The following is a 56,542-nucleotide window of genomic DNA, read 5'->3' as shown; positions in this document are numbered from 1 at the left end:
TTTACGTTTCAATTACCGTGGCGTCGGTGCCAGCGCCGGCACGCACGACATGGCCACCGGTGAAGTCGACGATGCCGAAGCGGCCGTCACCTGGCTGCGCGAAAAACACCCGGATCTACCGATCACCTTGCTCGGGTTTTCCTTCGGCGGTTATGTGGCCGCCAGCCTCGGCGGGCGCCTGGAGGCCAAGGGCGAAAAACTGGCGCACCTGTTCATGGTCGCCGCTGCGGTGATGCGTCTGCGCGACAGCGACGTGCTGCCGCAAGGCTGCCCGTTGACGCTGATCCAGCCGCAAACCGATGAAGTGGTCGACCCGCAGCTTGTCTACGACTGGTCCGCTGCCTTGAATCGCCCCCATGAGCTGCTGAAAGTGGCAGAATGCGGGCACTTTTTTCATGGCAAGCTGACCGATCTCAAGGATCTGGTGCTGCCGCGCCTTTCGAATTGATAGCTGCCTGATAAGCGATTACCCATGACCACTCGTACCCGTATTCTCACCGGCATTACCACCACCGGCACGCCGCACCTGGGCAACTACGCCGGTGCGATTCGCCCGGCTATCCTCGCCAGCCAGGACGCGAATGCCGACTCTTTCTACTTCCTGGCCGACTACCACGCCCTGATCAAATGTGATGACCCGCAGCGCATTCAGCGCTCGCGTATGGAAATCGCCGCGACCTGGCTGGCCGGTGGCCTGGATGTGAATCGGGTGACGTTCTACCGTCAGTCCGACATCCCTGAAATCCCCGAGCTGACCTGGCTGCTGACCTGCGTTGCCGCCAAGGGCCTGCTCAACCGCGCCCACGCCTACAAGGCCTCGGTGGACAAAAACGTCGAAACCGGCGAAGACCCGGACGCGGGCATCACCATGGGCCTGTACAGTTACCCGGTGCTGATGGCAGCGGACATTTTGATGTTCAACGCGCACAAAGTGCCGGTGGGCCGCGACCAGATCCAGCACGTGGAGATGGCCCGCGACATCGGCCAGCGCTTCAACCACCTGTTCGGCAAGGGCAAAGAATTTTTCACTATGCCCGAGGCGTTGATCGAAGAAAGCGTCGCCACCTTGCCGGGCCTCGACGGTCGCAAGATGTCGAAGAGCTACGACAACACCATCCCGTTGTTCACCAGCGCCAAGGAAATGAAAGACGCCATCTCGCGCATCGTCACCGATTCGCGCGCGCCCGGCGAAGCCAAAGACCCGGACACCTCGCACCTGTTCACCCTGTACCAGGCGTTTGCCAGCCAGGCGCAGGAACAAGCGTTCCGCGCTGAACTGCTGCAAGGCCTGGGCTGGGGCGAGGCTAAAAATCGCTTGTTCCAACTGCTTGATGGCCAGTTGGGCGAAGCGCGTGAGCGCTATCACGAACTGATGTCGCGCCCATCGGACATGGAAGACCTGCTGCTGGTCGGCGCCAAAAAAGCCCGCGCGTCGCGGCGCCGTTCCTCGCCGAGCTGCGTGAGGCGGTGGGCCTGCGCACGTTCGTCGAGCCGGCGGCTGCGCCGGTCAGTGCTAAAAAGAAAGCCGCGAAAGCCGCACGGTTTGTGAGCTTTCGCGAAGACGACGGCAGCTTCCGTTTCCGTTTGCTGGCCGCCGATGGCGAGCAACTGCTGTTGTCACGCAACTTTGCCGACGGTAAAGCGGCTGGCGCAGTGACCAAGCAGTTGCAAAACGGCGACGCGCTGGACGTGCGCACAGAGGCCCAACGCTTCAGCGTATGGCTGGACGGCGCTGCGGTGGCCGACAGTGCCGTGTTTGCCGACGAAGCGTCGCGTGATACCGCCATTGCCGCGTTGCGCGTTGCGTTGACCCCAACCGAGGATTAACCCGACCAAGGGTTGATTGCCATTATGCAGGGCCGTCGTTACAGTGACGGCCCGTTTTTGTTGCCTTGCTAACGAAATTATGACGCCCCTAGAACGATATCAAGCTGATCTGAAACGCCCTGAATTCTTCCATGACGCTGCCCAGGAAAACGCGGTGCGGCATCTGCAGCGCCTGTACGACGACCTGGTCGCGGCCTCGCAGAACAAGCCAGGGTTGCTCGGCAAGCTGTTTGGCAAAAAAGACCACACGCCGGTCAAAGGCCTGTACTTCTGGGGTGGCGTCGGCCGCGGGAAGACCTACCTGGTAGACACTTTCTTCGAAGCGCTGCCATTCAAGGAAAAGGTGCGCACGCACTTTCACCGCTTCATGAAGCGTGTGCACGAAGAGATGAAAACCCTGCCGGGCGAGAAAAACCCGCTGACCATCATCGCCAAGCGGTTCTCCGACGAAGCGCGGGTGATCTGCTTCGATGAGTTTTTCGTCTCCGACATCACCGATGCCATGATCCTTGGCACCCTGATGGAAGAGCTGTTCAAGAACGGCGTGACCCTGGTTGCCACGTCGAACATCGTGCCCGACGGCCTGTACAAGGACGGCCTGCAACGTGCGCGCTTCCTGCCGGCCATCGCGCTGATCAAGCAGAATACCGAGATCGTCAACGTCGACAGTGGCGTCGACTATCGCCTGCGTCACCTTGAGCAGGCCGAACTGTTCCACTTCCCGCTGAACGAAGCAGCGCATGAAAGCTTGAAGAAAAGCTTCCGAGCGCTCACGCCGGAATGCACGCAGGCGGTGGAAAACGACAAGCTGATGATCGAGAACCGCGAAATTATCGCGCTGCGTACCTGCGATGACGTGGCCTGGTTCGAATTCCGTCAACTGTGCGACGGCCCGCGCAGCCAGAACGACTACATCGAATTGGGCAAGATCTTCCACGCGGTGATCTTGAGCGGCGTGGAGCAGATGAGCGTCACCACTGACGACATCGCGCGCCGTTTTATCAACATGGTCGACGAGTTCTACGACCGTAACGTCAAGTTGATTATTTCGGCGGAAGTCGAGCTCAAAGACCTCTACACCGGCGGTCGCTTGAATTTCGAATTCCAGCGCACGTTGAGCCGCTTGCTGGAAATGCAGTCCCACGAGTTCCTGTCGCGCGGGCACAAGCCGTAAACACGACACCGTAAAAAATGGGGGAGGGAGCAATCCCCTCCCGCATTGGGTTCAGGCGGCCTGCTGGAACTGCTGGCGGTACTGGTTCGGCGACAGCTCGGTGTGTTGCCTGAACAGCCGCGCAAAAAAGCTCGCATCGTCATAACCCACCTCATAACTGATGGTCTTGATGCTTTTGCGGCTGCCCGAGAGCAGCCCTTTGGCCGTCTCGATACGCAGGCGTTGCAAGTAGTGCAGCGGCTTGTCACCCGTGGCGCTCTGGAAGCGGCGCATGAAGTTGCGGATGCTCATGCCGTGTTCGCGGGCGACGTCTTCGAAACGAAACTTGTCGGCAAAATGCTCTTCAAGCCAGTGTTGAATTTGCAGGATGATCACGTCCTGATGCAGCTTCTGCCCACCAAAACCAATGCGCCCTGGCGCGTAGCTGCGCTGCACTTCGTAGAGAATGTCGCGGGCCACGGCCTGGGCGATGGTGGCGCCGCAGAAACGTTCGATCAGGTAGATGTAGAGGTCGCATGCCGAGGTGGTGCCGCCGGCGCAATACAGGTTGTCGGCGTCGGTCAGGTGTTTGTCCTGATTGAGCTGCACCTTGGGGAAGCGTTCGCTGAAGGCCTTGAAGAAGCGCCAGTAAGTGGTTGCCTCCTTGCCATCCAGCAGCCCGGCTTCGGCCAGCCAGAATACGCCAGTGGCTTCACCGCAGAGTACCGCGCCGCGGGCGTGTTGTTCGCGCAGCCAGGGCAGCACTTGCGGGTAGCGCGCGCACATGGCGTCGAAATCGTCCCAGAAGGCCGGTAGCACGATGATGTCGGCGTCTTCCAGGCCGCCGTCGACCGGCATGATCACGTCGCTGAAGCTGCGCACTGATTGCCCGTCGGGGCTGACCAGGCGCGTTTCGAACGCGGGGATGAGGCCCAGGCCTTGCTGTTTGCCGTAACGCAGGCTGGCCAGGTGGAAGAAATCCTTGGCTTGCATCAGGGTTGAAGCGAATACCCGATCAATCGCCAAAATGCTGACGCGCCGTAAAGGCGTGGAGATTTGGTTGGACATAATTTCATTTATTCTTATAGGGGAAAGTGGTCACCAGACGGCTGGATCGTCTTATTTTTTACCCCGTGTGTCCAGTGCCCCATGCTGTCATCGGGGGCATCGGCTCCGTTTGATGAGGGTTCCCCGCCTGGGAACCCTCAGTTAGCGATTAAGGCGCAGGGTTTGGATGATCCTTCTGAATTGCCTCAATCCCCTCCAGCACCTCTTTGGAGAGTTTCAGGTCGGCACTGGCGATGTTGCTGTCCAACTGCGCAAGGCTGGTTGCACCGATGATATTGCTGGTCACAAACGGCTGTTGCGTGACGAATGCCAGGGCCATTTGCGCCGGGTCCAGGCCGTGCTCGCGCGCCAGTGCCACGTAACGGCTGCACGCGGCTTCCGACTGCGGGTTGAAGTAGCGGCTGAAGCGGCTGTATTCAGTCAGGCGGGCTTTTGCCGGGCGGGCGCCGCCTTCGTACTTGCCGCTGAGCATGCCGAACGCCAGCGGCGAATACGCCAGCAAGCCGCATTGTTCGCGAATGGCGACTTCCGCCAGGCCCACTTCAAAGCTGCGGTTGAGCAGGTTGTAGGGGTTCTGGATCGACACGGCGCGGCTCCAGCCACGGGCTTCGGCCAGGGCCAGGAACTTCATGGTGCCCCACGGGGTTTCGTTGGACAGGCCAATGTGGCGGATTTTGCCGGCCTTTACCTGTTCGTCCAGCGCTTCGAGGGTTTCTTCCAGTGGCGTGAGGTCGTCTTCGTCCTTGTGTGTGTAGCTCAGTTGGCCGAAAAAGTTGGTGCTGCGCTCGGGCCAGTGCAACTGGTAGAGGTCGATCCAGTCGGTTTGCAGGCGCTTGAGGCTGGCGTCGAGGGCTTCGACGATGTGTTTACGGTTGTGGCGCAGGTAGCCATCGCGAATGTAGTCGATGGTATTGCCGGGGCCTGCGATTTTGCTGGCGAGCACCCAGTCGGCACGGTCACCGCGGCTTTTGAAGTAATTGCCGATGTAACGCTCGGTGGTGGCATAGGTGTCGGCCTTGGGCGGCACCGGGTACATTTCCGCCGTGTCGAGGAAGTTGATCCCTGCGGCTTTGGCCCGCTCGATCTGTGCAAAGGCCTCTGCTTCGCTGTTCTGCTCGCCCCACGTCATGGTGCCCAGGGCAATCGCGCTTACGTTCAGATCGGTTCGGCCCAGCTGTCGATAATCCATCAGGTGCTCCTTCGGGGAAAACAATCATAAAAGCAGGTTGAAATTTTTTTCGCAATCTGCATAATTGCCCACCTCTTTCTGCAGTGGAAGTGATGCGCCGCCTGCCGAAGAATCTTGCCGTTGAACGGACGCGCCGACCCGAGCCCCCGATAGCGTCTGTATCCGGCTGCCTTTGACTTGTCAAAGTACGCACTATTCAGTAAGATCCGCCGTCTAATTTACAGGGCGGCCCCTGAGGCTATTAAAGAATGACAACTTTTACTGCAAAACCGGACACAGTCCAGCGCGACTGGTTTATCGTCGACGCCGCTGGTCAGACTCTGGGTCGTCTGGCCACTGAAGTCGCCAGCCGTCTGCGTGGCAAGCACAAGCCTGAGTACACCCCTCACGTTGATACCGGTGACTACATTGTCATCATCAACGCCGAGCAGGTACGTGTTACCGGCAACAAAGCGCAAGACAAAATGTACTACCGTCACTCCGGTTTCCCAGGCGGCATCAAGTCTTCCAACTTTGAAGGCCTGATCTCCAAGAAGCCTGAGGCCCCGATTGAAATCGCGGTTAAAGGTATGCTGCCGAAGGGCCCACTGGGTCGCGATATGTTTCGCAAGCTGAAAGTCTATGCGGGCGCTGTACACCCTCATGCTGCTCAGCAGCCCCAAGAACTGAAGTTTTAACGGAATAGTTCATTATGTCGGCGACTCAAAATTACGGCACTGGCCGTCGCAAAACCGCTACCGCACGTGTTTTCCTGCGTCCGGGTACTGGTAACATCTCGATCAACAACCGCACTCTGGAAAATTTCTTCGGTCGCGAAACTGCCCGCATGGTAGTTCGTCAGCCGCTGGAACTGACCGAGACAGTTGAAAAGTTCGACATCTACGTCACCGTTATCGGTGGCGGTGTAAGTGGTCAAGCTGGCGCAATCCGCCACGGTATCACTCGCGCTCTGATGCAGTACGACGAAACCCTGCGTGGCGCTCTGCGCAAAGCTGGCTTCGTAACTCGCGATGCTCGTGAAGTTGAACGTAAGAAAGTCGGTCTGCGTAAAGCGCGTAAGCGTCCGCAGTACTCGAAGCGTTAATTCGCTTTACGTTCCACAAAAACGCCCAGCCTCCTCACGGAGCTGGGCGTTTTTTATTGCCTGCGATTTGTGCATACCTTTGGCCGTGACAACGTGCCACATCCGTAGACACCCTATACTGCAAGGCCTGGAGCCGCGCTGCGGGGTAATTCCCTTGTAAGTGTGTGGGCTTTTCATTACCATCCTGCAAAATTTTTATAAGTTCAGCGTTAATACTTAGTAGACGCCTGATTTAACAGGCCAAAAAGCTGATGGGAGAGGACTGAATGAGCAATGACGGCGTGAATGCAGGCCGGCGTCGCTTCTTGGTAGCCGCCACGTCCGTGGTGGGTGCTGCAGGAGCGGTGGGGGCTGCGGTCCCGTTCGTGGGGTCATGGTTTCCCAGTGCCAAGGCGAAAGCCGCAGGTGCACCGGTGAAGGTGAATGTCAGTAAGGTCGAGCCAGGTCAGCAAATGATTGCTGAGTGGCGCGGTCAGCCGGTTTTCATTGTTCGTCGTACTGAAGAAATCCTCGGGAATCTGAAGAAAATCGAAGGCCAGTTGTCTGACCCCGACTCAAAGAATTCCGACCAGCCCGCCTACGTTGATAAGGAAGTCCGTTCGATCAAACCAGAGATTCTGCTGCTGATCGGTATCTGCACCCACCTCGGCTGCTCGCCAACCTTCCGCCCTGAAGTTGCGCCTGCCGACCTCGGCAAAGACTGGGTCGGCGGTTACTTCTGCCCTTGCCACGGCTCCCACTACGACCTGGCCGGCCGCGTCTATAAGTCCCAACCTGCACCTTTGAACCTGCCGGTTCCGCCACATCATTACGAGACTGACAATGTCATTGTCATTGGCGTCGACGAGGGGGAGAAAGCCTGATGAGCAAGTTCATGGATTGGGTGGATGCACGCTTCCCGGCGACCAAAATGTGGGAAGACCACCTCAGCAAATATTACGCGCCAAAAAACTTCAACTTCTTCTACTTCTTCGGTTCACTGGCACTGCTGGTGCTGGTCAACCAGATCATCACCGGCGTGTGGTTGACGATGAGTTACACGCCCTCGGCAGAGGAGGCGTTCGCCTCTGTTGAGTACATCATGCGTGACGTCGAGTACGGCTCGATCCTGCGCTTGCTGCACTCTACCGGCGCGTCGGCGTTCTTTATCGTGGTTTACATGCACATGTTCCGTGGCTTGCTCTACGGCTCGTACCAGAAGCCGCGTGAGCTGGTGTGGGTGTTCGGCATGCTGATTTACCTGGCGCTGATGGCCGAAGCGTTCATGGGTTACCTGCTGCCGTGGGGCCAAATGTCGTACTGGGGCGCACAGGTGATCATCTCGCTGTTCGGTGCGATCCCGGTCATCGGCAACGACCTGACCCAGTGGATTCGGGGTGACTACCTGATCTCCGGCATCACCCTGAACCGCTTTTTTGCGCTGCACGTGGTGGCGCTGCCGATCGTGATTCTTGGCCTGGTGGTGCTGCACATCCTGGCGCTGCACGAGGTGGGCTCCAACAACCCGGACGGCGTCGACATCAAGAAGTACAAAGACGAAAACGGCATCCCGCTGGATGGCATTCCGTTCCACCCGTACTACACCGTGAAAGACATTGTGGGTGTGGTGGTGTTCTTGTTTGTGTTCTGCTCGATCGTGTTCTTTTTCCCGGAGATGGGCGGGTATTTCCTCGAGAAGCCCAACTTTGAGCAAGCCAACGCGTTCAAGACGCCTGAGCACATTGCCCCGGTCTGGTACTTCACGCCGTTCTACGCGATCTTGCGCGCGATTCCCGACAAGCTCATGGGCGTGATCGCCATGGGCGCCGCCATTGCGGTGTTGTTCGTGCTGCCGTGGCTCGACCGAAGCCCGGTCAAATCGATGCGCTACAAGGGCTGGCTGAGCAAAATCTGGCTGTGGGTATTCTGCATTTCGTTCGTGATCCTGGGCGTGTTGGGCGTATTGGCGCCAACCCCTGAGCGTACATTGCTGTCGCAGGTCTGCACCTTCCTGTACTTCGCCTACTTCATTCTGATGCCGTTCTACACCCGGCTCGAGAAGACCAAACCGGTTCCGGAAAGGGTGACTGGCTGATGAAAAAATTATTGGTTGCACTCGTGTTTGCGGCGCTGCCGCTGCTGTCCTTCGCGGCCGAGCATGGCGCGGAACTCGAAAAAGTCGATATTGATGTGTCCGACAAGGCCGCCATGCAGGATGGTTTGCGTACCTTCACCAACTACTGCATGGGCTGCCACAGCGCCAAGTTCCAACGCTACGAGCGTGTTGCCGATGACTTGGGCATCCCGCATGACGTAATGCTCAGCCACGCGGTGTTCACCGGCGCAAAAATCGGCGACCACATGAGCATCGGCATGCAACCGGCAGACGCCAAGGCCTGGTTCGGTGCGGCACCGCCAGACCTGACCCTGGTGGCGCGTGTGCGCGGCACTGACTGGCTCTACGGTTACCTGAAATCGTTCTACGAAGACCCGGCGCGGCCGTATGGCGTGAACAACAAAGTCTTCCCGAATGTCGGTATGCCTAACGTTCTTGTCGGCCTGCAGGGTCGCCAAGTGGTAGGATGCAAGCAGGTTCAGGTCGTTGAAGACGGCAAGAAGCAATATGATCCGTTGACCGGCACGCCTCTGACACATGAAGCATGCGATCAACTGACTATATTGCCCAAGACCGGTACGCTGAACGCAGAGCAGTTTGACGAGAAGGTCAAGAATCTGGTGACCTTCCTGGCTTACTCGGCCAACCCGGTCAAACTGCAACATCAGCGCATCGGTACGTATGTGTTGCTCTACCTGGCCTTCTTCTTCGTATTCGCTTACCTGCTTAAACGCGAATACTGGAAGGATGTGCATTGATCCAACCGTAAGCAATTGCTGTTAATCTTGCGCGCCCAGCGGCATCTCTGAACACGTAGCGCTCTGGTTCAACCAGGCACTGCAGGGATGCTCTCTGGGCGCGCTCGTTTTTGAGCTTTCGATAATTTCAACAAGCGAGGAGGACCGCCATGGGCGTGACCAACCGGTTGGCCTGTTACTCCGACCCCGCCGACCACTATTCCCACCGAGTACGCATCGTGCTCGCAGAGAAGGGTGTCAGCGCCGAGATCATCAGTGTGGAGGTGGGTCGTCATCCGCCGAAACTGATCGAAGTGAACCCTTACGGCAGCTTGCCCACCCTGGTCGATCGTGACCTGGCGTTGTGGGAGTCAACCGTGGTGATGGAATACCTGGATGAGCGTTACCCGCATCCGCCTTTGCTGCCGGTGTATCCGGTGGCACGTGCCAACAGCCGCCTGCTGATCCATCGGATCCAGCGTGACTGGTGCGGGCTGGTGGATGTGATTCTGGATTCACGCAGTAAAGAAGCCGCCCGCGTTGTGGCGCGCAAGGAATTGCGCGAGAGCCTGACCGGTGTTTCGCCGCTGTTCGCCGACAAACCTTTTTTCCTCAGTGAGGAACAAAGCCTGGTGGATTGCTGCCTACTCCCCATACTCTGGCGCTTGCCGATTATGGGTATTGAACTGCCGCGGCCAGCCAAGCCGCTGCTTGATTACATGGAGCGCCAGTTTGCGCGTGAGGCTTTCCAGGCGAGTCTGTCTGGTGTCGAACGCGATATGCGCTAAGGCTTAAGGAGCCGCTGATGAACTCCAGTCGACCGTACCTGGTCCGCGCGCTCTATGAGTGGATTGTGGACAACGATTGCACCCCGCACATGCTGGTCAACTCAGAATTCCCTGCGGTTCAGGTACCGCAGGGTTTTGCCAGTGATGGGCAGATTGTGCTGAACGTATCACCGAGTGCCGTGCGCCACCTGCACATGGACAACGAAGCGGTAAGCTTCGAAGGGCGTTTCGGCGGCGTGCCGCATACGCTGTTCGTGCCGATTGGCGCGATTCTCGGGATCTACGCCCGCGAGAATGGCCAAGGCATGGTGTTCGATCTGGAGTCGCCTTTCGAGGAAGACGAAGCGATCGAAGGCGAGGGCAGTGATGAGGCGCCACCACCGGATTCCGAGCCGCCGCGCCCGACCGGTCGACCGAGCCTCAAAGTAGTGAAGTGAACGGCTTTGCCTTCGGCTAAGTCTGAAAAATGCCTCGACGTGTGTCGGGGCATTTTTTTTGCGTAAAGGATATGGATGAAAGTCGTGACGCAACGGTGATCGTACAACAGCCATGGGCTATGATGCGTACTCAAGTTCGCCGAGAAAGATGATCTGCCATGGAAAACCCCAACACCGCCCCGCGTCTTCCCCGCAAGCGCCGCAGCCTTGCCCAGGAATTGGTCACGGTGTTGTCCGAGCAGATCCGCGACGGCCAACTCAAACGTGGCGATAAATTGCCCACCGAGTCGGCAATCATGGAAGTCCATGGGGTCAGCCGCACCGTGGTGCGCGAAGCCATCTCGCGGTTGCAGGCCGCCGGGCAGGTCGAAACCCGCCACGGCATCGGCACCTTTGTGTTGGACACGCCAAGCCCGAGCGGTTTTCGGATTGACCCGGCCACCGTGGTGACCTTGCGTGACGTGCTGGCGATTCTGGAACTGCGTATCAGCCTTGAAGTGGAGTCTGCCGGCTTGGCGGCGTTACGCCGTAGCGACGAGCAACTGGCCGCCATGCGCGCGGCGCTCGACGCGCTGAATGAAAGTGCGGCACACGCAGGTGACGCTGTCGCGTCAGACTTCGCGTTCCACCTGGAAATTGCGCTGTCTACCGGCAACCGCTATTTCACCGACATCATGACCCACTTGGGCACCAGTATCATTCCGCGTACACGCCTGAATTCGGCGCGGCTGGCGCACGATGACCAGCAGCACTACATGAGCCGCTTGAGCCGTGAGCACGAAGAGATTTATGAGGCCATCGCGCGCCAGGATTCAGACGCCGCGCGAGCGGCCATGCGCCTGCACTTGACCAACAGCCGCGAGCGGCTGCGCCATGCCCATGAAGAGGCAGAAGCGCAGCGCAACTGAAAGCCGCAACAGATCTAACGTGGGCGCTGGCTTGTGTGGGAGCCGGCTTGCCCGCGATGGCATCACTTTGGTATGCCTGAAACACCGTCGCGCCTGCATCGCAGGCAACCCAGCTCCCACATTTGATCTCCAGTGTCAGCACACTATTGAGTAGACCCCATTGGCGAGTGATTCGGGTGGTAGCCGCGTGCCTGAGATAAACCCCGATGAATTACAGTTGACGAATTATTTTATAGTTGTACGATGACGTACGACATCACCAAAAACCAACAATAACCTTTCGACAGAAAGTTTTCGCCCAGGGTGTTCGAATAATGAATCCACAAGAACTGAAGTCCATCCTCTCCCACGGTCTGCTGTCTTTCCCCGTGACCGATTTCAACGCGCAGGGTGACTTCCACCAGGCGGGCTACATCAAGCGTCTGGAATGGCTTGCCCCTTACGGCGCGACGGCCTTGTTCGCAGCCGGCGGCACCGGTGAGTTTTTCTCCCTGGCTGCCAGCGAGTATTCGCAAGTGGTCAAGACCGCTGTTGATACCTGCGCCACCAGCGTGCCGATTCTCGCCGGTGTCGGCGGTTCGACCCGTCAAGCTATCGAGTACGCTCAGGAAGCTGAACGCCTCGGCGCCAAAGGCTTGCTGCTGCTGCCGCACTACCTGACCGAAGCCAGCCAGGACGGCGTTGCCGCCCACGTGGAAGCGGTGTGCAGGTCGGTCAAGATCGGCGTGGTTGTTTACAACCGCAACGTCTGCCGCCTGACTGCACCCCTGCTGGAACGCCTGGCTGAACGCTGCCCGAATCTGATCGGCTACAAGGATGGCCTGGGTGACATCGAGTTGATGGTGTCGATCCGCCGTCGTCTTGGCGACCGTTTCAGCTACCTCGGCGGCTTGCCGACTGCAGAGGTTTACGCCGCTGCCTACAAAGCTTTGGGCGTACCGGTGTACTCCTCGGCGGTGTTCAACTTCATTCCGAAAACCGCGATGGACTTCTACCACGCGATCGCCAAAGACGATCACGTCACCGTGGCCAAGATCATCGACGACTTCTTCCTGCCTTATCTCGATATTCGCAACCGTAAATCCGGTTACGCCGTGAGCATCGTCAAAGCCGGTGCGAAAATCGCCGGCTATGACGCAGGCCCGGTCCGCACGCCGCTGACCGATCTGCTGCCGGAAGAATACGAAGCCCTGGCCGCGCTGATCGACAAGCAAGGTCCGCAGTAACTTATCTACAAGGCCGCTGAGTAATCAGCGGCCTTTTGCGTCAGGAGAAGATTTGTGTCCCAAGCCAAGCGTTTTGAAAACTACATCAACGGCGAGTGGGTGGCCGGTGCCGACTATTGCGTCAACCTCAACCCGTCGGAGTTGTCTGATGTCATTGGCGAATACGCCAAGGCTGACGTAGCCCAAGTCAACGCCGCCATCGACGCCGCTCGTGCCGCTTTCCCGGCCTGGTCGACGTCCGGTATCCAGGCGCGTCACGATGCGCTGGATAAAGTCGGCAGCGAAATCCTCGCGCGCCGCGAAGAGCTCGGTACCTTGCTGGCGCGGGAAGAGGGCAAGACCTTGCCCGAAGCCATCGGCGAAGTGACCCGCGCCGGTAACATCTTCAAATTCTTTGCCGGTGAATGCCTGCGCCTGTCGGGCGATTACCTGCCCTCGGTACGCCCGGGCGTCAACGTTGAAGTCACCCGCGAAGCCTTGGGTGTGGTCGGTTTGATCACCCCGTGGAACTTCCCGATTGCGATCCCCGCGTGGAAAATTGCCCCGGCGCTGGCCTACGGCAACTGTGTGGTGATCAAACCCGCCGAATTGGTGCCGGGTTGCGCCTGGGCCTTGGCCGAAATCATCTCGCGCGCAGGCTTCCCGGCCGGTGTGTTCAACCTGGTGATGGGCAGCGGTCGTGTGGTCGGCGATGTGCTGGTCAACAGCCCGAAAGTTGATGGCATCAGCTTCACCGGTTCGGTGGGCGTGGGTCGTCAAATCGCCGTCAGCTGCGTGTCGCGTCAGGCCAAAGTGCAGTTGGAAATGGGCGGTAAAAACCCGCAGATTATTCTCGACGACGCCGACCTCAAGCAGGCCGTCGAGTTGTCGGTACAGAGCGCGTTCTACTCCACCGGCCAGCGTTGCACGGCGTCCAGCCGCTTTATCGTGACCGCCGGTATTCACGACCAATTCGTCGCGGCCATGGCGGAGCGCATGAAGTCGATCAAGGTCGGCCACGCCCTGAAAAGCGGCACCGACATCGGCCCGGTGGTTTCCCAGGCCCAGTTGGATCAGGACTTGAAATACATCGACATCGGCCAAACCGAAGGCGCGCGGCTGGTCAGCGGCGGCGGCCTGGTGACGTGCGATACCGAAGGCTACTACTTGGCGCCAACCCTGTTTGCCGACAGCGAAGCCGCCATGCGCATCAGCCGTGAAGAGATCTTCGGCCCGGTGGCCAACGTGGTACGCGTCGCCGATTACGACGCGGCGCTGGCCATGGCCAACGACACCGAGTTCGGCTTGTCGGCCGGTATTGCCACCACGTCGCTGAAGTACGCCAACCACTTCAAGCGCCACTCGCAGGCCGGGATGGTGATGGTCAACCTGCCGACTGCCGGCGTGGACTATCACGTGCCATTCGGTGGCCGTAAGGGCTCCTCCTATGGTTCGCGCGAGCAGGGTCGCTATGCGCAAGAGTTCTACACCGTGGTGAAAACCAGCTACATCGGTTCGTAACACGCAACACCCGTGGTTCCTGCTGTGTGCGGGAGTCGGGCAAGCCCGGCTCCCACACAACGCGCTGCACAACACAACTTGATTACCCGCAAAAAAAATAATTAGTGGGAGTACTTTTTCATGCAAGCGACCAAGCCGACCCATGTCCGCTATTTGATCCTGCTCATGCTGTTCCTGGTGACAACGATCAACTATGCCGACCGGGCCACCATCGCAATCGCGGGCTCCAGCCTGCAAAAAGACCTCGGCATCGACGCGGTCACCCTCGGTTACATCTTCTCTGCATTCGGTTGGGCCTACGTGGCGGGGCAAATCCCCGGCGGCTGGCTGCTCGATCGTTTCGGCTCGAAAAAAGTCTACGCCCTGAGCATCTTCACCTGGTCGCTGTTCACCGTGCTGCAAGGCTATGTCGGTGAATTCGGGATCTCCACCGCCGTCGTTGCGCTGTTTATGCTGCGCTTCATGGTGGGCCTGGCCGAAGCGCCGTCCTTTCCGGGTAACGCACGCATCGTGGCGGCCTGGTTCCCTACGGCTGAACGCGGTACCGCTTCGGCAATCTTCAACTCGGCGCAATACTTCGCTACGGTGCTGTTTGCACCGCTGATGGGTTGGATCGTTTACAGCTTCGGCTGGCAGCACGTGTTTATCGTGATGGGCGCAATCGGCATTGTCTTCTCGCTGGTCTGGCTGAAAGTTATCCACAGCCCACGCCAGCACCCGATGATCAACGCCGCCGAGCTCGATTACATCGCCGCCAACGGTGCCATGGTCGATATGGATCAGGACAAAGGCAAGGGCAAGAAAACCGACGGCCCGAAGTGGGATTACATCCGTCAGTTGCTGACCAACCGCATGATGCTTGGCGTGTATCTGGGCCAGTATTGCATCAACGGCATCACGTACTTCTTCCTCACCTGGTTCCCGGTGTACCTGGTGCAGGATCGCGGCATGACCATCCTCAAAGCCGGTTTCGTGGCTTCGCTGCCGGCGATCTGCGGCTTTATCGGTGGCGTGCTCGGCGGCGTGATTTCCGATTACCTGCTGCGCAAAGGCCATTCCCTGACCTTCGCCCGCAAGGCGCCGATCATTGGTGGGCTGCTGATTTCGAGCAGCATCGTGGCCTGCAACTACGTGGACATAGAATGGATGGTGGTGGGCTTCATGGCCTTGGCCTTCTTCGGTAAAGGCGTTGGCGCACTCGGCTGGGCGGTGGTTTCCGACACCTCACCGAAACAAATCGCCGGCCTCAGTGGCGGCTTGTTCAACACCTTCGGTAACCTCGCATCGATCACCACGCCTATCGTCATCGGCTACATCATCGCCACCACCGGTTCGTTCAAGTGGGCCTTGGTGTTCGTCGGCGCCAACGCGCTGGTAGCGGTGTTCAGCTACCTGGTGATTGTCGGCCCGATCAAACGCGTGGTGCTCAAAGAGCCGCCAAGCAGCCAAGGGCCTGAGTTGACCCACCTTACCGAAGCGCATTCCTGAGGGGCTATGTAATGCAGTTGATTGAACATGCCGACTCGCCGCGCTCGATTCGTTTGCACGCGCGCGACAACGTGGTGATCGTGGTCAATGACCAGGGCGTACCGGCCGGGACCGAGTTCCCGGACGGCCTGGTGACCGTGGAATTTATCCCCCAGAGCCACAAAGTGACCCTGGAAGATATTCCCGAAGGCGGTCAGATTATTCGCTACGGCCAAACCATTGGTTACGCTTTGGCGCCGATTGCGCGCGGCAGTTGGGTGCAGGAAGATCAACTGCGCATGCCCACCGCGCCACCGCTGGACAGCTTGCCGCTGTCCACCGAGGTGCCGGAAACCCAGGCGCCGCTGGAAGGCTTTACCTTCGAGGGTTACCGCAACGCCGACGGCACCGTGGGCACGCGTAATATTCTCGGCATCACTACTACCGTGCAGTGCGTCACCGGTGTGCTGGACCACGCGGTCAAGCGCATCAAGGATGAGTTGCTGCCTAATTACCCGCACGTGGATGACGTGGTGGCGCTGACCCACAGTTACGGCTGCGGCGTGGCGATTACCGCGACCGATGCGTATATCCCGATCCGCACGGTGCGCAACCTGGCACGCAACCCGAACCTGGGTGGCGAAGCCTTGGTGATCAGCCTGGGGTGCGAGAAATTGCAGGCCGGGCAGGTGATGCACGACAACGACAGCTCGGTCGATTTGAGCGAGCCGTGGTTGTATCGGTTGCAGGATTCCAGCCACGGTTTTACCGAGATGATCGAGCAGATCATGGCGCTGGCTGAAGCGCGCTTGAAAAAACTCGACCAGCGCCGCCGCGAAACCGTGCCGGCCTCCGAGCTGATTTTGGGCATGCAGTGCGGCGGCAGTGATGCGTTTTCCGGCATCACCGCCAATCCGGCGCTGGGCTATGCCTCGGATTTGCTGTTGCGGGCCGGGGCGACGGTGATGTTTTCCGAAGTCACCGAAGTACGCGATGCGATTTACCTGCTGACGTCGCGCGCCGAGAGTAAAGAAGTGGCGCAGGAGTTGGTCAGGGAAATGGACTGGTACGACCGTTACCTGGCCAAGGGCGAGGCTGATCGCAGCGCCAACACCACGCCGGGCAATAAGAAGGGCGGGTTGTCGAACATCGTCGAGAAGTCCTTGGGCTCCATCGTCAAGTCCGGCAGCAGCGCGATCAATGGCGTGCTTGGCCCTGGCGAGCGTTTCAAGCGCAAAGGTCTTATTTTTTGCGCAACGCCGGCCAGTGACTTTGTTTGCGGCACCTTGCAGCTGGCGGCCGGGATGAACTTGCATGTGTTCACTACCGGGCGCGGCACGCCTTACGGGCTGGCCATGGCGCCGGTGGTGAAAGTCTCGACGCGTACGGAGCTGGCGCAACGTTGGCCAGACTTGATCGACATTGACGCCGGGCGCATCGCTACAGGGCGCGCGACGATCGAGGAGTTGGGTTGGGAGCTGTTTCACTTCTACCTGGACGTGGCCAGCGGCAAGAAGCAGACGTGGGCCGAGCAGCTCAAGCTGCATAACGACATCACGTTGTTTAACCCGGCGCCGATTACTTGAGACCGAGTCGCCGCCATCGCGAGCTAGGCGATGGCGGCCTACCAGACGCCACAGCGCTGTATGGCTTATCATTAGCCAACTAACGACGCTCACCAAGGTTCTCCCCGGCATGCTGGCTATCTTCCTCACCACCCTGACCATCACCGCGCCGGTGTTTGCCATGCTGTTTCTGGGTGTGCTGCTCAAGCGCATCAACTGGATCAACGACAACTTTATCCACACAGCTTCCTCCCTGGTGTTCAACGTCACCATGCCGGCGCTGCTGTTCCTGGGCATCCTGCATGCCGACCTGCACTCGGCGCTCAAGCCGGGTTTGCTGATTTACTTTGCCGTCGCCACGTTGCTGAGCTTTGCCCTGGCCTGGGGTTGGGCGATTTTTCGTTGCAAGCGTGAAGACCGCGGTATCTACACCCAGGGCGCGTTTCGCGGTAATAACGGCGTTATCGGCCTGGCGCTGGCGGCCAGCATGTACGGCGACTACGGCATCTCCCTCGGCGCGATTCTCGCGGCGCTGGTGATTCTGTTTTACAACACGCTGTCGACCATCGTGCTGGCGGTGTACAGCCCGGTGATCAAGTCCGACCCGTGGAGCATCTTTAAAAGTGTGGTGGCCAACCCGCTGATCATCAGCGTGGTGGTAGCCGCGCCCTTCGCCATTTTCAAGATCGGCCTGCCGGGGTGGCTGCAGTCGTCCGGTCAGTATTTGGCGGACATGACCTTGCCGCTGGCACTGATCTGCATCGGCGGCACCTTGTCGTTGGCGGCGTTGCGCAAAAGCGGCAGCATGGCCCTGAGTGCCAGCCTGGTGAAGATGATCGGTTTGCCGCTGGTGGCCACGTTCGGCGCGTGGCTGTTGGGCTTCCGCGGGCCGGAACTGGGGATTTTGTTCTTGTACTTTGGCGCGCCGACCGCGGCGGCCAGCTTTGTGATGGCCAGGGCGGCGCAGGGGAATCATGAGCTGGCGGCGGCGATTATTGTGATCACCACCTTGATGGCGGCGGTGACCACCAATATCGGGATTTTTGTGTTGCAGGCGGGTGGCTGGATCTGAGTTTTGGGGTGGGGTTGAGGGCCTATCGCGAGCAAGCCCGCTCCCACATTTTAATGTGTGAACAGATCAAAGTGTGGGAGCGGGCGTGCTCGCGATAGCTATCTAACAGTCACTGCCGCTCTGCCTGATAGCTATCAATCACTTCCTGCGCCGCCCGAAACGCGTCAATCGCCGCCGGCACCCCGGCATACACCGCGCAATGCAGCAGCGCCTCGCGAATCTCTTCTACCGTGCACCCATTGTTCAGTGCGCCGCGCACGTGGCCCTTGAGTTCCTGCGGGCATTTGAGCGCCGTGAGGGCGGCGAGGGTGATCAGGCTGCGCGTCTTCAGTGGCAAGCCCTCGCGGTTCCAGACGCTGCCCCACGCGTGTTCGTTGACGAAGTCCTGCAGGGGCTGGGTGAACTCGGTGGCATTGCCCAAGGCGCGGTCGACGAACACATCGCCCATCACCTGGCGACGCACTTCAACGCCGGGCTTTTTCTGATCGGTCATTGCGATTCCCTCGTGTGTTGGCGGCGCCAGGCGCGCAGCGTGTTGAACAACAAGAAAGCCACCAGCACTGGCAAAACGTAATACAGCATGAGGTGTTCAAGCGTGTTCGCCAGCGGCATGCCAGTGGTGAACGCCATCACATGCAGGCCGTACGCCAGGTACAAACCCAGCAGCACCAAGCCTTCGGCGCGCGTCACGCGGTAACCGCTGTAGAACACCGGCAGGCACAGCACGACCGCGCCGAGCATCACCGGCAGGTCAAAGTCCAACGCGTTGGGCGATACCGACAGCGGCGAGGGCGCGAGCAGTGCAGTCACGCCCAGCACCCCGAGCAGGTTAAACACGTTGCTGCCGATCACGTTGCCCACGGCAATCTCCCGCTGGCCGCGAAGGGCGGCGATCAGCGAGGTGGCGAGGCATGGCAGCGACGTGCCGACACCGATCAGCGTCAGGCCGATGATGCGCTCCGACAGGCCCAAGTCGCTCGCCACCGCCACCGCCGCGCCCAGCAGCAAATGCCCCGCCAGTGCCAGAATCAACAGCCCGCCGAGCATCAGCAATACGCTGCTCAGCCAAGGCGCTCTGGTCACTGTGTCGAGGGTGCGTGGGCGGCGGGAATGGCGGGTCTGGTAGTGCAATACACCGAGGTAGGCCATCAGCGCGACCAGCAACAGCGCGCCGTCGATTGGCGTCAGGTCTTCATTGGAGGCCAGGGTAAACACCAGCAAACCGGCGAAGATCATCACCGGGATGTCCAGGCGTACCAGTTGGCGCGACACGCGTAACGGAATGATCAGTGCCGCCAGGCCCAGGGTCACGAGGATATTGAAGATACTGCTGCCGATCACGCTGCCCACGGCAATATCGGTATTGCCGGCCAGGGTGGCTTGCAGGCTGACGGTCATCTGCGGCGCGCTGCTGCCGAAAGCAACGATGCTCAGGCCGATGATCAGCGGGCGCACCTTGAGGCTGGCCGCCAGGCGCACGGCGGCGCGCACCAGGATTTCGGCGCCGACAATCAGCAACAGCAAGCCGCTGACCAGTTCGATCAGGCTCCAGGGCGAGAGGGCGGTTAATCCGAAAATGGCCGGGCTCCTTTATTTAATTGCTCATGGCCTGCACACGTACGCGTGCTGTACCAGTGCCGAGCATACCGAGTTGTTCGGCGGCCCTGCGTGAAACGTCGATCAGGCGCCCGCGAGTATGCGGGCCGCGATCATTAATGCGTACCACGACAGATCTGCCGTTGGCGAGATTGGTCACCTTGACCTGCGTGCCGAAGGGCAGGCGCCGATGGGCGGCGGTCAGGGTGTTCTGGTTGAAGGGTTCACCGCTGGCAGTTTTGTTGCCATGGTGCTTGGCGCCGTAATACGAGGCGGTGCCGCTTTCGTCGGAGCCGTTGGGGTCGATGAGGCCGCTGGCGCAACCGGCCAGCAGAGAGAACAGGGCCAGCAGGCCGAGTAGGCGCTTCATTTTCACTGTGCCCCGAAAGTCATGTCGTCACCGGCAGAGGTGGGAGGGGGCTTGCTCTCTCCCACAAAAAGCCCCTTCCCACACAAACCTTTGCAACAAGGGCCCGAGTGGGGCGTGAAACCCCGCCCGGGCCATTCACTGCGATCAGCCTTCGAGCTTGCTTTTCAGCAGTTCGTTTACCTGTTGCGGGTTGGCTTTGCCTTTGGAGGCTTTCATTGCCTGGCCGACAAAGAAGCCGAACATTTTGCCGCGCTTGGCTTCGTCTGCCGCGCGGTATTGCTCGACTTGTTCGGCATTGTCGAGGAGTACTTGGTTGAGTACCTCATCAATCTGGCCGCTGTCAGTGACTTGTTTGAGACCTTGTTCTTCAATAATCCAATCAGCGCGACCTAGGCCAGTCACCAAGCTTTCCTCGCCGGAAGACATTATTTCAAAAATCTTCTTCGCGATCTTGCCAGAAATGGTTTTGTCGCTGATGCGCAGCAACATACCGCCTAGCTCCTCGGCGCTGACTGGTGCGTTACCGATATCGACGTCCATTTTATTCAACAGGCTGCCCAGCTCAACCATCACCCAGTTGGCTGCCAGCTTGGCGTCGCCGGCAATGCTCACGACTTTTTCGAAGTAGTTGGCTTGTTCACGGCTGGAGGCCAAAACGCTGGCATCGTAAACCGACAGGCCGAACTGCGCCTGGAAGCGCTCGCGTTTTTGCTGCGGCAATTCCGGCAAAGTGGCGCGCACGTCATTCAGGAACGAGTCCTCGATGACCACCGGCAACAGGTCCGGGTCGGGGAAGTAACGGTAGTCGTTGGCTTCCTCTTTGCTGCGCATGGCGCGGGTTTCGTCTTTGTTCGGGTCGTACAGGCGCGTTTGCTGGATCACCTTGCCGCCGTCTTCGATCAGTTCGATCTGGCGGCGTACTTCGCTGTTGATCGCCTTCTCGATGAAGCGGAACGAGTTAACGTTCTTGATCTCGCAGCGGGTGCCGTATTCGGCCTGGCCTTTGGGGCGGATCGACACGTTGCAGTCGCAACGCAGCGAGCCTTCGGCCATGTTGCCGTCGCAGATGCCCAGGTAGCGCACCAGCGCGTGGATGGTCTTGACGTAGGCCACGGCTTCCTTGGCGTTACGCATGTCCGGCTCGGACACGATCTCCAGCAACGGCGTACCGGCGCGGTTCAAGTCGATACCGGTGGCGCCCGGGAATTCTTCGTGCAGGCTCTTGCCGGCGTCTTCTTCCAGGTGCGCGCGGGTCACGCCGACACGTTTGATGGTGCCGTCTTCCAGCGGGATGTCCAGGTAGCCCTTGCCGACAATCGGCAATTCCATCTGGCTGATCTGGTAGCCCTTGGGCAGGTCCGGGTAGAAGTAGTTTTTGCGCGCGAACACGTTGTGCTGGCCGATTTCGGCGTCAATCGCCAAGCCGAACATCACCGCCATGCGTACCGCTTCCTGGTTCAACACCGGCAGCACGCCGGGCATGCCCAGGTCTACCAGGCTCGCCTGGGTGTTCGGCTCGGAACCGAACGTGGTGGCGCTACCGGAGAAAATCTTCGATTGGGTGGCGAGCTGGGTATGAATCTCCAGCCCGATCACAACTTCCCATTGCATAGTGTTCTCCTCAGAAGCCGGTAGGGGTGCGGGTGTGCCAGTCGGTGTTCAACTGGTACTGGTGCGCCACATTGAGCAGGCGGCCTTCCTGGAAATACGGGGCGAGCAATTGCACGCGACCGGCAGGCCATCGACAAAACCTGCGGGCATCGACAAGCCCGGCAAGCCCGCGAGGTTGGCGGTGATGGTGTACAGGTCTTCCAGGTACTCGGCGATCGGGTCGCCGGTCTTGGCGCCTATCTTCCAGGCCGGGTTCGGCGTGGTTGGGCCGAGGATCACGTCGACTTCTTCAAAGGCCGCCATGAAGTCGTTCTTGATCAGGCGACGGATTTTTTGCGCCTTGAGGTAGTACGCATCGTAATAGCCGGCCGACAGCGCGTAGGCACCGACCATGATCCGGCGTTGTACTTCCACCCCGAAACCTTCGCCACGCGAGCGCTTATAAAGGTCGGTGAGGTCTTTCGGGTTTTCGCAGCGATAGCCGAAACGCACGCCGTCGAACCGCGACAGGTTGGACGAGGCTTCTGCCGGCGCGATCACGTAGTACGCAGGAATCGCGTGCTGGTTGTTCGGCAGGCTGATTTCCTTGATCACCGCGCCGAGCTTTTCCAGCTCTTTGACGCTGTTGTGCACCAATTCAGCGATACGCGGGTCGAGGCCAGCGCTGAAATACTCTTTCGGCACGCCGATACGCAGGCCCTTGATCGACGTATTCAGGCTGGCGCTGTAGTCCGGTACCGGCTCGTCGATGCTGGTGGAGTCCTGTTTATCGAACCCGGCCATACCTTGTAACAAAATCGCGCAGTCTTCAGCAGTGCGCGCCAACGGGCCGCCCTGATCCAGGCTCGACGCGTAGGCGATCATGCCCCAGCGGGAAACGCGACCGTAGGTCGGCTTCAAACCGGTGAGGTTAGTGAAGGCTGCAGGCTGGCGGATCGAGCCGCCGGTGTCGGTGGCGGTGGCGGCCGGCAAGAAGCGCGCGGCAACGGCCGCAGCCGAACCGCCGGACGAGCCGCCCGGCACGTGTGCAAGGTTCCACGGGTTTTTCACCGCGCCGTAGTAGCTCGACTCGTTGGCCGAACCCATGGCGAATTCGTCCATGTTGGTCTTGCCCAGCGTCACGGCGCCGGCGGCGGCCAGCTTGGCGACCACGGTGGCGTCATACGGTGCTTTGAAGTTGTCGAGCATTTTGGAGCCGCAACTGGTGCGAATACCCTGAGTGCAGAACAGGTCTTTGTGGGCGATTGGAGCACCCAGCAGCGGGCCATTTTCACCGTTGGCGCGACGTGCGTCGGCGGCCTTGGCCTGGCTCAGAGCCAGATCTTCAGTGAGGCTGATGAAGCTGTTGACCGCAGGATCAAGCTCGGCGATACGCGCCAGCAGGGTCTTGGTCAGCTCTTCGGAAGAAAACTTTTTGTCGGCGAGACCGCGGGCGATCTCGGCCAGAGTCATGTGATGCATTGCAGGCTCTTTCCCTTTAGTCGATGACTTTCGGAACCAGGTACAGGCCGTTTTCGACCGCTGGCGCGATGGACTGGTAAGCCTCGCGGTTATTGCGCTCGGTCACGACGTCTGCGCGCAGGCGCTGGCTGGCTTCCAGCGGGTGAGCCAGGGGCTCGATGCCGTCGGTATTCACGGCTTGCATGTGGTCGACCAGCCCGAGAATGCTGTTCAGGGCTGCGGTGGTCTGTGGAAGATCGGCTTCATTAAGGCCCAGGCAGGCCAAATGAGCGATTTTTTCCACGTCGGAGCGTTCAAGCGCCATGGGATTCTCCAGTGGAAAACAGAACGGAAGCTATCCGTGTGTTAGATTGTAGGAACACTACCGCATTTCTACGGTCATATGGCCGCGATTGTGGGGGTTGGTGCACAGAAAGTCGGCCAATTTAGCACATTGGCGCCTTGCCCAAAATCCCTGTCGTTGTTAGAGTTTGCCGCACTTTTTTACCCACGCGTTGCCTAGGGTCCTTTCCCCATGTTCAAGAAACTGCGTGGCATGTTTTCCAGCGATCTTTCCATTGACCTGGGCACTGCCAACACCCTTATTTACGTGCGCGAGCGCGGTATCGTCCTGAATGAGCCATCGGTTGTGGCCATTCGGACCCACGGTAATCAGAAAAGTGTCGTTGCCGTTGGCACCGAGGCCAAGCGCATGCTCGGCCGAACACCCGGCAATATCGCTGCCATTCGTCCGATGAAAGACGGCGTAATCGCCGACTTCAGTGTCTGCGAAAAGATGCTGCAGTACTTCATCAACAAGGTTCACGAAAACAGTTTTCTGCAGCCGAGCCCTCGTGTGCTGATTTGCGTTCCGTGCAAATCCACCCAGGTGGAGCGTCGCGCCATCCGCGAATCGGCACTCGGTGCCGGTGCCCGCGAAGTGTTCCTGATCGAAGAGCCAATGGCCGCTGCGATCGGTGCCGGCTTGCCGGTTGAAGAAGCGCGCGGTTCGATGGTGGTGGATATCGGTGGTGGTACCACTGAAATCGCCCTGATCTCGCTGAACGGTGTGGTGTATGCCGAATCCGTGCGTGTCGGCGGCGACCGCTTCGACGAAGCGATCATCACCTATGTGCGTCGTAACTACGGCAGCTTGATCGGCGAGTCCACCGCCGAGCGTATCAAGCAGGAAATCGGCACCGCTTACCCGGGCGGCGAAGTTCGCGAAGTTGATGTTCGCGGTCGCAACCTGGCCGAAGGCGTTCCACGTGCTTTCACCCTGAACTCCAACGAAGTGCTGGAAGCTCTGCAAGAGTCTCTGGCTACTATCGTTCAGGCAGTGAAAAGCGCGCTGGAGCAATCGCCGCCGGAACTGGCTTCCGATATTGCCGAGCGTGGTCTGGTACTGACCGGTGGTGGCGCTTTGCTGCGCGACCTCGACAAGTTGTTGGCCCAGGAAACCGGCCTGCCGGTGATCGTCGCCGAAGACCCGCTGACCTGCGTTGCGCGTGGCGGTGGTCGTGCACTGGAAATGATGGATAAACACACCATGGACCTGCTCTCCAGCGAATAATATTGCCGGGACGGTTCATGCATCGCCCGCAGGCAGCACTTTGCAGTGCTGCCTGTTGGCGTTTATCTTCTTCAATCTGCATCCAGGCCGGTTTGATGCCGTATGAATAAAGACAACGTTTGCCTGGGAGGAGCGGCTTATTAAACCGCTTTTCGCCAAAGGCCCCTCATTGGGCGTGCGCTTATTGGTGCTGGTCGTGCTTTCGGTCGCGCTGATGGTGGTCGATGCCCGCTTTGCACTGCTCAAGCCGGTGCGTAGCCAGATGTCGCTGGTGTTGATGCAGACTTACTGGATCACCGACCTGCCACAACGGCTCTATCAGGGCGTGGCCAGCCAATTCGGCAGCCGCACCGAGCTTGTCGCCGAGAACGAAAAGCTCAAGACTGAAAACCTGCTGTTGCAGGGGCGCATGCAGAAGCTCGCGGCCCTCACCGAGCAGAACGTTCGGCTGCGCGAGTTGCTCAATTCTTCCGCGTTGGTCAATGAAAAGGTCGAAGTGGCCGAGTTGATCGGCATGGACCCCAACCCCTTTACCCATCGCATCATCATCAACAAGGGTGAGCGCGACGGTGTGGTCCTCGGCCAGCCGGTACTCGATGCCCGTGGCCTGATGGGGCAGGTGGTTGAGTTGATGCCCTACACCTCGCGGGTATTGCTGCTGACGGACACGACCCACAGTATTCCGGTGCAGGTTAACCGTAACGGCTTGCGCGCAATTGCCAGCGGCACCGGTAACCCGGAACGCCTGGAGTTGCGGCATGTGGCCGACACTGCCGATATTAAAGAAGGCGACTTGCTGGTCAGCTCCGGCCTGGGCCAGCGGTTCCCGGCGGGTTACCCGGTGGCGACGGTCAAGGAAGTGATCCACGATTCCGGCCAGCCGTTTGCCATTGTCCGCGCGGTGCCAACCGCCGCCCTGAACCGCAGCCGCTACCTGCTGCTGGTGTTCAGCGACAACCGCACCCCGGAAGAGCGCGCTAACGACGCCGCCCAGGCGCAGGAAGCGGAAGACAAGCAAAACGGCACTGTACAGACGATTCCTGCCACGGTGCCGAAACCGGCGTTCGTTGGGCCACCCGCACCTGCCCAGGCCACGGCGGCGCCAGTGGCGACGCCGGTGAAACCTGCGGCCCACAGCGCACGCCAAGCCAAACCGGCCGCTAGCAAACCGACTGCAACCACGCCGGCAGCCACAACCCCTGCGGCCAAACCGCCTGCCGCCACCACGCCGGCAACTCGGCCCGCAGCCGCAGCGCCTGCAACCACGCGGCAGAGGGAGGAATAATGGCCGGTACTCATCCGCACAATGGCTGGATCGTCTGGCTGACCTTCGCCATTGGTTTGCTGCTCAGCGTTTCGCCGTTGCCGCAATTCATGGAAATCCTGCGTCCTTTATGGCTGGCATTGCTGCTGGCATTCTGGTCGCTGATGCTGCCGCACAAAGTCGGGATGGTCACGGCAATGTGTCTGGGCTTGGCGGAAGACGTGCTGTATGGCACCTTGCTGGGCCAGAACGCGTTGATCCTGACTTTGATCACCTTCCTGGTGCTGTCGTTGCAGCAGCGGCTGCGTATGTTTCCCATGTGGCAGCAATGCCTGGTGATCCTGGTTATTTTTGGCCTGGCGCAGTTGGTGCAACTGTGGCTCAGCGCCTTGACCGGTAACCGCCAGCCGACTTTGGCGCTGGTGCTGCCAGCCCTGGTCAGTGCGTTGTTATGGCCATGGGTCAGTTTCGGTCTGCGTGGGTTACGTCGTCGCTATAAAATCAATTGAATGGATTGCGAGGCTCTGCCTGGTTATCGAACCCTACAGGGAGAGTCTGCAATGAATACGCTTTATCTGGCCTCAGGCTCCCCAAGACGGCGTGAACTGCTAACCCAGATCGGTGTGCCCTTCACCGTGGTCAGCGCCGCTATTGATGAAACTCCTTTTACACATGAACCGGCTGTTGCCTACGTCGAGCGCCTCGCGCGCGGCAAGGCAGCGGCAGGTTTTGCTGCGCTTGAAATAAACTCGGGCGCTTGCGTGCTGGGTGCGGACACGGCGGTGATTGTTGATGGGCAGATCCTCGGCAAGCCGGTCGACCAAGCCGATGCCCTGGCGATGTTGATGGCGTTGGCGGGGCGCGAGCATGAAGTGCTAACCGCCGTTGCCATTACCGATGGCCTGCGCTGCGAAACGCGCTGTGTCAGCAGTCGCGTAAGGTTTCGCGACGTTTCTGTCGAGGAGGCTACAACCTACTGGCACAGCGGCGAACCTCAAGACAAGGCCGGCGGCTATGCTATTCAAGGGCTTGGGTCGGTGTTTGTGGCCGGGCTCAATGGCAGCTATTCCGCCGTCGTCGGCCTGCCAGTGTGCGAAACCGCGCAACTGCTCGACCAATTCGACATACCCTGTTGGCAAAACCTTACCGCGCGCTGAACGCCGTATTCCAGCGCCAAGCCTTGAGCGATCGGTCACTATTGTGAAAACGCCTGAACGAGACCCAGCCATGAGTGAAGAGATTCTGATCAATATCACGCCGATGGAATCGCGCGTGGCGGTGGTAGAGAACGGTGTTCTGCAAGAAGTGCACGTTGAGCGCACCCAGAAGCGCGGGATTGTCGGCAATATCTACAAAGGCAAGGTCGTGCGCGTGTTGCCGGGCATGCAGGCGGCATTCGTCGACATCGGCCTGGACCGCGCCGCGTTTATCCATGCTTCGGAAATTCCTGCGTGAAGGCCCGACGGTAGAAAGCATCAGCGCCTTGGTACACGAAGGGCAGAGCCTGGTGGTGCAAGTCACCAAGGACCCGATTGGTTCCAAAGGTGCGCGGCTGACCACGCAGCTGTCGATTCCTTCGCGTTACCTGGTGTACATGCCGCGCACCGCGCATGTCGGCATCTCCTTGAAAATTGAAGACGAAGCCGAGCGTGAGCGCCTGAAAAAGGTGGTCAGCGACTGCGTGGCCGCCGAGGGCATCAAGGAAGCGGGCGGCTTTATCCTGCGCACTGCCGCAGAAGGCGCCGGCGCTGATGAAATCCTCATGGACATCCGTTACCTGCGGCGTCTGTGGGACCAGATCGGTGCACAGATCAAAACCATCGGCGCGCCCAGCGTCATCTACGAAGACCTGGGCCTGGCCCTGCGCACCTTGCGTGACCTTGTCAGCCCGAAGATCGAGAAAATTCGCATCGATTCGCGGGAAACCTTTCAGCGCACCACGCAATTTGTCGCCGAGCTGATGCCGGAAATTGCCGACCGACTGGAACATTACCCTGGCGAGCGGCCGATCTTCGATCTGTATGGCGTCGAAGACGAGATTCAGAAGGCCCTGGAGCGCAAAGTGCCGCTCAAGTCCGGCGGCTACCTGGTGGTGGACCCGGCGGAGGCGATGACCACTATCGACGTCAACACGGGCGCATTTGTCGGCCACCGCAACCTCGAAGAGACCATCTTCAAGACCAACCTCGAAGCTGCCACGGCGATTGCCCGCCAACTGCGCCTGCGTAATCTGGGCGGCATCATCATTATCGATTTCATCGACATGGAAGACCAGGATCATCAGCGCCAGGTGCTGCGCACCCTTGAAAAGCAGCTTGAGCGTGACCACGCCAAGACCAACATCATCGGCATCACCGAGCTTGGCCTGGTGCAGATGACCCGCAAGCGTACCCGCGAAAGCCTCGAGCAAGTGCTGTGCGAGCCGTGCAGCAGTTGCCAGGGCCGCGGTAAATTGAAAACCCCGGAAACGGTTTGCTACGAGATTTTTCGCGAAATCCTGCGCGAAGCGCGTGCCTACCAGGCCGAAGGTTATAGAGTGCTCGCCAACCAGAAAGTGGTTGATCGTTTGCTGGACGAGGAGTCCGCTAACGTCGCTGAGCTGGAGCTGTTTATCGGGCGCACGATTCGCTTCCAGGTCGAAACCATGTATTCCCAGGAACAATACGACGTGGTGCTGCTCTGATCCCCAATCGCCTTATTTTCATGAAGATGGCAGACCTTGATCTGCCCTCCGTTAACTGCCTTGAGGGTCGTCTGACATGGAGCGTCTGATACGCTTTTTTGCCGCTTTGACCCGTTGGGGCCTGGGCTCGTGCGCCTTGCTGCTGGTATTGGCGGCGGTGTATGTGAGCCTGGGTCGTGAATTGACCCCGCTGGTAGCGGAATACCGCGCCGAAATCGAAGCCAAAGTTCAGGCGGCAGTGAATACGCCCCTGCGAATCGGCAGCCTCGAAGGGCGCTGGAGCGGCTTTGCGCCGGTGGTGCTGGCGCACGACGTGATGGTCGGCGAGGGCAGCAGTGCCTTGCGCCTGGACGAGGTCGAAGTGGTGCCGGACCTGTGGGCCAGCCTGATGGCGCGCGAAGTGCGCATCGCCCACTTGCAGGTCAGCGGCCTGCAAGTGAGTGTCAAAGAAGACAAGGACGGCCACTGGGCGCTGCAAGGTCTGCCGTTACAAGACGACCAGCCGCTGGACCCTGCGCAAGCGCTGCAGCGTTTGCAGCGGGTGCAGCGTATTTCGGTGTTGGACAGCCAGGTTACCTTGCAACCGTTCGATCAGGCGCCGATGACCCTGACGTACGTAGGCTTGAGCCTGCACACCGGCGGCGCCCGCCAGCGCCTCGACGCGCGCCTGACGTTGCCCGACGGCCAGCCGCTGGCGTTGAGCTTGCGCACGCGTATCAACGCCAGCCAGTGGCAAGACGGCGAAGTCCAGGCCTATCTGAGCCTGCCCCAGAGTGACTGGGCCAAATGGATTCCGGCCAAGCTGACCCAACAATGGAAGCTTGCGCAGTTCAAGGCGGGCGGCGAGTTCTGGCTGACCTGGGCCAAAGGCACGGTGCAGAACGCTGTCGTACGCCTTAATTCACCCGAAATGAAAGGCAGCTACGCCGAACGCAAGCCGGTGCACATCGAGAACCTTGCGCTGACGGCCTACCTGCAACGCAGCGATAGCGGTCTCCACGTGCTGTTTGATTCGCTGGCGATGAACCTCGGCGACACGCGCTGGGAATCACGCCTGCAATTGCAGCAGCAACTGGCCACCGACAACGATCTGGAAGTCTGGAAGTTGCAGGCTGATCGTCTTGACCTGACGCCCATTACGCCGCTGTTGAATGCGCTGGCGCCGTTGCCCGAGGGCCTTGGCAAAGCCATAGCGCACCTCAACGCCACGGGTTTGCTACGCAACGTAATAGCGAATTTCCGGCCTGCAGACAGCAGCGACCAGAAAGTCAGTTTTGCCGCCAACCTGGAGCGCGTCGGCTTCGATGCGTATTTCGGTGCGCCGGCCGCACGTAACGTGTCCGGCAGCATCAGCGGCGACTTGGGCCACGGCGAATTGCGCATGGACAGCAAGGACTTTTCGCTGCACCTGTCGCCCATTTTCGCCAAGCCCTGGCAGTACATTCAAGCCAATGCACGCCTGACCTGGACGCTCGATAAACAAGGCTTCACGCTGATTGCGCCCTATATCAAAGTGCTGGGTGAGGAAGGCAAGGTCGCTGCAGACTTCCTGATTCGTCTGCATTTTGACCACAGCCAGGAAGACTACATGGACCTGCGCGTCGGCATGGTCGATGGCGATGGGCGCTTCACCGCCAAATATTTGCCGGCAGTGTTGAGCCCGGCGTTGGATGATTGGTTGCGTACGGCGATTCTCAAAGGCGCGGTTGATCAAGGTTTCTTCCAGTACCAGGGCTCGCTGAACCACGATGCGCTGCCGGCTTCGCGCAATATCAGCCTGTTTTTCAAGGTGCACGATGCTGAGCTGGCCTTTCAGCCGGGCTGGCCGCATGTGAGTAAGGTCAATGGCGAAGTGTTTGTTGAGGAGAGCGGCGTGCGCATCCTGGCGAGCAAGGGGCAATTGCTCGACACCAAGGTCAAAGACGTTTACGTGAATATTCCTCACGCGCCTGCCGGCAAGGACAGCCATCTGTTGATTACCGGCGGCTTTGCAGGCGGCTTGGGCGATGGCTTGAAGATCCTTCAGGAAGCGCCGATCGGCACTGGCTCGACGTTTGCCGGTTGGAAAGGCGAGGGTAGCCTGCAGGGTAAACTGGACCTCGATATTCCACTCGCCAAGGGCGTTGAGCCGGCGATTGTGGTGGACTTCCAGACCGATAAAGCCCGCCTGCAATTGGCCGACCCGACCCTGGACCTGACTCAGCTCAAAGGCAATTTTCGCTTCGACAGCGCCAAGGGGCTGAGTGGTCAGAATATTTCGGCTCAGGCGTTCGACCGCCCGATTACCGCGCAAATCTTTGCCGACGGCACGCCGGGCAACATCAGTACGCGGGTCATGGCCAAGGGCCAAGTCACGGTCAAGCGGCTGTCGGACTGGTTGAATGTCAGCCAGCCGTTGCCTGTGTCCGGCGACATTCCCTATCAATTGCAACTGATCCTGAACGGCGCTGATAGCCAACTGATGGTCAGCTCTAACATGAAGGGCGTTGCGGTCGACCTGCCGGCACCCTTCGGCATGCCCGCCAGTCAAGGGCGTGACAGCGTGTTCCGCATGACCTTGCAAGGCCCCGAACGTCGCTACTGGTTTGGTTACGGCGAACTGGCGAGTTTCACCTTTGCGTCGCCGCCCGACAAATTTAACGACGGCCGCGGCGAGTTGTTCCTCGGCAATGGCAATGCGGTGCTGCCGGCTGCCAAAGGCTTGCGCATTCGGGGTGTGCTGTCCGAGCTGGACATAGACCCGTGGAAAAAACTCGCAGGCCGTTACGCTGGCAATGATCCAGGCGGCAGCGCCAAGCAACTGCTCAGTGGCGCCGATTTCAAGGTGGGCAAGCTGACCGGCTTTGGTACCGAGTTTGATCAGGTCAATTTGCAGCTTGATCGCAAGTCCACTGGCTGGGGCTTGCAGTTCGACAGCCAGCAGGCCAAGGGCAGCGTAAACCTGCCGGACGCGAAGGGCGCGCCCATAGCAATCAACCTGCAATACGTGAAGCTGCCGGCCGTGGACCCGACGGTTCAGTCGGACGAAAATGCGCCGGACCCGCTGGCTGATGTCGACCCCAAGGATATTCCGGCACTCGACATTGCCATCAATCAGCTGTTCCAGGGCCCTGATTTGGTGGGCGCGTGGTCGTTGAAGCTGCGCCCAACCGCGAAAGGCTTGGCCTTCAACAACCTCGACCTCGGCCTCAAGGGCATGCAACTGGTGGGTGCCGGTGGCTGGGAAGGTTCGCCGGGGGCCAGTAGCAGTTGGTACAAGGGCCGCCTGGATGGCAAGAATATCGCCGACGTGCTCAAAGGCTGGGGCTTTGCACCGACGGTCACCAGCGAGGATTTCCACCTGGACGTCGATGGCCGTTGGCCGGGTTCGCCGGCCTGGGTCGGGCCCAAGCGTTTTTCCGGTAGCCTGGATGCGGCGTTCCGTAAAGGTCAGTTGGTTGAAGTGGAAGGCGGCGCCCAGGCGCTGCGAGTGTTTGGGTTGCTCAACTTCAACTCCATCGGCCGGCGTTTGCGCCTGGACTTCTCCGACCTGCTCGGCAAAGGCTTGAGCTATGACCGGATCAAAGGCTTGCTCGCGGCCAGTGACGGGGTGTTCGTCACCCGTGAACCCATCACCATGACCGGGCCGTCCACCAACCTCGAACTGAACGGCACCCTGGACTTGGTAGCCGACCGTGTGGATGCCAAGCTGCTGGTCACGTTGCCGGTGACCAACAACCTGCCGATTGCCGCGCTGATTGTGGGCGCGCCGGCCATTGGTGGTGCATTATTTTTGATCGACAAGTTGATTGGCGACCGTGTTTCGCGCTTCGCCAGCGTGCAATACAACGTGCAAGGTCCTTGGAAAGATCCGAAAATCAGCTTCGACAAGCCCTTTGAAAAACCAAACTGAGTGCCTGTGGAGTAGCATCGCCACAGGCCCATTACGGAGCGTTGGCCCATGTCCTTTGCGGTAATTCAAATGGTCAGCCAGAGTGATGTGCTGGCTAACCTGGCCCAAGCGCGGCGCTTGCTGGAGCAAGCGGCGGCGGGTGGTGCGAGGCTGGCGGTGCTGCCGGAAAACTTCGCTGCCATGGGCCGTCGCGACGTGGCTGATATTGGTCGCGCCGAAGCATTGGGTGAAGGCCCGATACTGCCATGGTTGAAACAGGCCGCCCGCGACCTCACCTTATGGATAGTGGCCGGCACTTTACCGTTACCGCCCCAAGACCAACCTCACGCCAAGTCCAACGCTTGCTCGCTGCTGATCGATGACCGGGGTGAAATCGTCGCCCGCTACGACAAGCTGCACCTGTTCGATGTCGACGTCGCGGATGTTCGCGGTCGTTATCGTGAATCTGACGACTATGCTTTTGGCAGCAACGTAGTGGTGGCGGATACGCCGGTAGGGCGATTGGGCCTGACGGTGTGTTACGACTTGCGCTTCCCGGAGCTGTACAGCGAGTTGCGCGCGGCGGGGGCTGAATTGATTACCGCGCCCTCGGCGTTCACGGCGGTTACCGGCGCCGCGCATTGGGATGTGTTGATTCGTGCGCGGGCCATCGAAACCCAGTGTTACCTGCTGGCGGCAGCGCAAGGTGGCGTGCACCCAGGACCACGCGAAACGCATGGCCACGCGGCGATTGTCGACCCTTGGGGCCGTGTGCTGGCGCAACAGGATCAAGGCGAAGCGGTGTTGCTGGCCGCGCGCGACAGCAGCGAACAGGCGTCGATACGGGCGCGCATGCCGGTGGTCAACCATCGGCGCTTTTTCTCGCAGGGCGCGCAGCGGCCTGCTTCGGAACGATGAATTTAAGGCCAAACCTATGAGCGAGTTGTTGTCCTCAGTCAGTGAACACCTCCTGGCACCCGGTGGCGTGACCATCGAAAGCTTGCAAACCGTGCTCGGCGATCTGGCCGGGCCAGGCATCGACGCGGCCGACCTGTATTTTCAGGGGCAGATTTCCGAGTCGTGGGCCCTCGAAGACGGCATCGTCAAGGAAGGCAGCTTCAACCTTGACCAAGGTGTAGGCGTGCGTGCGCAGTCCGGTGAAAAAACCGGTTTTGCCTACAGCAACGCAATCACGCTGGAGGCCTTGGGGCTGGCCGCGCGTGCCGCGCGCTCGATTTCCCGCGCGGTCAACATGGCACGGTGCAGGCGTTCAGCACCCAGGACGTGGCGCAGTTGTACGCACCGGATAACCCGCTGGAAGTGATCAGCCGTGCGGAAAAAGTCGATTTGCTCAAACGAATCGATGCGGCCACCCGCGCCCTCGACCCGCGTATCCAGCAAGTGACCGTGAGCATGGCCGGTGTGTGGGAGCGCATTCTGGTGGCCTCCACCGACGGCGGGCTGGCGGCGGATGTACGGCCGCTGGTGCGCTTTAATGTCAGTGTGATCGTCGAGCAGAATGGTCGCCGCGAGCGCGGCGGCCACGGCGGTGGCGGGCGTACCGACTACCGTTATTTCCTCGCCGAAGACCGTGCCATGGGTTATGCCCGTGAAGCACTGCGTCAGGCGCTGGTCAACCTGGAAGCGATTCCGGCACCGGCGGGCACATTGCCGGTGGTGCTGGGTTCGGGTTGGTCCGGCGTGTTGCTCCACGAAGCGGTGGGCCATGGCCTGGAAGGCGATTTCAACCGTAAAGGCAGTTCGGCCTACAGCGGGCGCATGGGCGAAATGGTCGCGTCCAAGCTGTGCACGATTGTCGATGACGGCACCTTGGCCGGTCGCCGTGGCTCGCTGAGCGTCGACGACGAAGGCACGCCGACCGAGTGCACCACCCTGATCGAAAACGGCGTGCTCAAAGGCTACATGCAAGACAAGCTCAACGCGCGCCTGATGGGCGTTGCGCGCACCGGTAACGGCCGGCGCGAGTCCTACGCGCACTTGCCGATGCCGCGCATGACCAACACCTACATGCTCGGTGGCGAAAGCGACCCGGCGGAAATCATCGCTTCGGTAAAACGCGGTATTTATTGCGCCAACCTTGGCGGCGGCCAAGTGGACATCACCAGCGGCAAATTCGTGTTCTCCACCAGCGAGGCGTACCTGATCGAAGACGGCAAGATTACCGCGCCGGTCAAAGGGGCAACGTTGATTGGTAACGGGCCGGAAGCCATGAGCAAGGTGTCGATGGTCGGTAATGACCTGTCGCTGGACAGCGGCGTGGGCACCTGCGGGAAAGACGGGCAGTCGTTGCCGGTGGGTGTCGGCCAGCCAACCTTGAAAATTGATGCGATCACCGTGGGTGGCACGGGCTCGTAAGACGTGGAGCTTCGGGTGGCGAAGACCGCCACCCGCGGAAGAGGATCAGCGCAGGCCGCGTTGAGTCTCGTCCAGCTCACGGATGTATTTGAAAATTTTACGGCTGGTGGCCGGTGCCTTGTTTTGCGCCAGTTCGTGCTGGGCCTGACGGATCAGGGAGCGCAATTGCTGGCGGTCCGCGTCCGGATATTCCAGTACGAACTTCTCCAGCACCGCGTCATCGCCCGAGATCAGGCGGTCACGCCAACGTTCCAGGTTATGGAAACGTTCGTTGTACTGGCGAGTGGAGGCATCCAGTTGATCAAGCAATGTGAGGATCGCGTCAGTGTCCTGGTCGCGCATCAATTTGCCGATAAACATGATGTGCCGTTTACGCGCGATATTCGCGGTGTGCTTGGGCGCATCCGCCAGCGCCCGACGCATTTCGTCGGTCAAAGGCAGTTTTGCAACCAAATCCGGCTTGAGCGTTGTAAGGCGCTCGCCAAGGTCAACCAGAGCATGCAGCTCGCGTTTGACTTGGGTTTTGCTTTTCTCCCCATCGAGGGAGTCGTCGTAAGAATCAACCATGGTGGCAGTCCGCAAAGAAACGCCGCCATGATAACCAGTCGGGGGCCGCTTGTCCGGCCCGGTCGCTCGATGGCCTTAACCGAAAGCAGAATTTGAGTGGAGAAAACCATGAGTGCAGCCCAAAGCGTCGGTCCGCAAGCGTTACCGGCACTGCAGGAACAAGTCGAGCAGATCCTTGCCGAGGCCAAGCGCCAGGGCGCCAGTGCCTGTGAAGTGGCGGTGTCGCTGGAGCAGGGGCTGTCGACGTCGGTGCGCCAGCGAGAAGTGGAAACCGTCGAGTTCAACCGTGACCAGGGGTTTGGTATCACCTTGTACGTCGGCCAGCGCAAAGGCTCGGCCAGCACCTCGGCAAGCGGCCCGGAAGCGATTCGCGAGACCGTCGCCGCGGCGTTGGCGATTGCCAAGCACACCTCGGAAGATGAAAGCTCGGGGCTGGCCGACAAGGCGCTGATGGCCAAGGACTTGAAAGATTTTGATCTGTTTCACGCCTGGGACATCACGCCCGAGCAAGCCATTGAGCAGGCGTTGACCTGTGAAGCGGCGGCGTTCGACGCTGATGCGCGCATCAAGAATGCCGATGGCACCACCTTGAGTACCCATCAGGGCTGCCGTGTGTACGGCAACAGCCACGGTTTTATCGGCGGTTACGCCTCCACTCGCCATAGCTTGAGCTGCGTGATGATCGCCGAAGCCGACGGTCAGATGCAGCGTGACTACTGGTATGACGTTAATCGCAAGGGTGAGTTGCTGGCAGACCCGGCCAGCATTGGCCAGCGTGCCGCGCAACGTGCGGCGAGCCGCTTGGGCGCGCGCCCGGTGCCGACCTGTGAAGTGCCAGTGCTGTTTTCGGCCGAACTGGCGGGCGGCTTGTTCGGCAGTTTCCTCAGCGCGATTTCCGGTGGCAATTTGTACCGTAAATCGTCGTTCCTTGAAGGCGCACTCGGCCAGACGCTGTTTCCCGAATGGCTGACCATTGATGAGCGTCCGCACCTGATGCGCGCCATGGGCAGTTCGTCGTTCGACGGTGATGGCCTGGCGACTTATGCCAAGCCGTTCGTCGAGAAGGGCGAGTTGGTGTCCTACATCCTGGGCACTTATTCCGGTCGTAAACTCGGCCTGCCAAGCACCGCCAACTCAGGTGGCGTGCATAACCTGTTTGTAACGCATGGTGACGAAGACCAGGCGGCGCTGTTGCGGCGTATGGGCCGTGGCCTGCTGGTGACCGAGCTGATGGGCCATGGCCTGAATATGGTAACCGGTGATTACTCACGCGGCGCCGCAGGTTTTTGGGTAGAAAACGGCGAGATTCAGTTCGCCGTCCAGGAAGTGACCATCGCCGGCAACATGCGCGACATGTTCAAGCAGATCGTTGCCGTGGGTAACGACCTGGAGCTGCGCAGTAATATTCGCACGGGCTCTGTGCTGATCGAGCGAATGACCGTCGCCGGCAGCTAACCCTCCGACGCTTCGCTAAAAAGGCGCGCCATCCAACCGATGGCGCGCCTTTTTTTGTGCCTGTGTCACACGTGGATTAACATGCCACTCTTGTTTTGATTCTCAATATCATTTAATAATAAATATCATTACCGAATGAGTGTGGATCATGAGTTCTGTCCTGCATGAGGATCCGTACCAGGAAAGCTGGCGCTGGATGAGTCGTCAGATTCGCTGTGGCCTTGCCCCGGATGAGCCGCGCCTGATCGAGCATTACCTCAATGAGGGGCGATACCTGGCGTGCTGCAGCGCAACGCACCCGTGGACGATTGCCGAAACCTCATTCCGACTGCTGCTCGACACCGCCAGCGATATCGCCTTGCCCTGGCAGTGGCGATCCCTGTGCCTGGACCAGGCGTGGCGCCCATTGCGCGACCTCGAAAAACTCTCCCACTGTGCCTGCCGCCTCAAGCGCTGGCAGGCTTTTGCCTGGCAATTGGCGACCTGCCAATTGCTGCCTTCCCTTTCCGTTTCTGACCTGGTGCAAGGATCTAACGATGAGTAACACCCGTATCGAACGCGACAGCATGGGCGAACTGCAAGTGCCTGCCGAGGCCCTGTATGGCGCCCAGACGCAGCGCGCGGTGAACAACTTCCCGATCAGCCACCAGCGCATGCCGGCGCAATTCATCCGCGCCCTGATCCTGGCCAAGGTGGCAGCCGCCAAGGTCAACGTCGACCTGCAACAGATCAGCGCGGCGCAGGGCAAAGCCATTGTCGATGCCGCCCAAGGCTTGTTGGAAGGCGATTACATGCCGCATTTCCCGATCGACATCTTCCAGACTGGCTCCGGCACCAGTTCCAACATGAACGCCAACGAAGTGATTGCGACCCTGGCCAGCCGTTTGCTGGGCGAGGCGGTCAACCCCAATGACCACGTAAACTGCGGCCAGAGCAGCAACGACATTATCCCGACCACCATTCACGTCAGCGCAGCGTTGGTTGTGCATGAACAAACGTTGCCGGCTCTGCTGCACCTGGTGCAGGTGATCGAGCGCAAGGCTGAAGAAGTTCACCCGTTCATCAAGACCGGCCGCACCCACCTGATGGATGCCATGCCGGTGCGCATGAGCCAGGTGCTGAATGGCTGGGCGCAACAGCTCAAGGCCAATATCGGCCATTTGCAGGACTTGCTGCCGAGCTTGCAGGCCCTGGCTCAGGGCGGCACCGCCGTGGGGACCGGGATCAACGCACACCCAGAATTTGCCGCGCGCTTCAGTCAGCAACTGAGCAGCCTGACCGGCGTTAACTTCACGCCAGGCAAAAATCTGTTCGCGTTGATCGGCTCCCAAGACACCGCCGTAGCGGTGTCCGGCCAATTGAAGGCCACCGCCGTCTCGCTGATGAAAATCGCCAACGACCTGCGCTGGATGAATTCCGGCCCGCTCGCAGGCCTCGGTGAAATCGAGTTGGAAGCCCTGCAGCCTGGTTCGTCGATCATGCCCGGCAAGGTCAACCCGGTGATACCGGAAGCCACCGCGATGGTCGCTGCGCAAGTTATCGGCAATGACACGGTGATTACGGTGGCGGGTCAGTCCGGCAATTTCGAATTGAACGTGATGTTGCCGATCATCGCCCAGAACCTGCTCAGCAGCCTCGAACTGCTGGCCAACGCCAGCCGTTTGCTGGCCGACAAAGCCATCGCGAGCTTCAAGGTCAATGAGGCCAAGCTCAAGGAAGCGCTGTCTCGCAACCCGATTCTGGTCACTGCACTCAACCCGATCATTGGTTACCAAAAAGCCGCTGAAATCGCCAAGAAGGCCTATCAGCAAGGTCGACCGGTGATTGATGTCGCCCTCGAACACACCGACTTGCCCCGTAGCCAACTGGAAATCCTGCTGGACCCGGAAAAGCTCACGGCTGGCGGCGTGTAATTACCGACTCTGCTTTGGAGGCTCACCATGGAGCACTGGAAACGCACGATCGAACGCGCCAATCGCTGCTTTATGCAGGGCGAGTTGGTCGACGCTCGCGAGGCCTATTTGCAAGCCCTGGCCCTGGCTCAGGTGTTATTCGAACGCTGGGCGGATGCTGACGAAGCAGTGGCGGCTTGCGTCATTTCCCATCACAACCTGGCGGACTTGCACCTGCGCCTTAACCAGCCCGAGGAAAGCGCCGAATACCTTTGCGCCATCCACCAGCGCTTGTTGCAAACGCTGCAGGACACACGCCTCAGCCCGCAATTGCGCGAGGCGGCGCTGCGCCAGAGCAGCAAGACCTACGTCGAACTGTTGAATTTTATCAGCGATCACGGTGAGTACCCGCGTACTCACCGCCTGCTGGGCGGCACCGCTGCGCACGCGAGTGCGGCGACTCGCAACAGTCCTTATTACGGAGCACATTGATATGTCCTACACCTTGCCTGCCTTGCCTTACGCCTACGACGCCCTGGAACCGCATATCGATGCGCAGACCATGGAAATTCACTACACCAAACATCACCAGACCTACATCAATAACCTCAATGCAGCGGTCGAGGGCACCGAATTTGCCGGCTGGCCGGTCGAGAAGCTGGTGGCCAGCGTTCAGCAATTGCCGCAAACGCTGCGCGCCGCAGTCATCAACCAAGGCGGCGGCCACGCTAACCATTCTCTGTTCTGGGCGGTGATGTCACCCACCGGCGGCGGCAAACCCGAGGGCGAATTGGGCCAGGCGATAGAGGCGCAGTTGGGCGGTTTCGAGCGGTTCAAAGAGGCCTTCACCAAGGCCGCGTTAACGCGTTTCGGCAGCGGCTGGGCTTGGCTCAGCGTCACCCCACAAAAGACCCTGGTAGTAGAAAGCAGTGGTAATCAGGACAGCCCTTTGATGAACGGCAACACGCCGATCCTCGGCCTGGACGTGTGGGAACATGCCTATTACTTGCTTTACCAGAACCGTCGCCCGGAATACATCAACGCGTTCTACAGCGTTATCAATTGGCCAGAAGTCGCCGCCCGCTATGAAGCCGCCTTGGCCTGACTTTTCCCTCCAACACGACCTAAGGCCGACTATGGGCACTGAAACACTGGCGATCAGCAGCGTGCGAATGTTTCGTTATGCGTTTGGCTCGCTGCTGCTATTGGCAGGTACTGCATTGCTGGTGGCCAACGCAATAGCCTGGCTCGGCTTGGAGCCACGCATACTGCGTGCCTTGCAGGGCGGGGCGATCTGCGCGCTTGGCACGGCGCTCGGTGCACTGCCGGTATTGGTTATTCGTCGTATGCCGGTGGCGCTGAGCGATACCCTGTTGGGCTTTGGTGCCGGAGTGATGTTGGCGGCGACGGCCTTTTCGCTGATCGTGCCGGGCATTGCCGCCGCTGAAAGCCTCGGCTTGTCGCCTTGGGGCGCGAGTGGTTTGATCAGCCTTGGCATCATGCTCGGGGCATTCGGGCTGTATTTGGTCGACCGCAAAGTGTCCGGCGCCAGCCCGGAGATGTTGGTGGGCGCGCCGGGTAAACCGGTGATTCCCCCGCGCATCTGGCTGTTCGTGTTTGCGATCATTGCCCATAACATCCCGGAAGGCATGGCGGTGGGCGTTTCCGCAGGCGGGGGCATGCCGGATGCCGACAGCTTGGCCATGGGCATAGCCCTGCAGGATGTGCCAGAGGGCTTGGTGATTGCGCTGGTGTTGGCGGGGGCAGGCATGTCGCGCGCCAAGGCATTTTTGATCGGTGCCGCGTCAGGCCTTGTCGAGCCGGTGTTTGCCGTGCTGTGCGCTTGGCTGGTGAGCTTGGCCGAAGTATTGCTGCCCTTGGGGCTGGCGTTGGCCGCGGGCGCGATGCTGTTGGTGGTCACCCATGAAGTGATCCCCGAATCGCGGCGTAATGGCCACGAAAAGCTCGCCAGCCTTGGCTTGTGCATCGGGTTTTGCTTGATGATGGTGATGGATACCGCATTGGGCTGAGGCCATTGCGGCCTCGTACCTGCCTCGGTGGGTGAGTTTACTCACCCTCATCAAAGAAGTTATTGATCAGCGCCACCAGTGCGTCCATGGCTTCCTGTTCTTGCTCGCCTTCGGTCTTCAGGTGAATCCTGGTGCCTTTGCCGGCGGCCAACATCATCATCGCCATGATGCTTTTGCCGTCGACCATGGTTTCCGGCGTGCGCCCGGCGCGGATCTGGCAGGGGAATTGCCCGGCAACACCGACGAATTTTGCCGAAGCGCGGGCATGCAGGCCCAGTTTGTTGATGATTTCAATTTCCAGAGCGGGCATCGCGCAGGTGTTCCTTTCAGCTAAGGTCGCGGTGGCGAACCTGGACGTTCTTGAGGGTTTGTTGCAGCACCTGGCCCAACCGTTCGGTCAGGTAGACGGAGCGATGGTGGCCGCCGGTGCAACCGATGGCAATGGTCACGTAGGCGCGATTACTCGCGGCAAAGCGCGGCAGCCATTTGAGCAGGTAACTGGAGATGTCCTGATACATCTCTTCGACATCCGGTTGCGCAGCCAGGTAATCGGCCACGGGCTTATCCAGCCCGGACTGTTCACGCAGCTCTGGCTTCCAGTAAGGGTTGGGCAGGCAGCGCACATCAAACACCAGGTCGGCATCCACCGGCATGCCGCGCTTGAAGCCAAAAGACTCAACCAGAAATGCCGTACCAGGCTCCGGTTGATTCAACAGCCGCAGCTTGATCGCATCACGCAACTGATAGAGGTTCAGGCCTGTGGTGTTGATCTTGAGGTCGGCGAGGTCAATGATCGGCCCGAGCAGGTTGGTCTCGTCCTCAATAGCTTCGGCCAACGAGCGGTTGGCGCTGCTGAGGGGGTGCCGCCTGCGTGTCTCGGAGAAGCGCTTGAGCAGCGTTTCTTCATCGGCATCCAGGTACAGCACATCGCAATGAATATGCTTGGCGCGCACTTCCTCAAGCAATTGCGGGAAGCGCACCAGATGGCTGGGCAGGTTACGCGCGTCAATCGACACGGCAACCAACGGTTGCGCCAGTTCGGTGTGAATCAGCGCGCGTTCCGCCAGTTCCGGCAGCAGGCCGGCCGGCAAGTTATCGATGCAATAGAAGCCGCTGTCCTCAAGAACGTTGAGGGCGGTACTTTTACCCGAGCCGGAACGGCCGCTGACGATGATCAAGCGCATGATTACTGCCCGTTTTGTTCGTCCAGGACAACCTGATAGAGCGCCTCGTTGCTACTGGCACTGCGCAGTTTGTCGCGTACTTCCTTGCGGTCCAGCATGCTGGCGATCTGCCGGAGCAGCTCCAGGTGTGCATCGGTAGCGGCTTGCGGGACCAGCAGAACGAACAGCAGGTCGACCGGCGCACCGTCGATGGCGTCGAAATCGATGGGTTTTTCCATGTGCAGCAGGGCGCTGACAGGCGATTCACAGCCTGGCAGGCGGCAGTGCGGGATGGCGATGCCGTTACCAAAACCGGTCGATCCGAGTTTTTCACGGGCAATCAGCGACTCGTAAACAACTTGCTCATCCAGATCAGGCACTTCGCGGCTGATCAGTTTGGCAATTTCTTCGAGGGCTTTCTTTTTACTGCCGCCCGGCACGTTCACGAGGGAACGGCCGGGGGTCAGGATGGTTTCAAGTCGGATCATGGGGGGAGAGTTAACGACCTGTACCTTGCATCAGGTGCAGATTCTTTTCCTTATGCTTTATGAGTTGGCGGTCCAGCTTGTCGTAGAGCGAGTCAATCGCCGCGTACATGTCGTCATGTTCCGCATTGGCGACGACCTTGGCATTCGGTATGTGCAGGGTGGCCTCGATTTTCTGCTTGAGCTTGTCGACCTCCATGATGACCTGCACGTTGGTGATCTTGTCATAATGCCCCGCAAGCTTGTTCAGCTTGCTCTCGGTGTACTCACGCAGGGGCTTGGTGACTTCCAGTTGGTGTCCACTGATGTTGACTTGCATACAGCTTCTCCTTCGTTGCCAGTGCATAAAGCGACAGGCAGAAATGCCTGCCACTGGAACGCTGTGGCCCGCCCGTCACATCAAACGTTTACGCTCGCTGGAAGGCGCGATCCCAAGGGACTCGCGGTATTTGGCGACGGTTCGACGGGCGACCTGAATGCCTTGTGCCTCCAGTAAACCAGCGATCTTACTGTCACTCAATGGCTTTTTCTGATTTTCCGCGGCAACCAGTTTTTTGATGATCGCGCGGATCGCCGTGGACGAGCATTCACCGCCTTCGGAGGTGCTGACGTGGCTTGAGAAAAAGTATTTCAACTCATAAATACCGCGAGGGGTATGCATGAATTTTTGCGTGGTAACCCGCGAAATCGTTGATTCGTGCATGCCCACCGCTTCGGCGATGTCGTGCAGTACCAAGGGTTTCATCGCCTCGTCGCCATATTCCAGGAAGCCGCGCTGGTGCTCGACGATCTGGGTAGCCACTTTCATCAGGGTTTCGTTGCGGCTTTGCAGGCTCTTGATGAACCAGCGCGCTTCCTGCAACTGGTTGCGCATGAAGGTGTTGTCGGCGCTGGTGTCGGCGCGGCGCACAAAACCAGCATATTGCGGGTTGACCCGCAGGCGTGGCACCGACTCCTGGTTCAGCTCCACCAGCCAGCGCTCGTTGTCTTTGCGCACGATTACATCGGGAACCACATATTCAGCTTCACTGGACTCGATCTGTGAGCCCGGGCGCGGGTTGAGGCTCTGCACCAACTCGATGACCTGGCGCAGGTCGTCTTCCTTTAGCTTCATGCGGCGCATCAGTTGGCTGTAATCGCGGCTGCCCAGCAGGTCGATGTAGTCGGTTACCAGGCGCTGGGCTTCAGCCAGCCAAGCGGTTTTGGCAGGCAGTTGGCGCAGTTGCAGCAATAAGCACTCGCTGAGCGTGCGCGCGCCGATACCGGCAGGCTCGAACTGTTGGATGCGGTGCAGGACGGCTTCGATTTCGTCCAGCTCAATGTCCAGTTCCGGGTCGAAGGCCTCAAGAATTTCCTCAAGGCTTTCGTCCAGGTAGCCCTGATTGTTGATGCAGTCGATCAGCGTCACCGCGATCAGGCGATCGGTATCCGACATCGGTGCCAGGTTCAGTTGCCAGAGCAAGTGGCTCTGCAAGCTCTCGCCAACAGACGTACGGGTGGTGAAGTCCCACTCGTCATCATCGTTGCTCGGCAGGCTGCTGGCGCTGGTCTGGTAAACGTCTTCCCACGCAGTGTCCACGGGGAGTTCGTTGGGAATGCGTTCATTCCATTCGCCGTCCTCAAGGTTATCCACCGTAGGGGCGGTTTCCTGGTAGGAGGGTTCCTGAACATCAGCGTTGGGTTTTTGCTCGATGTTATCGGCCAGCGGGTCTGCATTATCGAAGTCGTCGCCTTCTTCCTGGCGTTCGAGCATCGGATTGGACTCCAGGGCCTCCTGGATTTCCTGTTGCAGGTCCAGGGTCGACAATTGGAGCAGGCGGATGGCCTGTTGCAGCTGCGGTGTCATCGTCAGCTGCTGGCCCATTCTCAGGACTAGCGATGGTTTCATGGCAGGGGCTTAACACCTTATTCGCCGGCGCAATGCGCCATCCACGACAGGGCGCGTGAGCGCCAAACATAAGCAAATTATATGCCTGATATCCAGTGCTTTGCCTAGAGCGCGGTAACAATAAAAAAATCGAGCTTTTTATTGACTCCCGCGCACCCAGGCGCAAGGCCGGACACCACCGTACTTACAGGCGGAACTCGTGGCCCAGGTAAACTTCCTTGACCAGTTCGTTGGCCAGGATGGTGGCTGAGTCGCCTTCGGCAATCAGCTGGCCATCGTTGACGATATAAGCTGTTTCACAAATATCCAGGGTCTCACGCACGTTGTGGTCGGTGATTAGTACACCGATGCCCTTGGCCTTGAGGTGATGGATGATCTGCTTGATGTCGCCAACCGAGATAGGGTCAACGCCGGCAAACGGTTCGTCCAGCAGGATAAATTTCGGCGCAGTGGCCAGCGCACGGGCGATTTCTACACGGCGACGCTCACCACCCGACAAGCTCATGCCGAGGTTGTCGCGAATATGGTTGATGTGGAACTCCTGCAGCAGGCTTTCCAGTTCCTGGCGGCGGCCGTCACGGTCGAGTTCCTTGCGGGTCTCAAGGATCGCCATGATGTTATCGGCGACCGACAGTTTGCGGAAGATCGACGCTTCCTGGGGCAGATAGCCGATACCTGCGCGCGCACGACCGTGCATCGGCTGGTGGCTTACGTCCAGGTCGTCGATCAATACGCGGCCTTGATCCGCCTGGACCAGCCCTACAATCATGTAGAAGCAAGTAGTCTTGCCTGCACCGTTGGGGCCGAGCAGGCCGACGATCTGGCCGCTGTCGATCGACAGGCTGACATCGCGCACGACCTGGCGGCTTTTATAGGCCTTGGCCAAATGCTGGGCTTTCAGGGTTGCCATTAATTGGCCTTCTTCGCAGCGGGTTTAGGCGCAGGGGCGGCGGCGTCTTTCTGCTTCGGCTGGATAACCATGTCGATACGCGGTTTCGGCGTACCGATTTTCGCGCCGGTCGCACGACCCGCCTGAGCGATCTGTTTCACCGTGTCGTAGGTGATTTTTTCACCGTCGGTGGTGTTGCCATCGCTGCTCACGACACGCGCTTGATCGATCAGAATGATGCGATTTTGCTGGGCGTGATACTGGATGGTCCTGCCGTAGCCCTTCATCGGGGCAGGGTCTGCGGCGGCCTGCTTCTGTTCGAAGTAGGCAAGGTTGCCCACCGACGTTACCACGTCGATCTCGCCCGCCGGGGTACGCGTGAGCGTCACTGTATTGCCAGTGATTTTCATCGAACCTTGGGTGATGATCACGCCGCCGGTGTAGGTGGCCACGCCTTGTTTGTCATCCAGCTGAGCATCGTCAGCCTGAATGTGGATCGGTTGCTCGCTATCGTTCGGCAGAGCCCAGGCGCTCACGCTTCCCAGTGCTGCGCCCAGACTGAGCAAAATAGGGAGAGTTTTAACGAGCCTCATACTGTCCTCTTACGTTCGATAGCAGGTGTATCCTGCTTTCTTTCAAATACGCTTTCATTCCCTTGCCAGTCGATACACCGCCAGCGCCGTCGATTCTAACGTCTTGCTCGGTCTGCGCATATTGCTGTTGTGGGAAAACGGTCATGCGACTGCTGGTAATGATGGTGTCGCGGTTCTGGTCGTCAGTGCGCGCAACGCGTACCGAGTCGATCAATTCTACCTGCGTACCATCCGGGTTGACCTCGCCACGCTTGCTGGTGACGTGCCACGGAAATTCGGTGCCACGGTAAAGGTTCAGGTCCGGGTTGGTCAGCAAGGTGACTTCGGAGGCCTTCAAATGCTCGACTTTGTCCGAGGTCATTTCGTACTGCACCTTGCCGTCTGGCAAGAACTGCACGCTGTAGGCGTTGGTCGCGTAATAGTCGATAGCGCCTTCATCCACCTGTGCAACAGGCTTGTCGAGGAAGCGCTCCGGGCTGATATTCCAGTAGCCCACCGCCAGGAACAGCGCGGCGATCACTCCGAATAACAGGAAGTTGCGAATCTTTTTGCTCAGCATAAAACGCTCTATAGGTAGGCGGCGTGGGCCGCTTCAAGACTGCCTTGGGCGCGCAGGATCAACTCGCAGAACTCGCGGGCTGCACCTTCACCGCCTCGTGCGCTGGTAATGCCATGCGCATGTTCACGCACAAAAGCCGCAGCATTCGCGACGGCCATGCCCAGACCCACCCGGCGAATCACCGGCAGGTCGGGCAGGTCGTCACCCAGGTAGGCGACCTGCTCATAGCTTAGGTTGAGTTGGCCAAGAAGCTCGTCCAGAACCACCAGTTTATCCTCGCGGCCCTGATACAGGTGAGGAATCCCGAGGTTTTGTGCGCGGCGTTCCACAACCGGTGTTTTTCGACCGCTGATAATCGCTGTTTGCACGCCGGCCGCCATCAACATTTTGATGCCTTGGCCGTCGAGGGTATTAAACGTCTTGAATTCGCTGCCGTCTTCGAGAAAGTACAGGCGGCCATCGGTCAGCACGCCGTCGACGTCGAAAATCGCCAGTTTGATGTTTTTACCGCGTTGCAGCAGGTCGCTGGTCATTTACATCACTCCCGCACGCAGCAAGTCGTGCATGTTCAGGGCGCCGATCGGGCGGTCGTCGCTATTGACCACCACCAGTGCGCCAATCTTGTGGTCTTCCATGATCTTCAGCGCTTCGGCTGCAAGCATCTCGGGGCGGGCGGTCTTGCCGTGTGGCGTCATCACCGCATCAATGGTTGCCGTGTGAATATCAATAGTGCGGTCCAGCGTGCGGCGCAGGTCACCGTCGGTGAACACCCCGGCCAGGCGCCCGTCGGCTTCCAGGATCACGGTCATGCCGAGGCCCTTGCGGGTCATTTCCATCAGCGCGTCCTTGAGCAAGGTGCCACGCTGCACGTGGGGCAATTCGTCACCCGAATGCATGACGTTTTCAACTTTCAGCAGCAGGCGACGGCCCAAGGCGCCGCCAGGGTGCGAAAACGCAAAGTCTTCAGCGGTAAAGCCGCGAGCTTCCAGCAGTGCCACGGCCAACGCATCGCCCATGACCAGCGCAGCCGTCGTCGAGGAGGTTGGCGCCAGGTTCAGCGGGCAGGCTTCATGTGCCACATGCACGTTCAGGTTCACTTCGGCGGCCTTGGCCAGCGTGGACTCCGGGTTGCCGGTGACGCTGATCATTTTGATGCCCAAGCGTTTGATCAGCGGCAGCAGGGTCACGATTTCGTTGGTAGTGCCGGAGTTCGACAACGCCAGGATGATGTCATCCTTGGTGATCATGCCCATGTCGCCGTGGCTGGCTTCGGCCGGGTGCACAAAAAAAGCCGTGGTGCCGGTGCTTGCCAGTGTGGCGGCGATCTTGTTGCCGACGTGGCCGGATTTACCCATGCCGAGCACGACGACACGGCCTTTGCTGGCCAGAATCATTTCGCAGGCGCGTACGAAGTCCGCGTCGATATGGGCCAGTAAACCCTCTACGGCTTCAAGCTCGAGGCGGATAGTGCGTTGTGCGGATTGAACAAGCTCGCTGGATTGGCTCATGTCTGAAATCGTATAGCCTGACGAAAAGGCGGCGATTATAGCGGTAATGATCAATTCCCTCACGCAAGTTCGTCAGGCTTTATTCGGCAGGTGCCGAGATTCGTACTCAGCAGCGTTTTTTGCCTGTCCTTAATCTGAACGAGCGCTGTTCCGGCCTTGGGGGCTTCCTGTCAGCGGTGATATAGTTCGCCGCCAGTTCGGTCCGCCAACATCATGTAGCTAAATATTACGCGTTCGTGCAAACGAAAGTCGCAACCGTGGTGTCTGAGTGAAAGGCTGCATCCCAAGGAGATTAGATGAGTGCCGATAACGCCTACGCGGTCGAGCTGAAGGGCCTTACCTTCAAGCGCGGGACGCGCAGCATCTTCAATAACGTCGATATTCGCATTCCCCGCGGCAAGGTCACGGGCATTATGGGGCCTTCCGGTTGCGGTAAGACCACCCTGTTGCGCCTGATGGGCATGCAACTGCGGCCCAGCGCCGGCGAAGTGTGGGTCAACGGTCAGAACCTGCCGAAGCTTTCGCGCAGTGATCTGTTCGATGCGCGCAAGCACATGGGCGTGTTGTTCCAGAGTGGCGCGCTGTTCACCGACCTCGATGTGTTCGAAAACGTAGCGTTCCCACTGCGGGTGCACACCCAGCTGTCGGACGAGATGATTCGTGACATTGTGTTGCTGAAACTGCAGGCCGTGGGGCTTCGTGGTGCCGTCGACTTGATGCCCGATGAATTGTCCGGTGGCATGAAGCGCCGTGTTGCGCTGGCGCGAGCCATTGCTCTCGACCCGCAGATCCTCATGTACGACGAGCCGTTTGTAGGTCAGGACCCGATCGCCATGGGCGTTTTGGTGCGCCTGATCCGCCTGCTCAACGATGCGCTTGGAATCACCAGCATCGTGGTTTCTCACGATTTGGCCGAGACCGCGAGCATCGCTGACTACCTTTATGTAGTCGGCGATGGTCAAGTGTTGGGGCAGGGCACGCCTGAAGAGCTGATGAACGCCGACAACCCGCGTATTCGCCAATTCATGACCGGCGATCCCGACGGCCCGGTGCCTTTTCATTTTCCGGCAGCGGACTACCGCTCAGATCTTCTGGGGAAGCGCTGATGCGCAAAACATCTTTACTCGAAAAGGTTCGCCTTTTTGGTCGCTCCGGTATCGACATTGTCGGAGTGCTGGGGCGTTCGACGATTTTCCTGTTTCACGCATTGCTTGGCCGTGGCGGCATCGGCGGCGGTTTCGGCCTGTTGCTCAAACAGCTGCACTCGGTAGGCGTGATGTCCCTGGTGATCATCGTGGTCTCCGGGATTTTCATCGGCATGGTGCTGGCGTTGCAGGGCTTCAATATTCTCGCAAGCTACGGTTCGGAGCAGGCGGTGGGGCAGATGGTTGCGCTGACGCTGTTGCGCGAACTCGGCCCGGTGGTGACCGCGTTGCTGTTTGCCGGGCGTGCAGGTTCTGCACTGACCGCCGAGATCGGCAACATGAAGTCCACCGAGCAGTTGTCCAGCCTTGAGATGATCGGCGTGGACCCGCTCAAGTACATCGTTGCCCCACGCCTGTGGGCCGGTTTCATTTCCCTGCCGCTGCTGGCGATGATTTTCAGCGTGGTCGGTATTTGGGGCGGTTCCTGGGTCGCGGTTGACTGGTTGGGCGTCTATGACGGCTCTTACTGGGGCAACATGCAAAACAGTGTGACCTTCAGCGGCGACGTGCTCAACGGCATCATAAAAAGCATCGTTTTCGCTTTTGTCGTCACCTGGATCGCCGTATTTCAAGGCTATGACTGTGAGCCCACTTCGGAAGGGATCAGTCGCGCCACCACCAAGACCGTTGTATACGCCTCGTTGGCGGTACTGGGCCTTGACTTCATTTTGACTGCCTTGATGTTTGGAGATTTCTGATGCAAAACCGCACTGTTGAAATCGGTGTCGGCCTTTTCTTGCTGGCTGGCATCCTGGCTTTACTGTTGCTGGCCCTGCGGGTCAGCGGCCTTTCGGCCAGCCCTACGGCCGACACTTATAAACTTTATGCGTACTTCGACAATATCGCCGGTTTGACTGTCAGAGCTAAAGTGACCATGGCCGGTGTAACCATCGGCAAGGTCACGGCAATCGATCTGGATCGCGACAGCTTCACCGGCCGAGTCACCATGCAATTGGACAAGAAGGTAGATAACCTGCCGACCGACTCCACTGCATCTATTCTCACCGCGGGTTTGCTGGGCGAAAAGTACATCGGCATCAGCGTGGGTGGGGAAACAGACCTGCTCAAGGATGGTTCGACAATCCACGACACACAGTCGTCGCTGGTGCTTGAAGACTTGATTGGTAAATTCCTGCTCAATACGGTCAATAAAGACGCCAAATGAGGAATCTGTTCATGATCTCTACCTTGCGACGTGGCCTGCTGGTGCTGCTGGCAGCACTGCCGATGATGGCCAACGCGGCGGGTTCTGCGCACGATCTGGTGCAGGACACGACCAACAGGATGTTGGCTGACTTGACGGCCAACAAAGAGCAGTACAAGCAAGACCCTACCAAGTTCTACGAAGCGTTGAATACGATTGTTGGCCCGGTGGTCGATGCCGAAGGCATTTCCCGCAGCATCATGACGGTCAAGTATTCGCGCAAGGCTACGCCTGCGCAGATGCAGACCTTCCAGGAAAACTTCAAAAAGGGCCTGTTCCAGTTCTACGGCAACGCCCTGCTTGAATACAACAACCAGGGTATTACCGTTGCTCCAGCCGGTGATGAGTCGGGTGATCGCACCAGCGTCAACATGACCGTCAAAGGCACCAACGGCGCTGTTTACCCTGTGCAATACACGCTCGAGAAGGTCAAGGGCGAGTGGAAGCTGCGTAACGTGATCATCAACGGCATCAACATCGGCAAGTTGTTCCGTGATCAGTTCGCTGACGCTATGCAGCGCAATGGCAACGACCTGGACAAGACCATCAATGGTTGGGCCGGTGAAGTCGCCAAAGCCAAAGAAGAAACCGACAAACAAGCTGCCGGGAAGCCTGCGCAATGACCGAGTCGGCTGTTCGTCTTGGCGACGCCGGCGAGTTGTTCCTCAGTGGCGTGCTCGATTACCGCACCGGGCCTGACCTGCGCAAGCAGGGCCAAGCGCTGATCGATAGCAGCACCGCGCCCGCGCTGGTGGTAGATTGCTCGGCGGTAACCAAATCCAGCAGCGTTGGTTTGTCGTTGTTGTTGTGCTTCATGCGTGATGCGCAAGCGGCCGACAAACCGCTGAGCATCCGTGCGATGCCCGAAGACATGCGTGAAATAGCCAAGGTTTCCGGTCTGACCGAGCTGTTGGCACACCCTTAATAGCCATTATCAAGAAAGCCCCCCGTCAGAGTCCTGCTATGCGGGGTTCGCAGGCGCGGGGCTTTTTTGTATGATGTGCGACCCGTGCGCACTGGGCGCCGATAGAGGTTGAGCATGCAGGCCTACGAAGTTAAGAGTTTCCTTGAAGAAAAGCTGCCGGAAAACCTTTCTTCACAAGTGCAGGTTGAAGTTGAAGGCGAAGGCTGCAACTTCCAGCTGAACGTGATTAGCGATGAACTGGCGGCACTGAGCCCGGTCAAGCGTCAACAGCAGATCTATGCCCATTTGAACCCGTGGATCACCGATGGCAGCATCCACGCGGTCACTATGAAATTTTTCAGCCGCGCGGCCTGGGCCGAGCGCACCTGAGCCCCCAAGGCGTCGAGATTCTTATGGATAAATTGATTATTACCGGCGGTGCCCGCCTAGATGGCGAGATTCGCATTTCCGGTGCGAAAAACTCTGCCCTGCCGATTCTGGCGGCGACCCTGCTGTGCGATGGCCCGGTCACCGTGGCCAACCTGCCGCACCTGCACGACATCACCACCATGATCGAGCTGTTCGGTCGCATGGGCATTGAGCCGGTGATCGACGAAAAACTGTCCGTCGAAATCGACCCGCGCACGATTAAAACCCTGATCGCCCCGTACGAATTGGTTAAAACCATGCGTGCGTCGATCCTGGTACTAGGCCCAATGGTTGCCCGTTTCGGTGAAGCCGAAGTCGCTCTGCCTGGCGGTTGCGCCATCGGTTCACGTCCGGTCGACCTGCACATCCGTGGCCTTGAAGCCATGGGCGCGACCATCGACGTCGAAGGCGGCTACATCAAGGCCAAGGCGCCGGAAGGCGGCTTGCGCGGTGCGAACTTCTTCTTTGATACCGTCAGCGTGACCGGTACCGAGAACATCATGATGGCGGCTGCCCTGGCCAACGGCCGCAGCGTGTTGCAAAACGCCGCGCGCGAGCCGGAAGTGGTCGACCTGGCTAACTTCCTGATCGCCATGGGTGCCAACATCACTGGCGCCGGCACCGACACCATCACCATTGAAGGTGTCAAACGCCTGCACTCGGCCACCTACAAAGTGATGCCGGACCGTATCGAGACCGGCACCTACCTGGTGGCTGCTGCCGTTACCGGTGGCCGCGTCAAGGTCAAGGACACTGATCCGACCATCCTTGAAGCGGTGTTGGAAAAGCTCAAGGAAGCCGGTGCTGAAATCACCACCGGTGATGACTGGATCGAGCTGAACATGCACGGCAAGCGGCCAAAAGCCGTTAATGTGCGTACCGCTCCGTACCCGGCGTTCCCGACCGACATGCAGGCGCAGTTCATTTCCTTGAACGCCATTGCTGAAGGCACCGGTGCCGTGATCGAGACCATCTTCGAAAACCGCTTCATGCACGTCTACGAACTGCACCGCATGGGCGCCAAGATCCAGGTCGAAGGCAACACTGCCATCGTCACCGGTATCGACAAGCTCAAGGGCGCGCCAGTGATGGCTACCGACCTGCGTGCCTCGGCCAGCCTGGTCATTTCGGCATTGTGCGCTGACGGTGACACGCTGATCGACCGCATTTACCACATCGACCGTGGTTACGAATGCATCGAAGAAAAACTGCAGATGCTCGGCGCCAAAATCCGTCGCGTTCCGGGCTAGTCCCAGGCGCTGCGAACACCACTACCGTGGCGAGCGGGCAAACCCGCTCGCCACAGGACAGTAATAGCCTGTTGAAGGACTGACGTTTTCCATGTTGACCATCGCACTGTCCAAGGGCCGCATCCTTGACGACACTTTGCCGCTTCTGGCTGAAGCGGGCATCGTGCCGACCGAGAATCCGGACAAAAGCCGCAAGCTGATCATCCCCACGACCCAGGATGACGTTCGCCTGCTGATCGTACGGGCTACCGACGTGCCGACTTACGTTGAACATGGCGCGGCCGACCTCGGCGTCGCCGGCAAAGACGTGCTGATGGAATACGGTGGCCAGGGTCTGTATGAGCCCCTCGACCTGCGTATCGCCCTGTGCAAGCTGATGACCGCCGGCCGTGTCGGTGACGTCGAGCCCAAAGGCCGCCTGCGCGTGGCAACCAAGTTCGTCAACGTCGCCAAGCGCTACTATGCCGAACAAGGCCGTCAGGTCGACATCATCAAGCTCTACGGCTCGATGGAGCTGGCGCCACTGATTGGCTTGGCTGACAAGATCATCGACGTGGTCGACACCGGTAACACGCTGCGTGCCAACGGTCTTGAGCCGCAAGATTTTATTGCTGACATCAGCTCCCGCCTGATCGTCAACAAAGCCTCGATGAAGATGCAACACGCGCGTATCCAGGCATTGATCGACACCCTGCGCCAGGCAGTGGAGTCTCGACACCGCGGCTGACTCACCCGCGTAGCTGAAAGGCTGCGCCCGTCTATCCGCCTCATAGCCAGAATTCTCAGGTGCCCAAGCGGATCGGCTGCTAACGTTCGGCGCCTGAGCATTTTTTGCCAATCCTATGAGGCCCTCGCTATGACCACGTCCACTGCAATTGCCCGACTCAACGCTGCCGACCCGGATTTCGCCAAGCATCTGGATCATCTGCTGAGCTGGGAAAGCGTGTCCGACGACTCGGTCAACCAGCGAGTACTCGACATCATCAAAGCCGTGCGCGAGCGCGGTGACGCGGCGCTGGTGGACTTCACGCGCCAGTTCGATGGCCTCGACGTGGCGTCGATGTCGGACCTGATCCTGCCGCGCGAGCGCCTGGAGTTGGCCCTGACGCGCATCACCGCGCCGCAGCGCGAAGCCTTGGAAGTCGCGGCGACACGCGTGCGCAGCTACCACGAAAAGCAAAAGCAGGACTCGTGGAGCTACACCGAGGCCGACGGCACCGTGCTCGGCCAAAAGGTCACGCCGCTGGACCGCGCCGGTCTATACGTGCCGGGTGGCAAAGCGTCTTACCCGTCGTCGGTGCTGATGAACGCGATACCGGCCAAAGTGGCAGGCGTGACCGAAGTGGTCATGGTGGTGCCGACCCCGCGCGGTGAAATCAACGAGCTGGTCCTGGCGGCTGCGTGCATTGCAGGTGTCGACCGCGTGTTCACCATCGGCGGCGCCCAAGCGGTTGCGGCCTTGGCCTACGGCACCGAAAGCGTGCCGAAGGTCGATAAGGTGGTCGGCCCCGGCAACATCTACGTCGCCACCGCCAAGCGCCATGTGTTTGGCCAGGTGGGTATCGATATGATCGCCGGGCCTTCGGAAATCCTCGTGGTGTGTGACGGCCAGACCGACCCGGACTGGATCGCCATGGACCTGTTCTCCCAGGCCGAGCACGACGAAGACGCCCAGGCGATTCTGGTCAGCCCGGATGCCGAGTTCCTCGACAAGGTCGCCGCCAGCATTGATAAGCTGCTGCCAACCATGGAGCGTGCCGAGATCATCGAAAAGTCGATCAATGGCCGTGGCGCGCTGATTCTGGTGCGCGACATGCACCAGGCCATCGAAGTGGCCAACCGTATTGCCCCTGAGCACCTGGAACTGTCGGTGGCGGACCCGCAAACCTGGCTGCCGTCGATTCGTCACGCAGGCGCGATCTTCATGGGCCGCCACACCAGCGAAGCGCTGGGCGATTACTGCGCCGGGCCGAACCACGTGCTGCCGACCTCCGGCACCGCGCGCTTCTCGTCGCCGCTTGGGGTGTATGACTTCCAGAAGCGTTCGTCGATCATCTTTTGCTCGCCGCAGGGCGCTTCCGAGCTGGGCAAAACCGCCTCGGTGCTGGCCCGTGGTGAATCCTTGAGCGCCCACGCACGTAGCGCTGAGTACCGTATCCTCGACGAAAAAGGTAACTGAGATGAGCAAATTCTGGAGCCCCTTCGTCAAGGACCTCGTGCCTTACGTACCCGGCGAGCAACCCAAGCTGGCCAAGCTGGTCAAGCTCAACACCAACGAAAACCCCTACGGCCCATCGCCCAAGGCGTTGGCCGCGATGCAGGCCGAGCTGAATGACAACTTGCGCCTGTACCCGGACCCCAACAGCGACCTGCTCAAGCAGGCGGTGGCCAAGTATTACGCGATCGACGCAGGCAACGTGTTCCTCGGCAACGGTTCCGATGAAGTGTTGGCGCACATCTTCCACGGCCTGTTCCAACACGACTTGCCGCTGCTGTTCCCGGACATCAGCTACAGCTTCTATCCGGTTTACTGCGGCCTCTACGGCATCACGTCCGACCCCGTGCCGCTGGATGAGCAGTTCCAGATTCGTGCAGCGGACTACGCCAGGCCCAACGGCGGGATCATCTTCCCCAACCCTAACGCGCCCACCGGCTGCGTGCTGGCATTGGACGCAGTGGAGCAGATCCTCAAGGCCAGCCCGGATTCGGTGGTGGTGGTCGATGAAGCCTATATAGACTTCGGCGGCGAAACGGCCATTAGCCTGGTGCACCGCTACCCGAACCTGCTGGTGACTCAAACCCTGTCCAAATCGCGCTCCCTGGCCGGTTTGCGCGTGGGCCTGGCCGTGGGCCACCCGGACCTGATCGAAGCGCTGGAGCGGGTCAAGAACAGCTTCAACTCCTACCCGCTGGATCGCCTGGCGATTGTTGGCGCGGCGGCGGCGTTTGAGGACCGTGAGTACTTCGAGAAAACCTGCCAGCAGGTGATTGATAGCCGTAACCTGGTGGTTGCCCAACTCGAAGCTAAAGGTTTTGAGGTGTTGCCGTCAGCGGCCAACTTCATCTTCGCGCGCCACCCGCAACACGACGCGGCCGGCCTTGCGGCAAAGCTGCGCGAGCAAGGTGTGATCGTGCGGCACTTCAAGCAGGCGCGGATTGCGCAGTTCCTGCGCATCAGCATCGGCACGCCGGATCAGAACCAAGCGCTGATTGATGGCTTGGGCGAGCTCTAAGCCACACTGAAGCTGTAAAAAATATGGGAGGTGCTGCTGCATCTTTGATGTGGCGCTGTCGCGCATCGGACTGGCTCGGGGTGTTGTTCAGGTTGGGTATATATCCGTTATTTGGGTGATGGCTTATATCGGTTTCCTGCCGGGTTACCCACGGATTCAAGCCTGCGTGCGCCATCTGTTAACGGGGCGCTTCTTAGATCAAGATCACAAAGATACAAGAAGCAAGAGACACGGCGGCCTGAAAGCCGACCTGAGTGGTTGAAGCAGATCAAGGGCGGGTTTTGCATACACGGCAGATCTGCTTTTTTTGCTTTTTGTGGGAGGGCTTGTCCCGATAGCAGTTTTACAGTTGATACATGAGTTTGACTGACCGCCGCCTGGGAGCAAG

The 56,542-nt window shown here is 59.5% G+C and carries 55 protein-coding genes and 4 pseudogenes (1 of these 59 cut by a window edge); 40 read left to right on the top strand and 19 right to left on the bottom strand.

Annotated elements, in window-relative coordinates; all coding sequences use genetic code 11:
- The 3 genes and pseudogenes from F0169_RS08395 to zapE form a co-directional block, all read left to right on the top strand.
- Window positions 1-448, top strand: the 3' portion of a protein-coding gene (locus F0169_RS08395) for an alpha/beta hydrolase (RefSeq protein WP_152746222.1). It extends 182 nt beyond the left edge of the window; only the last 448 of its 630 coding nucleotides appear in the window; its start codon lies off the left edge, out of view; it ends in the stop codon at window positions 446-448.
- Window positions 449-472: 24 nt separating this feature from the next.
- A pseudogene (locus F0169_RS08390) lies at window positions 473-1,827 on the top strand (tryptophan--tRNA ligase).
- A 79-nt stretch (window positions 1,828-1,906) separates the two neighbouring features.
- On the top strand, window positions 1,907-3,001 hold the full coding sequence (gene zapE, locus F0169_RS08385; RefSeq protein ID WP_122250501.1) for a cell division protein ZapE: 1,095 nt from the start codon (window positions 1,907-1,909) through the stop codon (window positions 2,999-3,001).
- Window positions 3,002-3,052: 51 nt separating this feature from the next.
- Here zapE and F0169_RS08380 read toward each other — a convergent pair whose 3' ends face one another.
- On the bottom strand, window positions 3,053-3,949 hold the full coding sequence (locus F0169_RS08380) for a GlxA family transcriptional regulator (protein WP_172979374.1): 897 nt from the start codon (window positions 3,947-3,949) through the stop codon (window positions 3,053-3,055).
- A gap of 247 nt (window positions 3,950-4,196) precedes the next feature.
- The gene (locus F0169_RS08375; RefSeq protein ID WP_122250500.1) at window positions 4,197-5,237 is read right to left on the bottom strand and encodes an NADP(H)-dependent aldo-keto reductase; all 1,041 of its coding nucleotides are present in this window, start codon (window positions 5,235-5,237) and stop codon (window positions 4,197-4,199) included.
- A gap of 248 nt (window positions 5,238-5,485) precedes the next feature.
- On the opposite strand from F0169_RS08375, the gene rplM reads away from it, so the two are divergent.
- From rplM to F0169_RS08305, 13 genes are all read left to right on the top strand, one after another.
- Entirely contained in the window at window positions 5,486-5,914 is a 429-nt protein-coding gene (gene rplM, locus F0169_RS08370; RefSeq protein ID WP_058414360.1) for a 50S ribosomal protein L13, read from the top strand.
- A gap of 14 nt (window positions 5,915-5,928) precedes the next feature.
- Window positions 5,929-6,321 carry a 30S ribosomal protein S9 gene (rpsI, locus tag F0169_RS08365; RefSeq protein WP_003216038.1) on the top strand — a complete coding sequence of 131 codons (393 nt, stop codon included), beginning with the start codon at window positions 5,929-5,931 and terminating at the stop codon, window positions 6,319-6,321.
- A 266-nt stretch (window positions 6,322-6,587) separates the two neighbouring features.
- Window positions 6,588-7,184: a ubiquinol-cytochrome c reductase iron-sulfur subunit gene (petA, locus tag F0169_RS08360; RefSeq protein ID WP_058414359.1), complete on the top strand. Its 597-nt coding sequence runs from the start codon at window positions 6,588-6,590 to the stop codon at window positions 7,182-7,184.
- Window positions 7,184-8,395, top strand: a complete 1,212-nt coding sequence (locus F0169_RS08355; protein ID WP_058414358.1) for a cytochrome b — start codon at window positions 7,184-7,186, stop codon at window positions 8,393-8,395. Before petA ends, F0169_RS08355 begins: the two co-directional genes overlap by 1 nt.
- Complete coding sequence (locus F0169_RS08350) at window positions 8,395-9,174, top strand: cytochrome c1 (RefSeq protein ID WP_058414357.1); 780 nt, start codon at window positions 8,395-8,397, stop codon at window positions 9,172-9,174. Before F0169_RS08355 ends, F0169_RS08350 begins: the two co-directional genes overlap by 1 nt.
- A 149-nt stretch (window positions 9,175-9,323) precedes the next feature.
- Window positions 9,324-9,941, top strand: coding sequence for a glutathione S-transferase N-terminal domain-containing protein (locus F0169_RS08345; RefSeq protein ID WP_058414356.1), 618 nt, complete (start codon window positions 9,324-9,326; stop codon window positions 9,939-9,941).
- 17 nt (window positions 9,942-9,958) lie between these two features.
- Entirely contained in the window at window positions 9,959-10,378 is a 420-nt protein-coding gene (locus F0169_RS08340; RefSeq protein ID WP_099236995.1) for a ClpXP protease specificity-enhancing factor, read from the top strand.
- A 158-nt stretch (window positions 10,379-10,536) separates the two neighbouring features.
- Window positions 10,537-11,286: a FadR/GntR family transcriptional regulator gene (locus F0169_RS08335; RefSeq protein WP_058414354.1), complete on the top strand. Its 750-nt coding sequence runs from the start codon at window positions 10,537-10,539 to the stop codon at window positions 11,284-11,286.
- A 314-nt stretch (window positions 11,287-11,600) separates the two neighbouring features.
- Window positions 11,601-12,512 carry a 5-dehydro-4-deoxyglucarate dehydratase gene (gene kdgD, locus F0169_RS08325; RefSeq protein WP_152746219.1) on the top strand — a complete coding sequence of 304 codons (912 nt, stop codon included), beginning with the start codon at window positions 11,601-11,603 and terminating at the stop codon, window positions 12,510-12,512.
- Between the two features lie 54 nt (window positions 12,513-12,566).
- Window positions 12,567-14,012 carry an aldehyde dehydrogenase family protein gene (locus tag F0169_RS08320; protein ID WP_058414352.1) on the top strand — a complete coding sequence of 482 codons (1,446 nt, stop codon included), beginning with the start codon at window positions 12,567-12,569 and terminating at the stop codon, window positions 14,010-14,012.
- 120 nt (window positions 14,013-14,132) lie between these two features.
- Window positions 14,133-15,500, top strand: a complete 1,368-nt coding sequence (locus tag F0169_RS08315) for an MFS transporter (protein ID WP_152746218.1) — start codon at window positions 14,133-14,135, stop codon at window positions 15,498-15,500.
- A gap of 11 nt (window positions 15,501-15,511) precedes the next feature.
- Window positions 15,512-17,065: a galactarate dehydratase gene (gene garD, locus F0169_RS08310; protein WP_058414350.1), complete on the top strand. Its 1,554-nt coding sequence runs from the start codon at window positions 15,512-15,514 to the stop codon at window positions 17,063-17,065.
- A gap of 109 nt (window positions 17,066-17,174) precedes the next feature.
- A complete protein-coding gene (locus F0169_RS08305; protein ID WP_058414349.1) occupies window positions 17,175-18,116 on the top strand; it encodes an AEC family transporter in 942 nt (313 codons plus the stop codon).
- A gap of 109 nt (window positions 18,117-18,225) precedes the next feature.
- On the opposite strand, the gene F0169_RS08300 is transcribed toward F0169_RS08305, so the two are convergent.
- The 6 genes and pseudogenes from F0169_RS08300 to gatC all read right to left on the bottom strand — a co-directional run bounded on the left by F0169_RS08300 (window position 18,226) and on the right by gatC (window position 23,458).
- Window positions 18,226-18,609, bottom strand: coding sequence for a carboxymuconolactone decarboxylase family protein (locus F0169_RS08300; RefSeq protein ID WP_099236991.1), 384 nt, complete (start codon window positions 18,607-18,609; stop codon window positions 18,226-18,228).
- Entirely contained in the window at window positions 18,606-19,652 is a 1,047-nt protein-coding gene (locus F0169_RS08295; RefSeq protein WP_152746217.1) for a calcium/sodium antiporter, read from the bottom strand. The genes F0169_RS08300 and F0169_RS08295 overlap by 4 nt, the downstream gene beginning before the upstream one ends.
- Before the next feature lie 58 nt (window positions 19,653-19,710).
- On the bottom strand, window positions 19,711-20,082 hold the full coding sequence (locus tag F0169_RS08290) for a septal ring lytic transglycosylase RlpA family protein (protein WP_152746216.1): 372 nt from the start codon (window positions 20,080-20,082) through the stop codon (window positions 19,711-19,713).
- Between the two features lie 144 nt (window positions 20,083-20,226).
- On the bottom strand, window positions 20,227-21,693 hold the full coding sequence (gene gatB / locus F0169_RS08285) for an Asp-tRNA(Asn)/Glu-tRNA(Gln) amidotransferase subunit GatB (RefSeq protein WP_152746215.1): 1,467 nt from the start codon (window positions 21,691-21,693) through the stop codon (window positions 20,227-20,229).
- A gap of 10 nt (window positions 21,694-21,703) precedes the next feature.
- Window positions 21,704-23,154, bottom strand: a pseudogene (gene gatA, locus F0169_RS08280) (Asp-tRNA(Asn)/Glu-tRNA(Gln) amidotransferase subunit GatA).
- Between the two features lie 16 nt (window positions 23,155-23,170).
- Window positions 23,171-23,458, bottom strand: coding sequence for an Asp-tRNA(Asn)/Glu-tRNA(Gln) amidotransferase subunit GatC (gene gatC / locus F0169_RS08275; protein WP_058414343.1), 288 nt, complete (start codon window positions 23,456-23,458; stop codon window positions 23,171-23,173).
- Between the two features lie 210 nt (window positions 23,459-23,668).
- On the opposite strand from gatC, the gene mreB reads away from it, so the two are divergent.
- The 8 genes and pseudogenes from mreB (at window position 23,669) to tldD (ending at window position 34,900) form a co-directional block, all read left to right on the top strand.
- Window positions 23,669-24,706 (top strand): rod shape-determining protein MreB, encoded by a 1,038-nt coding sequence (gene mreB / locus F0169_RS08270; RefSeq protein WP_002555108.1) that lies wholly within the window; start codon window positions 23,669-23,671, stop codon window positions 24,704-24,706.
- Between the two features lie 139 nt (window positions 24,707-24,845).
- Window positions 24,846-25,991, top strand: coding sequence for a rod shape-determining protein MreC (gene mreC, locus F0169_RS08265; protein ID WP_172979373.1), 1,146 nt, complete (start codon window positions 24,846-24,848; stop codon window positions 25,989-25,991).
- Entirely contained in the window at window positions 25,991-26,479 is a 489-nt protein-coding gene (mreD, locus tag F0169_RS08260) for a rod shape-determining protein MreD (RefSeq protein ID WP_058414341.1), read from the top strand. Before mreC ends, mreD begins: the two co-directional genes overlap by 1 nt.
- A gap of 51 nt (window positions 26,480-26,530) precedes the next feature.
- Entirely contained in the window at window positions 26,531-27,127 is a 597-nt protein-coding gene (locus F0169_RS08255) for a Maf family protein (protein ID WP_058414340.1), read from the top strand.
- A gap of 70 nt (window positions 27,128-27,197) precedes the next feature.
- Window positions 27,198-28,653: pseudogene (gene rng, locus F0169_RS08250) on the top strand (ribonuclease G).
- Window positions 28,654-28,729: 76 nt separating this feature from the next.
- The gene (locus tag F0169_RS08245; protein WP_152746213.1) at window positions 28,730-32,545 is read left to right on the top strand and encodes a YhdP family protein; all 3,816 of its coding nucleotides are present in this window, start codon (window positions 28,730-28,732) and stop codon (window positions 32,543-32,545) included.
- A gap of 48 nt (window positions 32,546-32,593) precedes the next feature.
- Window positions 32,594-33,442 carry a carbon-nitrogen hydrolase family protein gene (locus F0169_RS08240; RefSeq protein ID WP_058414337.1) on the top strand — a complete coding sequence of 283 codons (849 nt, stop codon included), beginning with the start codon at window positions 32,594-32,596 and terminating at the stop codon, window positions 33,440-33,442.
- 16 nt (window positions 33,443-33,458) lie between these two features.
- A pseudogene (tldD, locus tag F0169_RS08235) lies at window positions 33,459-34,900 on the top strand (metalloprotease TldD).
- A 45-nt stretch (window positions 34,901-34,945) separates the two neighbouring features.
- Here tldD and yjgA read toward each other — a convergent pair.
- Window positions 34,946-35,467 carry a ribosome biogenesis factor YjgA gene (gene yjgA / locus F0169_RS08230; protein ID WP_058414335.1) on the bottom strand — a complete coding sequence of 174 codons (522 nt, stop codon included), beginning with the start codon at window positions 35,465-35,467 and terminating at the stop codon, window positions 34,946-34,948.
- Between the two features lie 108 nt (window positions 35,468-35,575).
- On the opposite strand from yjgA, the gene pmbA reads away from it, so the two are divergent.
- The 6 genes from pmbA (at window position 35,576) to F0169_RS08200 (ending at window position 40,844) form a co-directional block, all read left to right on the top strand.
- Window positions 35,576-36,922 carry a metalloprotease PmbA gene (gene pmbA / locus F0169_RS08225; protein ID WP_122250493.1) on the top strand — a complete coding sequence of 449 codons (1,347 nt, stop codon included), beginning with the start codon at window positions 35,576-35,578 and terminating at the stop codon, window positions 36,920-36,922.
- A 148-nt stretch (window positions 36,923-37,070) separates the two neighbouring features.
- A complete protein-coding gene (locus tag F0169_RS08220; RefSeq protein WP_152746212.1) occupies window positions 37,071-37,466 on the top strand; it encodes a FagA protein in 396 nt (131 codons plus the stop codon).
- Entirely contained in the window at window positions 37,459-38,835 is a 1,377-nt protein-coding gene (locus tag F0169_RS08215; protein ID WP_152746211.1) for a class II fumarate hydratase, read from the top strand. Before F0169_RS08220 ends, F0169_RS08215 begins: the two co-directional genes overlap by 8 nt.
- A 27-nt stretch (window positions 38,836-38,862) precedes the next feature.
- Complete coding sequence (locus tag F0169_RS08210; RefSeq protein WP_152746210.1) at window positions 38,863-39,306, top strand: hypothetical protein; 444 nt, start codon at window positions 38,863-38,865, stop codon at window positions 39,304-39,306.
- A 1-nt stretch (window position 39,307) separates the two neighbouring features.
- Window positions 39,308-39,919: a superoxide dismutase gene (locus F0169_RS08205; protein WP_058414330.1), complete on the top strand. Its 612-nt coding sequence runs from the start codon at window positions 39,308-39,310 to the stop codon at window positions 39,917-39,919.
- Between the two features lie 31 nt (window positions 39,920-39,950).
- On the top strand, window positions 39,951-40,844 hold the full coding sequence (locus F0169_RS08200; protein ID WP_152746209.1) for a ZIP family metal transporter: 894 nt from the start codon (window positions 39,951-39,953) through the stop codon (window positions 40,842-40,844).
- A gap of 37 nt (window positions 40,845-40,881) precedes the next feature.
- Here F0169_RS08200 and F0169_RS08195 read toward each other — a convergent pair whose 3' ends face one another.
- From F0169_RS08195 to F0169_RS08150, 10 genes are all read right to left on the bottom strand, one after another.
- Window positions 40,882-41,154: an HPr family phosphocarrier protein gene (locus tag F0169_RS08195; protein WP_058414328.1), complete on the bottom strand. Its 273-nt coding sequence runs from the start codon at window positions 41,152-41,154 to the stop codon at window positions 40,882-40,884.
- A 16-nt stretch (window positions 41,155-41,170) separates the two neighbouring features.
- Window positions 41,171-42,028, bottom strand: a complete 858-nt coding sequence (gene rapZ / locus F0169_RS08190; protein WP_058414327.1) for an RNase adapter RapZ — start codon at window positions 42,026-42,028, stop codon at window positions 41,171-41,173.
- A 2-nt stretch (window positions 42,029-42,030) separates the two neighbouring features.
- Complete coding sequence (gene ptsN, locus F0169_RS08185; protein ID WP_058414326.1) at window positions 42,031-42,495, bottom strand: PTS IIA-like nitrogen regulatory protein PtsN; 465 nt, start codon at window positions 42,493-42,495, stop codon at window positions 42,031-42,033.
- 10 nt (window positions 42,496-42,505) lie between these two features.
- Window positions 42,506-42,811: a ribosome hibernation-promoting factor, HPF/YfiA family gene (gene hpf / locus F0169_RS08180; protein WP_058414325.1), complete on the bottom strand. Its 306-nt coding sequence runs from the start codon at window positions 42,809-42,811 to the stop codon at window positions 42,506-42,508.
- A 75-nt stretch (window positions 42,812-42,886) separates the two neighbouring features.
- Window positions 42,887-44,380 (bottom strand): RNA polymerase factor sigma-54, encoded by a 1,494-nt coding sequence (locus tag F0169_RS08175; RefSeq protein WP_058414324.1) that lies wholly within the window; start codon window positions 44,378-44,380, stop codon window positions 42,887-42,889.
- 184 nt (window positions 44,381-44,564) lie between these two features.
- Window positions 44,565-45,290: an LPS export ABC transporter ATP-binding protein gene (gene lptB, locus F0169_RS08170; protein WP_004372092.1), complete on the bottom strand. Its 726-nt coding sequence runs from the start codon at window positions 45,288-45,290 to the stop codon at window positions 44,565-44,567.
- Entirely contained in the window at window positions 45,290-45,862 is a 573-nt protein-coding gene (gene lptA, locus F0169_RS08165) for a lipopolysaccharide transport periplasmic protein LptA (RefSeq protein ID WP_058414323.1), read from the bottom strand. Before lptA ends, lptB begins: the two co-directional genes overlap by 1 nt.
- The gene (lptC, locus tag F0169_RS08160) at window positions 45,849-46,421 is read right to left on the bottom strand and encodes an LPS export ABC transporter periplasmic protein LptC (RefSeq protein WP_058414322.1); all 573 of its coding nucleotides are present in this window, start codon (window positions 46,419-46,421) and stop codon (window positions 45,849-45,851) included. Before lptC ends, lptA begins: the two co-directional genes overlap by 14 nt.
- An 8-nt stretch (window positions 46,422-46,429) precedes the next feature.
- On the bottom strand, window positions 46,430-46,954 hold the full coding sequence (locus tag F0169_RS08155; RefSeq protein ID WP_058414321.1) for a KdsC family phosphatase: 525 nt from the start codon (window positions 46,952-46,954) through the stop codon (window positions 46,430-46,432).
- Window positions 46,955-47,929, bottom strand: coding sequence for a KpsF/GutQ family sugar-phosphate isomerase (locus F0169_RS08150; RefSeq protein ID WP_058414320.1), 975 nt, complete (start codon window positions 47,927-47,929; stop codon window positions 46,955-46,957).
- A 296-nt stretch (window positions 47,930-48,225) separates the two neighbouring features.
- On the opposite strand from F0169_RS08150, the gene F0169_RS08145 reads away from it, so the two are divergent.
- The 10 genes from F0169_RS08145 to hisC all read left to right on the top strand — a co-directional run bounded on the left by F0169_RS08145 (window position 48,226) and on the right by hisC (window position 56,154).
- Complete coding sequence (locus F0169_RS08145; protein WP_058414319.1) at window positions 48,226-49,035, top strand: ATP-binding cassette domain-containing protein; 810 nt, start codon at window positions 48,226-48,228, stop codon at window positions 49,033-49,035.
- On the top strand, window positions 49,035-49,832 hold the full coding sequence (gene mlaE / locus F0169_RS08140) for a lipid asymmetry maintenance ABC transporter permease subunit MlaE (protein WP_058414318.1): 798 nt from the start codon (window positions 49,035-49,037) through the stop codon (window positions 49,830-49,832). The genes F0169_RS08145 and mlaE overlap by 1 nt, the downstream gene beginning before the upstream one ends.
- Window positions 49,832-50,299: an outer membrane lipid asymmetry maintenance protein MlaD gene (mlaD, locus tag F0169_RS08135; protein WP_058414317.1), complete on the top strand. Its 468-nt coding sequence runs from the start codon at window positions 49,832-49,834 to the stop codon at window positions 50,297-50,299. Before mlaE ends, mlaD begins: the two co-directional genes overlap by 1 nt.
- An 11-nt stretch (window positions 50,300-50,310) precedes the next feature.
- Entirely contained in the window at window positions 50,311-50,961 is a 651-nt protein-coding gene (locus F0169_RS08130; RefSeq protein ID WP_058414316.1) for an MlaC/ttg2D family ABC transporter substrate-binding protein, read from the top strand.
- Window positions 50,958-51,263, top strand: coding sequence for an STAS domain-containing protein (locus F0169_RS08125; protein ID WP_058414315.1), 306 nt, complete (start codon window positions 50,958-50,960; stop codon window positions 51,261-51,263). Before F0169_RS08130 ends, F0169_RS08125 begins: the two co-directional genes overlap by 4 nt.
- 114 nt (window positions 51,264-51,377) lie before the next feature.
- Window positions 51,378-51,632: a BolA family protein gene (locus tag F0169_RS08120; protein ID WP_058414314.1), complete on the top strand. Its 255-nt coding sequence runs from the start codon at window positions 51,378-51,380 to the stop codon at window positions 51,630-51,632.
- Window positions 51,633-51,655: 23 nt separating this feature from the next.
- Window positions 51,656-52,921: a UDP-N-acetylglucosamine 1-carboxyvinyltransferase gene (murA, locus tag F0169_RS08115; RefSeq protein WP_058414313.1), complete on the top strand. Its 1,266-nt coding sequence runs from the start codon at window positions 51,656-51,658 to the stop codon at window positions 52,919-52,921.
- A 91-nt stretch (window positions 52,922-53,012) separates the two neighbouring features.
- Complete coding sequence (gene hisG, locus F0169_RS08110) at window positions 53,013-53,648, top strand: ATP phosphoribosyltransferase (RefSeq protein ID WP_027604802.1); 636 nt, start codon at window positions 53,013-53,015, stop codon at window positions 53,646-53,648.
- Between the two features lie 129 nt (window positions 53,649-53,777).
- Window positions 53,778-55,100, top strand: a complete 1,323-nt coding sequence (gene hisD / locus F0169_RS08105) for a histidinol dehydrogenase (protein ID WP_058414312.1) — start codon at window positions 53,778-53,780, stop codon at window positions 55,098-55,100.
- 1 nt (window position 55,101) lies between these two features.
- Entirely contained in the window at window positions 55,102-56,154 is a 1,053-nt protein-coding gene (gene hisC, locus F0169_RS08100; RefSeq protein ID WP_152746208.1) for a histidinol-phosphate transaminase, read from the top strand.
- The last annotated feature ends 388 nt before the right edge of the window (window positions 56,155-56,542 follow it).

The sequence above is a fragment of the Pseudomonas kitaguniensis genome, assembly GCF_009296165.1.
In the GTDB taxonomy this organism is placed as follows: Bacteria; Pseudomonadota; Gammaproteobacteria; order Pseudomonadales; family Pseudomonadaceae; genus Aquipseudomonas; species Aquipseudomonas kitaguniensis.
Note: the sequence above shows the minus strand (reverse complement) of the source record. Positions and strands in the feature narration are given on the sequence as shown.

Coding starts and splice junctions, on each gene's coding strand:
- zapE (WP_122250501.1), top strand. CDS start 1,907: ATGACGCCCCTAGAACGATATCAAGCTGATCTGAAACGCCCTGAATTC.
- F0169_RS08375 (WP_122250500.1), bottom strand. CDS start 5,237: ATGGATTATCGACAGCTGGGCCGAACCGATCTGAACGTAAGCGCGATT.
- rplM (WP_058414360.1), top strand. CDS start 5,486: ATGACAACTTTTACTGCAAAACCGGACACAGTCCAGCGCGACTGGTTT.
- rpsI (WP_003216038.1), top strand. CDS start 5,929: ATGTCGGCGACTCAAAATTACGGCACTGGCCGTCGCAAAACCGCTACC.
- petA (WP_058414359.1), top strand. CDS start 6,588: ATGAGCAATGACGGCGTGAATGCAGGCCGGCGTCGCTTCTTGGTAGCC.
- F0169_RS08355 (WP_058414358.1), top strand. CDS start 7,184: ATGAGCAAGTTCATGGATTGGGTGGATGCACGCTTCCCGGCGACCAAA.
- F0169_RS08350 (WP_058414357.1), top strand. CDS start 8,395: ATGAAAAAATTATTGGTTGCACTCGTGTTTGCGGCGCTGCCGCTGCTG.
- F0169_RS08345 (WP_058414356.1), top strand. CDS start 9,324: ATGGGCGTGACCAACCGGTTGGCCTGTTACTCCGACCCCGCCGACCAC.
- F0169_RS08340 (WP_099236995.1), top strand. CDS start 9,959: ATGAACTCCAGTCGACCGTACCTGGTCCGCGCGCTCTATGAGTGGATT.
- F0169_RS08335 (WP_058414354.1), top strand. CDS start 10,537: ATGGAAAACCCCAACACCGCCCCGCGTCTTCCCCGCAAGCGCCGCAGC.
- kdgD (WP_152746219.1), top strand. CDS start 11,601: ATGAATCCACAAGAACTGAAGTCCATCCTCTCCCACGGTCTGCTGTCT.
- F0169_RS08315 (WP_152746218.1), top strand. CDS start 14,133: ATGCAAGCGACCAAGCCGACCCATGTCCGCTATTTGATCCTGCTCATG.
- garD (WP_058414350.1), top strand. CDS start 15,512: ATGCAGTTGATTGAACATGCCGACTCGCCGCGCTCGATTCGTTTGCAC.
- F0169_RS08305 (WP_058414349.1), top strand. CDS start 17,175: ATGCTGGCTATCTTCCTCACCACCCTGACCATCACCGCGCCGGTGTTT.
- F0169_RS08300 (WP_099236991.1), bottom strand. CDS start 18,609: ATGACCGATCAGAAAAAGCCCGGCGTTGAAGTGCGTCGCCAGGTGATG.
- F0169_RS08290 (WP_152746216.1), bottom strand. CDS start 20,082: ATGAAGCGCCTACTCGGCCTGCTGGCCCTGTTCTCTCTGCTGGCCGGT.
- gatB (WP_152746215.1), bottom strand. CDS start 21,693: ATGCAATGGGAAGTTGTGATCGGGCTGGAGATTCATACCCAGCTCGCC.
- gatC (WP_058414343.1), bottom strand. CDS start 23,458: ATGGCGCTTGAACGCTCCGACGTGGAAAAAATCGCTCATTTGGCCTGC.
- mreB (WP_002555108.1), top strand. CDS start 23,669: ATGTTCAAGAAACTGCGTGGCATGTTTTCCAGCGATCTTTCCATTGAC.
- mreD (WP_058414341.1), top strand. CDS start 25,991: ATGGCCGGTACTCATCCGCACAATGGCTGGATCGTCTGGCTGACCTTC.
- F0169_RS08255 (WP_058414340.1), top strand. CDS start 26,531: ATGAATACGCTTTATCTGGCCTCAGGCTCCCCAAGACGGCGTGAACTG.
- F0169_RS08245 (WP_152746213.1), top strand. CDS start 28,730: ATGGAGCGTCTGATACGCTTTTTTGCCGCTTTGACCCGTTGGGGCCTG.
- F0169_RS08240 (WP_058414337.1), top strand. CDS start 32,594: ATGTCCTTTGCGGTAATTCAAATGGTCAGCCAGAGTGATGTGCTGGCT.
- yjgA (WP_058414335.1), bottom strand. CDS start 35,467: ATGGTTGATTCTTACGACGACTCCCTCGATGGGGAGAAAAGCAAAACC.
- pmbA (WP_122250493.1), top strand. CDS start 35,576: ATGAGTGCAGCCCAAAGCGTCGGTCCGCAAGCGTTACCGGCACTGCAG.
- F0169_RS08220 (WP_152746212.1), top strand. CDS start 37,071: ATGAGTTCTGTCCTGCATGAGGATCCGTACCAGGAAAGCTGGCGCTGG.
- F0169_RS08215 (WP_152746211.1), top strand. CDS start 37,459: ATGAGTAACACCCGTATCGAACGCGACAGCATGGGCGAACTGCAAGTG.
- F0169_RS08210 (WP_152746210.1), top strand. CDS start 38,863: ATGGAGCACTGGAAACGCACGATCGAACGCGCCAATCGCTGCTTTATG.
- F0169_RS08205 (WP_058414330.1), top strand. CDS start 39,308: ATGTCCTACACCTTGCCTGCCTTGCCTTACGCCTACGACGCCCTGGAA.
- F0169_RS08200 (WP_152746209.1), top strand. CDS start 39,951: ATGGGCACTGAAACACTGGCGATCAGCAGCGTGCGAATGTTTCGTTAT.
- F0169_RS08195 (WP_058414328.1), bottom strand. CDS start 41,154: ATGCCCGCTCTGGAAATTGAAATCATCAACAAACTGGGCCTGCATGCC.
- rapZ (WP_058414327.1), bottom strand. CDS start 42,028: ATGCGCTTGATCATCGTCAGCGGCCGTTCCGGCTCGGGTAAAAGTACC.
- ptsN (WP_058414326.1), bottom strand. CDS start 42,495: ATGATCCGACTTGAAACCATCCTGACCCCCGGCCGTTCCCTCGTGAAC.
- hpf (WP_058414325.1), bottom strand. CDS start 42,811: ATGCAAGTCAACATCAGTGGACACCAACTGGAAGTCACCAAGCCCCTG.
- F0169_RS08175 (WP_058414324.1), bottom strand. CDS start 44,380: ATGAAACCATCGCTAGTCCTGAGAATGGGCCAGCAGCTGACGATGACA.
- lptB (WP_004372092.1), bottom strand. CDS start 45,290: ATGGCAACCCTGAAAGCCCAGCATTTGGCCAAGGCCTATAAAAGCCGC.
- lptA (WP_058414323.1), bottom strand. CDS start 45,862: ATGAGGCTCGTTAAAACTCTCCCTATTTTGCTCAGTCTGGGCGCAGCA.
- lptC (WP_058414322.1), bottom strand. CDS start 46,421: ATGCTGAGCAAAAAGATTCGCAACTTCCTGTTATTCGGAGTGATCGCC.
- F0169_RS08155 (WP_058414321.1), bottom strand. CDS start 46,954: ATGACCAGCGACCTGCTGCAACGCGGTAAAAACATCAAACTGGCGATT.
- F0169_RS08150 (WP_058414320.1), bottom strand. CDS start 47,929: ATGAGCCAATCCAGCGAGCTTGTTCAATCCGCACAACGCACTATCCGC.
- F0169_RS08145 (WP_058414319.1), top strand. CDS start 48,226: ATGAGTGCCGATAACGCCTACGCGGTCGAGCTGAAGGGCCTTACCTTC.
- mlaE (WP_058414318.1), top strand. CDS start 49,035: ATGCGCAAAACATCTTTACTCGAAAAGGTTCGCCTTTTTGGTCGCTCC.
- mlaD (WP_058414317.1), top strand. CDS start 49,832: ATGCAAAACCGCACTGTTGAAATCGGTGTCGGCCTTTTCTTGCTGGCT.
- F0169_RS08130 (WP_058414316.1), top strand. CDS start 50,311: ATGATCTCTACCTTGCGACGTGGCCTGCTGGTGCTGCTGGCAGCACTG.
- F0169_RS08125 (WP_058414315.1), top strand. CDS start 50,958: ATGACCGAGTCGGCTGTTCGTCTTGGCGACGCCGGCGAGTTGTTCCTC.
- F0169_RS08120 (WP_058414314.1), top strand. CDS start 51,378: ATGCAGGCCTACGAAGTTAAGAGTTTCCTTGAAGAAAAGCTGCCGGAA.
- murA (WP_058414313.1), top strand. CDS start 51,656: ATGGATAAATTGATTATTACCGGCGGTGCCCGCCTAGATGGCGAGATT.
- hisG (WP_027604802.1), top strand. CDS start 53,013: ATGTTGACCATCGCACTGTCCAAGGGCCGCATCCTTGACGACACTTTG.
- hisD (WP_058414312.1), top strand. CDS start 53,778: ATGACCACGTCCACTGCAATTGCCCGACTCAACGCTGCCGACCCGGAT.
- hisC (WP_152746208.1), top strand. CDS start 55,102: ATGAGCAAATTCTGGAGCCCCTTCGTCAAGGACCTCGTGCCTTACGTA.